Raw genomic sequence first — 44,948 nt, forward strand, 5'->3', positions numbered from 1 at the left:
GCATTAAAACAGATAACAAAATCTTTGGAAAATACGTTGTAGTGACAAAAATATTATTGATGTATGCCTCAAAGCCTTGCTACGACTGGTACTGGAAATTTTTTACGCCAAACTTGGGTATTAATTCCTGCACGCTTGACAGAATTTCAGTGCTTACGTCGTCTAGGGCGTGATTGCCATCGATTTCTATAATCTTTTGCCCTTTCCTGCCTAATTCGTTAACCAAAAGGTTGTAGTTACTTAGTACCTCCCGCAATATGTTCTCCTGTTCAAATAAATCCACCTGAAACCTCTTGTCGGCAATGCGTTGCAGCGTGATGACCGGATCAACACGGATAAAAATCGTTAAATCCGGGGCAATTGCCTCGGCGTTAATTTGTTTAAGCCAGGCCAGAGGAAAGTTCCGGCCTTGATAAGCGAGGGATGAGAGTAAATATCTGTCACAAATCACATGATACCCTTTAGCCAATGCCGGCAGAATGGCATGATTTAGGTGGTCCAAACGGTCAGCCGCAAAAAGCAAGGCCATTGTATCCGCTCCTAACCCTTGTATCCGTTTATTTAAGGCCTGGCGAAGAAGAACCCCTACCGGTCCTTCACTCGGTTCTTTGGTCAGGAGCACTTTACGTCCGGTTGTTTGTTCCAGCCAGGCATGGAGTCGGCTGGCTTGCGTGCTTAGCCCCGAACCGTCAACCCCTTCAAATACAATAAACTTCCCTTTCTCTTGGCGATTAAGGCTTTTGTCTGTAAGCATATGCCATCCACTCCCCCGTCAGTTTCCTAAGTTATTTTAACCCTTTTTGAGATTTAAGACCAGAGTCGGCCAAAAAATCAGCCCCCATCCAGGTTGGATGAGGGCTGATTTAAGGGGAATTGTGAGTACTTAGCTGACTTTGTTCATGACCCGCAGCTTATCGGCCAGTAGAGCCACAAATTCTGAATTAGTCGGTTTTTGTCGTTCAATATTCATCGAATACCCAAAAATCCTTTTAAGGGTGTCGGTATGTCCTCTTTCCCACGCCAGTTCAATGGCATGGCGAATCCCGCGTTCCACCCGGCTGGGCGCTGTATCATATTTTTTGGCGATGGCCGGGTAAAGCTCTTTCGTCACCGCACCCAAAAGAGAAACATCTTCAACCACCATGAGGATGGCGTCACGTATGTATTGATAGCCCTTCACATGTGCCGGAATTCCAATCTGATGCATCATAGAAGTCACTTCCGCTCCTAGATTGACCGTACTCCCTACGGACGTAACCGGAGTCGGAGCCGAGGTGAAGGTGCCCACCGGCATCGCACTTTCATGTGTAAGAGCCCTGATTCTCTTGCCTAAGACATCTAAATCAAAAGGTTTAAGGATGAAATAATCCACTCCGAGCATCATTGCCTGATGGGTTAAGGATTCTTGTCCGAAAGCTGTTAGCATTATGACTTTTGGTCTGGGGGAAGTTGTACGGGAACCTATCCTCTCTAACACTCCTAAACCATCTAAGCTCGGCATCACTAAATCAATGATGACCAAATCCGGCTCGTGTGTCTGAATTAAATCCCAAGCCTCTACTCCGTTGTAGGCCAGTCCAATGACTTGCAGATCATCCTGGCTTTGCAGGTAGTCCTGTAGCATTTGACATAAACTGCGGTTGTCATCCGCGACAACGATTTTGATTTTTTTCCCATTCTGCCATCATCCCGCCTTAAGTGTTTTTACCGGACGGCGTAAGCGTTTATTAAGCTTTATTTTCTAATTCCCGCCGGTGACCTTATTATACGTTACCCCCTATGTCGAAATCGCAAAAAATTAGGAAAGGTAACAGAAACGCGGAAATGGTTGAAGGCGCTAAAGCAAAGGTGATCTGGATAAATATGGTAATAGCTTCTCAACGCAAATTCCGCTTTTTTTCACAAACTAGCCTTCCGAATTTAGAAAGAAGGCGAATCTGCGGGAGCAAAGGCATGCTTTAGCAAAACATATCCTCCAATAGCGATTAAGGTGTTATTAAAGAAGGCTTCGACGACTTTAAATCGTTCGTTTTCTTCCAATTCAAAATAAGGCGCACTCTTTCCGTTGATGATAATCAGGCTTCCTGACCGCATGACCTGCCGCCATAACTGCTGCCGTCACAAACCCTCCTCAGGAAAGCCTAAGATGCTTGCCAAAGGGATTTCTTGATGTGATGTCAAAGTTATGCTTTCCTCTTCGGGATGAACTGCTTTAATCAAACCTCCGGTTAAGGTCGGCGGCTCGCCGGTAAGCAGGAAATAAGCCGGTTCGTTTCTTTGGATGCAGGCATCAAGATAATGTTTAAGATTTTCCCAACTGACATTGTCACTCATTTTCTACCCACCTTTCTCAAGAGCAGCATGAATCGTGTTTATCTTCGTGAATATCCAAGCCTAAACGGGAAAAAATAGTATTTAGCGAACACAAAGGAGGTTCAAACATGATAGCTGCAGTCGACAAGAATACATGCATCGGATGCGGAGCCTGTCCTTCCGTCTGTCCTGAAGTCTTTCAGATGGATGATGACGGTTTAGCCATTGCTTATGTCAACCCAGTCCCTTCGGAAGTCGAAGATTCAGCCAAGGAAGCAGCGGACGGCTGCCCGGTTGATGCAATTCATGTCAGCGAAGACTAGTTTCAAAAGAACAAAACAGGTTTCAGGGAATGAAAAAGCGGATGGGAAGCCATCCGCTTTTCTTCTAAACCCTTAAGCAATTACCTGACTCACCACAGAATGCAGTTCCTCTTTCCCAATCCGGTCTAAAAGGCGTCCGAGCCGTTCCTGCGGTTTAGCTTTCTCGTTGTAATAGTGAATGACTGCGTCTACAGCCGGAAGAATTTGATCACGCTGCAGGTTTTCGAGAAGAAGCTCGGCAATCCGCGGCTTCACTCCTCCATTTCCTCCGACATAAAGATGATAACCTTTGCTGGTCCCCATTAGCCCTAGATCAACCGTCGCTGCATCCGTGCACTTATTAGGACATCCAGCGACCGCAATCTTAAATTTCGAAGGCAGGGACATACCATGATAGTTTTTATCAAGCTGAAGCCCAAGCTCCAGAGTTTCTTGCAGACCGCGCTTGCAGAAAGTTCGGCCCGGGCATACTTTGATACTGCGCACACATAACCCGACCGCATGTCCGGGATCCATCCCGAGGTCTTCCCAAGCCTTCGGCACGTCCGCCGGGTCAAGCCCTACAATAGCAATCCGCTGAGCCGTGGTCACTTTAATCGCAGCTGCTTGATATTTTTCCGCGACATCCGCAATTTTCCGCAATATTTCCGGAGTTGCCACCCCTGCCGGGATATGAGGGGCTATCGCATAAGTCTTTTTATCCATCTGTAAAATCGAACCCGGGGGCTGTGCTTTGGCAGCTGCTTCCGGAGACATTTCCCCTTGCTCCACTGAATTGATCTTATTCAAGAGAGCATTGGCATCCAGTCCGTGCATCTGGGCCGCATTAGCCAGCGTTTCATTCACGGAAAAAGGGCAGCCTAAACAATGCAAACCCATTTCTTGCATGGCATCCACCGTTTTAGGGTTGGCTGCCATGATATCCTTTAGTTTCATATCCAGAGTGAAAGCCATGTTATCACCTATCCATCAAAGATTCCGGATTTAGCCATGAATGAGCATGGGCAAACAATGCGTGCATACGTGTTTTTCTTCTCCCTGAAAAACATAAGTAATGACCGGGGTCAGTTCACTGCTCGTTCCGCAGTGTTCGCATTCATGCTCTAAATGTTCTTGAGCCATTTTGAAGCCCTCCTTTCTTCCGAAATTAGTCTATCATATAAAAACTTTCGGTAGTGTGACTTTGGGCACATCTCGCCAACAGTTTTTGTCATTTGTCCTAAATCTATTCTTGCGAAAATGGATAAAGCCGCCCGGTTGTTGAGCGGCTTATAGGCCTTGGTTTATGTCAATGAAAGCAGAGATAGCATACCGTTCCTACCAGGACATAAAACAAACCGACATACAACCGCAGCGGCATGCGGCTGCCACTGTCTCTATCCGGCAGTTGATCCGGGCCAAGTCCCAAGAAACTCTCCATAACTGTTCCCCCCAACTAAGGAGAGTCCATCTGTTGGCTTCATCTCAATAATCCGCCAGCCATCCTTTGTTTGCTCCAGAGCGAAAAGAAAAGTGGTCGGATTATGATCATTCCAATATACTTTGGTCACAATCCTTTGAGGATTATCCGCAGCTATAAAATCTACCCTTTGGACTGCTAAAAAAGGATCTCCCCGGAGCTGTTTTTCCCAGGTGCGAAATTCCGCCAGAGCTTTTGCGGAATTGTCACTAAACAAATGGTGTGCCAGATCAAGCTGCCTTGAATCCATAAGATTCCAAAAATGTTGGACAGTCGCACGGGCCGAATCATTATACCCCGGGTCAGCCAGCGTCGTCCATACCACCTCAGGGCTTTCCCATACCATCATCCCTAAGAAAGCAACGAGAATTAAGCCAATGACCCAGATATACCGGCTATGACGCATTGATTTCCCTCCCTTTTCTATACTTGTCCTTACTTAATTGTAGGAGGGAAAGTTCAAGTTCATGACATTATCCGAAAACTTTTCTTAAAAGATTAAGTATAAACTCGGGCAGACGAACGTAATAGATCTTCATTTTGACCCCTCCTTTAACTCGTTGCTCATTTATCTTATGCTGACTGATTCAGAAACGTCCGTTTAGGTTAAGTGGTAATTGTTAACAGCTTCCTCCAGCTGGGCCACCAGACGGCGCTCTTCCTCGGAAGAGGCCGTTAAATAGAGTCTGCCAATAATCGAAGTAATGATGCGCAATACATCTTCAAGTACTAGTTTTTCCTTCATTGCTAATTGACTGCTGGTCTCGATTAAGGCAATTCCAAATTGATGTCCCACCCCATCCTGCATCATTTTGGTACACGTCTTGCCCAGGAGCCTCATGACAAGGGATGCCTCCTGTACGTCTAACTGGCGGATGGCATCTATGGTTGTGGTTAACCCCCGAACCATACGCACCCCGACATTAGCCCAATTCACTTGTTGACTGTCCATATATTTCCCTCCATGCGCGTGTTTGTGCCTTACTATATGCCGGAAACCACGCAAGGGTTACTCTTACTGATTCTTTCGGTAAACAAGAAAACTCGGCTTGCGCTACGTTAGTCCCGGTGAGACTAACGCACTTGTTTAGTTGCACTTGTGCCACCAAAGATTTATGCTTTCTGATTGTTATTAGAAAAAGCCCTATTTGCGTTGATCTGATTCTACGCAAATAGGGCTCTGTAAACAGTGTATTATTTCCCTAGCTTAGGAACCCGGATGGAGGAAACCATCAATCCGGAAAGAGCCACCATACTCACAGGAAAGATAACCCAAGGAACCGTGCCGTGGAATAAGACCAATAAAGCTGTAAATCCTCCGGCAAACGTAATCGGAACCCCAAGAAAATGAGTGCTGATATTTAGAATATTAAAGCGGGCCAGCCGTATCGCCCCACACACCGGAAACACAATGGCGATGAGTAGACCCCATACCCCAAAATCCTGCAAGAACAGGCGATACGTGAGCAGGGCCGGCGCCACTCCAAAGGACACCAGATCACTCAAAGAATCGAGTTCTTTCCCAAAATCCGAGCTAACGGCAAGTTTCCGTGCTACTTTCCCGTCCAGGCTATCCATAAGCACAGATAAAAGAACCATCCCGGCAGCCAGCTTAAATTTGCCGTCTACGGTCCAAACCAGGGATAAGAAACCGAATACCAAATTGGCCAGAGTAAAAATGCTCGGGATCATCCGGGTATTAAGCGCCCGTTCGTTCATTAACTTTCACCAACCCCATTACTGTTACTCCGCCAACGACTTTCTCTCCGGGCTTAACGGCCACCTCGACGTACGGCGGCACAAAAAGTTCGGTACAGGAACCAAATTTGATCAGGCCGAAGCGTTCTCCCCGTACCACTTGATCCCCGGTTTTGACCCAACATACAATGCGGCGGGCGACGAACCCGGTGACTTGAGTGACTAATATCCGTAGATTTTGGTTTTCAATCCCTACAAAATTTTTTTCATTGACTTCGGAGGCATGGCTTTTAAATGCCGGCAGCATCTGACCGGGACGGTAATCCCGGTAAACCACGGTGCCGGACATTGGAACCCTGTTCATATGAACATTGAAAAGGCTAAGAAAAATCCGGATTCGGATGCTCTCACCATTTAGAAAACGGTCTTCAAATACCCTTTCTATATCCATAACCACTCCATCGGCAGGAGAGACCAACATGGTCTCATCCCCGGGAATCGTGCGCTCCGGGTTGCGAAAGAAATATAGAATGAATAAAAATAAGATAGCGGGTATGAGCGCGATCCAGGGCCAAATTAAATACAAGATTACGGACAAAACAGCTAAACCTAACAGATAAGGCCAGCTGTCGCGGGCAATAGGAAATTTCACCTGGCACAGACCCCCTCATTTTAATTGTATCTAGTTTATCATCTTTAAGGCATTTAGGAAAGCACTGCATTTTCCAGGGAATTTTCGAGCCAGGACTCCACCCCGGCTAAAACTTGCTCCCTTTCGGCACGGACATGCTTTAATAGCGGCAAGGAAGACAAGAACACCGAGCCATAACTTTTATGAATTACCCGGGCATCGAGCAAAATGACAATTCCCCGGTCGGCTTTTGAGCGAATCAAGCGCCCGAATCCTTGTTTAAACCGGATCACTGCCTCGGGCAAGAGATATTCCCGGAACGCATTATGCCCCTGAGCGCTTAGAAGTTCGGAGCGGGCTTCAATCAAAGGCAGAGTCGGCGGCCAAAACGGAAGCTTGACCATAATGACGCAGGAAAGCGGATCTCCCGGAATATCAATCCCTTCCCAAAAACTGTTGGCACCTAAAAGCACGCTTTGAGGATTGGCCAGAAATTGCTCCAAGACGGATTTCCGTCCCCCGTCAATTCCCTGTCCTAAAACTTCCACCCCGCTATGTTCCAGAAATTCAGTCAAATACCCGTGGGTTTCCCGTAAAAAGAGGTGTGAGGTGAAAAGCACGAGGGTCCGGCCGCGCATCCGTTCAACCACGGAAGATATAAAATGGGCTACTTGGGCGCCTGAGAGGTTAACCCCCTCATGCAAATCCTTCACGACATAAAAACGCATTTGCCGCTCGTAATCAAAGGGGGACTCGACTTTAAGCGTTCTGGTGGTAAGGGGCAGGCCGTTTTCACGCAGAAAATGGCTAAAATCACCGGCGATACTGATGGTAGCCGAAGTAAGAACGGCAGTCTCCAGGCGGGAAAAAATTTTTTCAGCCAAAATTGCGCTTACTTCGACCGGAGAAGACTTCAAACACAAGGATGGAAAACGTTCAAGCCAGTCGACCCGTTCCAGGGTATCTTCCTCAAAGATTAAGGACAGGACCTCGATAAACTCTTGCAAGCGGGCACAATTTCCGCCTAATTCATACAGGCTTTCTTCTAACAGTTCTACATCCTGCTTCGCCAGCAAAGATACGATCCTATCTAAGTTGGCGCTCACCCCCTGCAGTCTTTGACGCAAGTTTTCTGCCTGGACAGCAAATACTTCCCACCATGCTTGCCTGCGCTGCTCTGCCGTCAAGCGCAAAGTCTGCTCACTACCGATTATTCCCTTAAGAAACTCAAATAACTCGAAAGCTTGTGCCAGCACGGCTTGGCCCAGCTCCGGCAGCTCTGAAGCATCCGCATTAAAACTGATCCAGTCAAAATCGGGGAGTTCCTCTTCGTGTTTGCGCAAACGACTCTTTAAGTGCGCGATGAAACCGCCCCCGCCTTGGCGGTAGAGTTTATCCAGGAAAAGCTTGATCTGTTCCAGGCTAATCTTTACGGCCATTTGTTCGAGAGCCACTTCTTGAAAATGATGGGCCTCATCGACCACAAGATATTGGTGCTCAGGGAGCACGTTATAATCGGCCCGCATATCGGAAAAGAGCAGGGAATGGTTGACAACAATCACATCAGCCTCTTCCGCCTGCTTGCGCGCCCGCAGTAAAAAGCAGATCCCCGAGTAGGGGCATCGTTTAGGGTAACATCCGTCCGTATCCGCGCCCACCCGCTGCCAAACGCCGTCAATCCCCTGGAAGCGCGCCAGCTCCTGCACGTCCCCGCTCACTGTTTGCCTTAACCAGGATAGAATGCTTAAGGAAGCCAGCCTCTCTTCCAAAGGCAATTCTGAAATCGTCCCCAGATGTTCAGTCCACTTTTTAAGACAGAGGTAATTTCCTCTCCCTTTAAGGAGCGCCGATTGGAAAGGAAATGGCAGAGCCTGTCTGAGTAAAGGTAAATCCTTAGCATAGAGCTGTTCCTGCAATGGAATGGTATGAGTTGCCACCACAACTTTTTTCCCGGTTGTGCGGGCCCACCACAGGGCAGGAATTAAGTATGCCAAGGATTTCCCAGTGCCGGTCCCGGCTTCGATCACGGCATGGCCGGAACCTGTCAAAGCCGAAGTTACGGCTTCCGCCATTTTCACCTGGCCGCTCCGGCTTTCATAGCCATTCAGGCTTTGTTCGAGAATTCCTCCGGGAGTAAAGCACCCGATCACCCAGTCCCGGTCTTCGGGTATCCGTGACTTCGGCTTTTCCTCAAACCAGGCCGGGGATTCAGCCAGAATCAGACCGGTGCGAATGGGGCGGTCCGGGAAGGTTCGGATAATATGTTTGTGCAAGGCCTGGATAAAGCTCCTTCCTGACCATTCCTCCAACAAAGGGGCTGCTTGATCGAAGAAACTTTGATCCAGTTTACTTCCGTAGTCCCAGCAAGCCTCAAGCAATTTCCAGGCAGCCCAGGCATCCGCGCCGGCCCGGTGCCAGGATGGTGCTGAGGATTCGTTCAAATTGAGTTTATCCGCTAAAGTGCTCAAACGGTGATTGGGCAGCGCCGGAAAAAAGATGCGCGCAAGCTCAAGGGTATCCCAGATTCCTGCCGGGAAAAAAGCTCCAATCGCTCTCTCCAAGAAACTTAAGTCAAATGAGATATTGTGCCCGGCGATAATGGCTCCCTTAAGAAAATCCTTAATCTCTTCCCGGTAGTGCGCGATCGGTAAAGCCAATTGCAGTTCTGCTTCCGTAATTCCTGTCAGTTTAAGAACTTTTGCGGGTACCCTATGCCGAGGGCGCACGCAAAAGACAAGCGATCTTACCGGCTTACCGTCTTCGATTCGCCAGGCTGCAAATTCTATAATTTCATCCCGGTAACAGTCAAGACCGGTTGTTTCAAGATCCAGGACCACAATCGGTTCGTGCAAAAAGTTCTCCCCTCTCCTGAAGCCATTGTACACATTTTATCTTTAAGAATCAACGAGTGCAGGATTTTCAAAGAAGAGAGCGAATAATGATTATGGACTGTCCTTAATGCATCGATTTATCACTTGCTAAAGATATTAATAGCAATGGGAAGAAGGGCTGTACTTTGCTTTGGAAATTACGGTTAAAGCGGAGATGGTTGGTGTGGGGATTGAGTTTACTCACTTCAATTTTCTTACTTACCGGCTGCACCGCTAAACCTTACCTAACCAAAGACAATGCTTATTCAATCATTTTTTACTCTGCTTCCGGTACCTGCCAAGTCTACCCTCTTAAGCTCCCCTGGAACTCCAACATGGCTGTGGTGCAAAACTTATTGCTCGAATCCTCATTTGTCCTGGCTGACCTTTCGACTGCCACCCCCCTGCCTATCGCTTCAGACCGCACGGTCTTAAGAGCTGACTTTCCGGAAAGCCGGCCCATGGTTTTAACGATTGACCGCCAAAGTGTGAAGATGGACGTTAAATCCATAGAGATTGAAGCGGAAGGGTCAAATGTTGGTTTAGTGACCATCAACAGCACCATGACTCTGCAAGGTATTGCGAATTCCAACCTCGGTCCTGCGTTAACTGAGCTTCTGGATATGCTTTCCAAAATCGACTCGGGCAAAGAATAGATTTGCCCACAAAGGAGCAGCTCAATGGTCTTTATCCTCGACAACTTTGACTCTTTTACCTTTAACCTCTACCAGTATTTCGGAGAGCTCGGCGAGGAGGTAATCGTAAAGCGCCGGGATGAATGTACTCTGGCCGAGATTGAAGCACTTAACCCTGAACTCATAGTCATCTCTCCCGGCCCCTGTACTCCGAATGAGGCGCTATTATCTTTGGATGTAATCCGTACCTTAGGCAGCCGGATTCCCATTTTAGGGGTGTGCCTGGGGCATCAGGCCTTAGGCCAGGTATTCGGGGCTAAGGTGGTGCGTGCGCGCCAACCTGTCCATGGTAAAGTTTCAATCATTAAACACGACGGTAAGGGGGTGTTTGAGGGCTTGCCCTACCCTTTGCCGGTTACCCGGTATCATTCTTTGGCCCTTGATCGTTCCAGCATCCCTACCGTTCTGGAAATCACCGCCGAAACGGACGAAGGCGAAATCATGGGAATTCGCCATCGCACCTTACCCCTGGAAGGGGTTCAGTTTCACCCCGAAGCTATCCTTACAGAAGCCGGGCATAAGCTTTTGGAAAACGCCCTCTTAAATGCCCGGACCTGGTTGCGTAATCAGGCGCCGTCCCCTTGGATAATGGAACCTCTGCCCTTATCTACTCCTCCCCATGAACTGGTCTCTGCCCTGAGCTCTGCTTCTTACCCCTTTTTTCTGGACAGCGGGGAAGATTACGGGGATTTAGGGCGTTTCTCCTTTCTGGGCTGTAACCCGTTCCTGATAGCCAGCGCTTACCCCGGGCACACGGAAATCCAATGGCTTGTAAGCGGGATAAAAGAAACAATTCCTGCAGCCGGTCAGCAAAGCTTGGATGTTCTTAATTTACTGACCGCCAAATTCCAGGCACCGTCTCCCCCAGCCTTTCCTTTTGCAGGCGGAGCGGTCGGTTACCTGAGCTATGACCTTAAGGATGAACTGGAAACCCTGCCCCTGCGTACTCAAGATGATCTTTCCTTACCGCTTTGGCGCTTTGCCTGGTATGACGGCATCCTTATCTATGATCACCTGGATAAGACTTACCACCTGGCCGCCTGTGGCATGACTGAGGAAGGAAAATGTTCCGCAGCTTTGGCGGCTGAACGCTTAAAGGCATTGAAAGAGCTTGTCCTTTCTTTTCAACCCCCGGAATCTTTGGGGTTAGCACCCGCTGCCAAAGAACCGGATAAACGCTTGATTTCCTTAAGTGTTAGGAAAGACCAATACTTATCCGATCTAAAGCGCGTGATCGAATACATTTACGCCGGGGACATTTACCAGGCCAATTTGACCCAGCGTTTTTCCCTCCCTTTTTCCGGAGATCCCTGGCAGCTTTACCGCGAGCTTCACACGTATAACCCCGCACCTTTTGCGGCCTTCCTGCCTTATCCTGATTTCCAGATTCTTTCAAGCTCCCCGGAACGCTTTGTAAAAATTGAGCCTACCGGGAAAATTGAAACCCGGCCGATTAAAGGAACCCGTCCAAGGGGTAAAACTGATAAAGAAGACCGCGCTCAGGCCGAGGAGTTATGGCACAGCCAGAAAGACCGGGCTGAACTGACGATGATTATTGATTTGGAGCGCAATGACCTTGGACGCATCTGCCGTTTTGGAACCGTTCGGGTTCCGGATTTGATCCGGCTTGAGAAATACCCCACTGTCTGGCATCTCGTTTCCACGGTTAACGGTCACCTGCAAAGCAGGCTGACTCCGAAAGACATTCTCCACGCTATTTTTCCCGGAGGGTCAATAACCGGCGCCCCTAAAATCCGGGCTATGGAAATCATCGAAGAACTTGAACCTTATAAGCGGGGAATTTACACCGGAAGCATCGGTTACCTCGGATTTGACGGAGCTTGGGACTTAAATATTGTGATTCGCACCATTATCCTTAAGAACGGACAAGCCTATTTGCACGCCGGCGGGGGGATCGTGGCCGACTCTGTCCCAGAACGGGAATATGAAGAGACCCTTGACAAAGCCCAGGCGCTTTTCCGCGTCCTTAAAGGAGTAATGCCCCATGACTGAAATCACCCTTCCTGAGACCGACCGCCTGTTGTTGTTCGGACATGGCCTCTTTGAAACGGTTCTTGTCACTGAAAGCGGGCCGGCTTTCCTGGATTTGCATTGGCAGCGGCTGCAGCAGGGGGCCCGGATTCTCGGCCTTGAGCTTCCCTCCTTTGAAACGATAGAATCTACCCTTTATGAATCCGTACGCAAGCAAACACTTTCCCTTCCGTATGCCCTGCGCTTAACCTTAAGCGGAGGCTCTCCCGAGCATGATCAACCCTCTCAACTCTTTATAAGCTCCCGCCCGATTCCCTATACTCCGGATCAATACTCCAAGGGAATCTCGCTCCACCTCCTGCCCTGGCGTAAGAATGAATACTCCCCCCTGGCCATGGCCAAAACCGTGAACTACTCTGAGAACTATCTGGGGAAAAGAGAAGCCCTCCGTCAAGGATGCGACGAAGGGCTATGGCTTAACACCCAAAATAATCTATGTGAAGGGGCAGCGAGTAACCTGTTCCTGGTAAAGAAAGGGGAACTTTTTACCCCTGATCTTGCGAGCGGCTGCCTGCCCGGCACCCGCAGGGAACTAGTCTTCCGCTTTGCGGCTCAGTTGGGTCTAAGAATTCATCAGGAGCATCTCCCGCTTGAATCCCTGCTACAAGCCGATGAAGTGTTTATGACCAACGCTCTAATGGGGATTATGCCCGTTCAGCGCCTGGACGACACCGAGTTTCAGGTGAGCGCTCCGGATGACCAAAAGAGTGTCACCCGGGCATTAGCACTAGCCTATAAGAAATTATACAGATAATAAGGGCAAGATTCCTTGCCCGCTAATACCGTTCCTCGAGGACGTCGAAGATTTGGGGAGTTGCCTGCTTAAAGGCGTTGTTTTCGCCGACGGTGCCGGTCCAATCTTCGAAAACTGCGCGATTGTCCCACTTTGATACCACTACAAAATCATTGGTATTGGTTTGCTTGTTCAGAGAAGCATATTTAAAACCACTGACATCATCCATTGTGGACAGTCCGCTCTTGATTTCGGAGAGGATCCTATCTTGGTCTGGATGATTAAACGTATGAATGACTGTGAGCATAATTATTCCCTCCTATAATCTGATAATCTAAATGACTTTTCTATTATGTACCAAGGGCAAACGCTCCATACTTGGAACGTGGGGCAGCCAAAGCGCATAAGTTGTGATATACAACATTACAGAAGCCCAACCACAAAATTTTCTGATAATTTTCTGAAGTTCCATTCGATATTTCCCTCAATTCGTGCTATACTAGAAGCAGGGAAAATACTTCATCAAGGTTGGGCGCCAAAGGAGGATAGTGATGAAGCTTGTTTACATGAGGACAGATTTTCCAAACGGCCGTTCACACATCCTAATGCGTGATGTCGAATCCCCTAATCCGGAATTAGTACATTTCGTTTTAGTTCTAACGAATAGAGGAACGATGTGGGTCGATGTTTTTTGGCCATACGATGAAGAATCGGAACGCTACACCAGACGCATCTCTGAACAGCAGTTTTGGCAGACGTTCCGGGATTGGCGGCTTAAGGGAGTTGTCCTCGGGGACAGTGGCAAAGTAGCTGAAATTTTAGCCCGTCGGCGTTTAGCCAAGAAAATACAGGAACAAGACGCATAAACCAAACACACAAAAGGATGCAGACACGGCTTTCCGTTTCTGCATCCTTTTTCTTTTCTTATCCGAAATGATTTATCCTCAAAAAGTTTTACTGGAGCAAATCCTCCCTGAGTCGTTCGAGCTGCTTCAAATGGTTGCGCTCATCCTCAAAGATGCCTGCCATAATTTCTTGCTCCGAAGCGCTGAGATGACTGGCTGAAAGTTCTTCCGCTTTAGCCAGTCCTTGATCTTCCCCGGCATAGAGTGCCTCCAGCATAGCGAGCGGTTCATTTTCGCGCAAGTGCTTGAGTTTGGTTTTCCAGCCTGCAATCATCCCGCCTAGTCCGGTCCCTTCCTGAACATGCCCGCCATTAGTCTGGATAAAATAAGCCAGGCGGGTGGCGTGTTCCTTATGGTCGGTTAAAATCGCCACTAAATGATTGCGCAAAGGGCTGGCGGGAAGAGCGTCAATATAAGCTTGATATTGATCAATGGCGATATGCTCTCCCATTAGGATTTGGCTCAAGATTTCGAACGAGCTTTTCATGGGCTAATCTCCTTAAATCAAAGTTTAACCATAGTGTTGCTCGTTCCCTGCTCTTTATGTATTAAAAGTAATAATGGCGCGCCTTCAGCTCTCCCCCGTTAATTTCGAGCAAGCCGAACGAATACTGAGGTTCTCTTCTTTTGGCGGTAGGGGAACCCGGGTTAAAGAGCAGCACCCCGTCCTCTTCATTGAGGTAAGGAGAATGGCTGTGTCCAAACACAACTATTTGCACATTCTCCCCGGCAAAGGCCCGGTAAGCCCGCTCCGGAGTGTTCCCGCGCAGGCCGCCGTGTCCATGGATCAGGCCGATGTTTATGCCGTCACAGGAGACAATATCCCGCTCGGGAAGCAGGATTTCCGGGCCGTCGCAATTTCCCTTGACGGCCCGCACCGGGGCCAACAGCATTAAATCCGCCAGAAAATCCGCCGACGTCAGGTCTCCGGCGTGCAAAATCAGATCAACCCCGCTTAGGGTCTCCCAGACCTGGGACGGCAATTTCTTGCCACTCACCATATGGGTATCTGACAGAACTCCAATTCGCATTGATTACCCCTCCCTGCGTGGCCTTGCCTGCAGCTTGCGCTGAAACGGCAAAATAAATCCGAGAAACACTAAGACCAGAAAACCACTAAAGGCAAACGTTTTCCTGGCACCCCATAAATGAGCCAAGCTCCCGGAAAAGAAGCTCCCAACGGGAGTCATCCCCCCAAACACGAGCGAGTATACACTCATCACCCGTCCCCTAAGCCGGTTGTCTACCGTCATTTGGATTAAGGAATTGGCTGAGGCGGCAAAAACAATCATACACCACCCCATAAAAGCCAGGATCAAAGCAGCAGTCCCATAATTCACCTGAAATCCCAACAGGATTGAAAAAATTCCGAGTCCGCCCGCCCCTCCTAAAAGGATTGGTACCCGCGGGCCGAATTTACTTAGCAGAGCAACCGTTAAAGCCCCTAACATCGCCCCAAACCCCATGGCACTCATCAATAAACCGTAACCCAAAACATCCCGGTGCAGATCCATTTTAGCCAGGACCGGCACCAGAACATTAAAGTTCATAGCCAGAGGGCTTAAAACCCCAATCATTAAGATGCTTAAGAAAATCGGCGGGGTTCGTTTAATATAAAGCAAGCCCTCTTTAATCTCAGGCCACATTGGCTGCTGTTGCACGGGAGTATTTGAGCGGTCCGAAGGATTGGTTTCCACTTGCTTCGCAGGAAGTAAGAACACCAAGATTAGAATAACCCCAATAAAACTAATCCCATTAATAATAAAACACCAGGTCGCTCCCCATAAGGCCATAATGATCCCGGCAATCGCCGGGCCGGCCAGGCGGGCGCCGTTAAAAATCGCTGAATTTAGGGCAATCGCATTCGTCAGATGCTTTTTTCCGACGAGTTCAATGACAAAAGACTGGCGCGCAGGCACATCCACTGTATTGGCAATCCCCAGGACAAAGGCAATCAGAGCCAGCATCCAAAATTGAATGAGACCGCTCCCAACCAATGAAGCCAGGAGGAAAGCCAAGATCATCATCACGGATTGCGTCAGGATTAGAATTCTCCGCTTAGGCAAGCGGTCAATCCAAACGCCGGCATGAAGGGAAAAAAGCAGCATCGGCAGAAATTGAAGAGCGCTCACCAAGCCCAAAAGAAAAGGAGAGTCCGTAATTTGAAGCACGAGCCAGGCTTGACCGACATTTTGCGTCCAAGTCCCGATTAAGGAGATAATCTGGCCTCCCCAGAACCAGCGAAAGGGCGGATGAGTTAAAGCCGGGAAGGATTTCATGGCAAAAGCGTTTAGCTTATTCATAACGTTTAATAACATGGTAATAGGTATCCCGTTCCACCGGAATCAGCCCAGCTTCCCGAATTAACCGGATAAGCTCATCTTCTGTCTGCATTTGCGGGCTGGTCGCGCCGGCCGTATGGTAAATCTTTTCTTCCCGGACCACTCCATCGAGATCATTGGCGCCAAAAGTCAGGGCCATTTGGGCGGTGGCAAGTCCGGATGAGACCCAGTAAGCCTTAAGATAGCGGAAATTATCCAAGATCAGGCGGGCGGTGGCAATAACCTTTAAGGTGCGTAAGGCACTGGCCTGGGTGATATGTTCGAATTGCGTGTGGCGGGGGTGAAAAACCGTGGGAATTAGAGCATAGAAGCCTCCGGTTTCATCCTGAAGCTGGCGTAGCTGCAGCAAGTGGTCAATCAGCTCTTCATCGGTTTCAATAATTCCGTAAAGCATATTGGCATTCGATGGAATGCCCAGTTGATGAGCCGTCCGGTGAATTTCAAGCCAACGCTCTCCGCTGAGTTTGCCCGGACAGATTTGCGCCCGGACCCGCGGGCTGAAATTTTCCGCTCCCCCACCGGGAATAAAACTGAGGCCTGCTGATTTGAACTGCTTGAGAATCTCGGAAACTGATACCCCTTCCATTTGCGCAAAATAATCATATTCAGCCGCAGTGAAGGCTTTAATGCTAACCTCGGGTACCGCTTCTTTGACTTTTTGAACCAAATCCAGATAATACGAAAAAGGCAAATCCGGATGGATTCCTCCGACAATATGGATCTCAGTTGCACCTGACGCACCATATTTTTTTGCCTTTTCAACCACTTCCGGTACGGACATGGTGTAGGAACCTTTATCTTCCTTGTCTTTGCCAAAGGCACAGAAACCGCAGCGAACTTTGCACACATTGCTGTAGTTTATATGGGCATTATTATTAAAGAACGCCTCATCCCCTGTCAGGCTCCGCCGTTTTTCATTCGCAAGATAGCCCAAACCTAAAAAATTATTGGTTTGCAGAAGTTTAAGGCCGTCTTCCCTTTCGAGCCGTACCCGGTTTTCCACTTTGGCAAATATATCTTCAAGACCTTTAGAAATCACGGAAGTTCCTTCTTTCTAGTTTTTATTGTGCATCTGATTGCTGTGACGTATCCGTAGAGTAATCCTATGCATTTTATAATTATAACATAAATTTTGAGTACGCTGACAAGACTAAAAAGAGCGTATCACACTGGCAGCAAAAAAAGGACTTTGAGTCCTTTTTTCGTAAACTAAGAAAATCAAGCTCTAATGGAAAAACTTCGACATGTACTGACGTTGGCCTCTTACCGCTTTGCGAATCTCATTGGCCACCCGCCAAGTTTCTTGGAGTTCCGGGGTCATTAAATCAATTTTACCGGTTCGCTTATCCAGGAGAATGTCCACTGAGGGTTTTCTTCCTTCAATTTTTTCTCCCGGATGGATAATGTCAATTCCGATCTTATTTTCGTCATACTCCGGAGGCATCAAATAGTTTAAGACTTCTTCGGTGGCATCAATTAATTCGTTGACCTGATCGCCGGGATATCCTTCCCTCATTAAAATATCCTTTACCTGGGCCAGTGGATGATTGAGACTAAGGAGCATCTGGGCGCGTTGTACTAAACTGTAGTCGATATCCATGACGCCACCTCATTTCAATCTTTTTTCTTTACAATTTTAATTTTCCCTTCAACCGTCAAACGAATACTGATACATCTTAGCTGAGTTGGGTAAGTTGTCCATGTGAGAATTTTTTAGAGAATAAAGATAAGATCGGAGGTTAAATTGATGCTTAAATTCTTAGGGATGCCATTTATCATCGCAGCCATCTCAGGAGTGACCATGGCTGTTCAGGGCACAATTAATTCAGCCTTAAGCCAAAAAACCAACTTATTGTTAGCAACTCTGGTTGTCCACATCATTGGCACTGTGGTCGCCTTGGCAGTGGTGTTAGCCCGGCGCTCCCCTGTCTTTGGCGCATTCTGGCAGGGAATCCCCTGGTACCTTTACCTCGGAGGAGTCTTAAGCGTTGTTATCGTCGGCTTGGTGGCCTTAAGCATCCCGAAAATCGGGGTGTGCAATGCCACCACCGCCATCATTATCGGGCAGGTGGGTACAGCCGTGCTCATTGACCATTTCGGCTGGTTCGGAGTGAAAGCGATCCACTGGAGTCCCTGGCAATTCCTCGGTCTCGGGCTCTTTGCCGCGGGCGCAAAACTCCTTTTCCGCTAGCTGTCTTTAAGCCCCGCGCGCCCGGGCATCAATCACATTCATATTGGTAATCACCGCATACACTTCGTCGCTCACAATATATTTGCGAATTTGCCCATTGGCCGCCAGGATCACTGTATTTTTCACCGTTGCTTTGCTATCACTTTCGATCAACCGCAGTAAAAAAGCGTAGGATTCACTGTTTACCGCCAGCTGCTGGAACTCGCCATCCGCAACAAAAATAATCCAATATCCTGTGGAAATCTCACTTTTGCCATTGTATAAGGAGTTGCTTACACTTGGAAAAGTCGGCAGGTTCCACAATTGGGAATCACGTGAATCTGTCTCTGAAGTGGCAGGCAAAGTCACTTCATTTAATGTGTCAGTCACAGCGGCCGGCTCACTGACTTTGGCATAAACATCTTTAAAAAAATTAGGGAATAACAGGTAACCGGCCACGGCGATAATGACTACCCATAACGCCAGAGCCTGCAAATCCTGCCAGATTTCATTCCGCGGCGGACGCCCCCAGGAGTTTGGCATATTTCTCCCTCCCGAACTCTAAATCCATTCACCCTTTCAGAAGATTATACGAGCGACTCCTGCTCATTATGTTTATTAACTTGCATCCCTGCACTAAACCCACTAGAATAAAGGACAAGCGGGGTGTGCATATTATGGAGATGCTGCGTCAAAAACTCAGCTTATTGCCGGAAAAGCCCGGGGTCTATTTGATGAAAAATTCGGACGGGCATATTATCTATGTGGGGAAGGCAAAGGTCTTAAAAAACCGCGTCCGCTCGTATTTTAGCGGCTCCCATGACGGCAAGACCCAAAAACTGGTGAGTCAAATCGCGGATTTTGAATATATCCTGACGGAATCCGAAGTGGAAGCTTTGGTATTGGAATGCAATTTAATCAAAAAACATAACCCGAGATATAATATTCTCCTGCGTGATGATAAAACTTATCCTTACATTATGATCACCCAGGAAACGCATCCGCGCATGCTGGTTACACGCAATGTTGACCGCAAGAAAGGAAAATATTTCGGACCCTATCCCAGCGCCGGTTCGGCCAGAGAGGCCGCCCGGCTCTTAAACCGTCTATTCCCGCTGCGCAAATGCCGCCAGCTGCCGGCGCGCCCCTGTCTCTACTATCACCTGGGTCAGTGCCTCGGCCCTTGTGTGGAAGAAATTGCGCCCCACCGGTATGAGAACATCATAAAAGACGTTCAGTCCTTTTTGCGGGGAGGACAGGAGCGGATTGTCCGCTGGCTCGAAGATAAGATGCTTAAAGCCTCGGAGGAATTACAATTTGAGCGCGCCACGGAATACCGCGACCTGATTCAGGACCTAAAGCGTCTCGGGGAAAAACAAAACATCACCCTTACTGATTTTATTGACCGGGATGTGGTCGGGTATGCCGTCCTGGAAGACCAGATGTGCATCCAGATCTTCTACCTGCGTCAGGGAAAGCTCCTCTCCCGGGACAGTTTTATCTTCCCTTATTACGAGGATGCGGAAGATGCTTTTATCTCTTTTGTCGCTCAGTTCTACACCGAGCACCCGGTTTGGCCCAAAGAAATCCTGATCCCGGAACTGTCCAACTCCATTCTGGAGAAGTTGTTTCCGGTGACGGTTCCGCATAAAGGGAAAAAACGCGAACTCCTGCAATTGGCCCACGACAATGCTCTCACTAAACTGGAAGAGGAAAAGGCTTTAGCCGGTCTCACCCGGGACAAAGCGAAAGAAGGATTAGACGCACTCGGCCGGAGCCTGCAAATCCCTGCCCCCCGTGTGATCGAAGCTTTCGATATTTCTAACACGGCGGGAACCCACACAGTCGCCGGTATGGTTCAGTTTCTGGAAGGAAGTCCTTGGCGCTCAGGTTACCGCAAGTTCAAAATCCAAGACCTGGAACAAAATGATGACACCGCCGCCATGAAACAGGCCGTTACCAGGCGCTACACCCGCCTGCAGGCGGAGAACCTTCCATTTCCTGATTTGGTCCTAGTTGACGGAGGCAAGGGGCAAATCAGCGCCGCTAAGGCTGCGCTTTCCTCTCTCAATCTGACCATTCCGATTGCCGGGATGGTCAAAGATGACCGTCACCGGACCGCAGGACTTTTGAATATTCACGGAGAACTACTTAATTTAGATCAGAGTGCCTTCTATTTGCTGACCCGCATTCAAGAGGAAGTGCACCGTTTCTCCATCACCTTCCACCGGCAGCAGCGGACCAAGAACATGGTCTTATCCCAATTAGACGGAATTCCCGGAATCGGGGCGCGCCGCCGCCAGCTGCTTCTGCGTGCGTTTGAGTCTATAGAAAAGATCCGTTCGGCCACAGTCTCTGAGTTGCAGGGTGCCGGCCTGCCGGCTGTCGCAGCCCAAGCGGTATTCTATCATTTTCACCCTGAAAAGGAGCATCAGCATGATTCTTAACTACCGCGTGGAAATCTGCCGTCAGTGCTACTATAAGCGGACACGCAGCTGTCATTTTAGCGACAACTATATTCAAAATTTAAGACCGGGTCCGGCCACTGCTCCGGGTGGTGAGTGTTACCGTTATACTCCGGTGCCTTGGCTGCCCCAGTCTCTATAATTTTTGCCACAGAATCATGTAAACTTGGAGGAGAAAAATCTGTGCGTAAATTTACCATCCTGATTATCCCGGAAGGGCATGCCCGCGCGCGCCAGTTCCGTTTTTCCGTACGCGGCAAGCGCCTGCTTTTAGGAGCAAGCGTTGGGTTCACCTTACTTGTGAGCCTGCTTTTGGCCCATGATCTGTATCAGAACCACTACATCAAAGCCCATGAGCAAAAGTTTGCCCAAATTGATTACTTACAGAAAGCGCTCCAGGCTAAAGATCAAGAAATCGCCCGCCTCACGGAACAAAATATCCAGATTACCCAGAACCTTGGCCAAATTAATTCCCTGGAGCAAGAAATATCTTCCATCTTGAGAATAGAGCCAACCAAACAAAATAGTGAGCGCAATTCCGGCATGGCTCCGCAAAGTTATGTTCCTTCCCGTTCCACTGACCTGAATGCCGATCTCCTCCAGGCACAGCTTGAGCGTTTTCAGAAGTACCGTTCAGCGGCACTGACCCGGCAGGATCAGCTTTTACATACTCCCTCAACGCTTCCGCTCGAAGGGGAAATTGCCTCAGATTTCGGCTATCGCAAAAACCCGTTCGGGAGATGGACCAGCGAGTTTCACAGCGGTATTGATATCGCCTGTGACTATGGGACAGAGGTTCACGCCACCGCCAGCGGGACCGTGGTCTTTGCCGGATGGGACAACATCTACGGCCGCAAAGTAACCATTGATCACGGCAACGGGATTGTAACCTTTTACGGGCACAATGCCCGTCTCTTAGTAAAAGTAGGCCAAGAGGTTAATCAAGGAGATGTGATCGCCCTCAGCGGCAACTCAGGGCGCAGCACCGGAGCCCATCTCCACTACGGCGTGATCGTGAACGGGGAAAACAGAGATCCCCTGAATTTTATGGATACACCAAAGGAGCAGTGATTGATTTGTTTAACAAGAATTCCTCCCGCCTAAGCACGGACATAACCTTTATTGCCCAAGACTGTGAAATTACCGGAACACTTACTATCAAAGGAGATGCCCGCATTGACGGCCAAGTGGAAGGCGGGATCAAAGCCGGAGGGGAACTGACCATCGGCCCAGGGGCTAAGGTAAAAGCCAACATTGAAAGTAAAGCCGTCAGCATTGCCGGGGAAGTTCACGGGGATGTGAAAGCCTTTGAGAATCTTGAACTGGCCGCCAGCGCCCGGCTGTACGGGGATATCCATACCAAGCAGCTTAAAATTGAACAAGGGGCACGCTTCGTCGGCTCCAGCCATTTGCTGGAAGACACGGGCAGCATTGCCGAGATTGGCACCCAGGGTTCCAGAGGACGCCAGGAGAAAGAGAAAAAACGGCTGAGTGAAGCGTAATAGCTACAAAACGTTATTAAAACCTAAAGGCTGTTGACAATTTAACATTGTCAACAGCCTCCGGCGATTAATCCGCCTTTTTTGATCGGTCACATCTTACATTCTGCGGGCACCCAAATAGCGGCTCTTATAGTAGCTGTCATTCAAGCTGGTGGTGCGCACCCCGCTGTCAGAAGCATGTACAAACGTGCCATTCCCTACGTAGATCCCTACATGGGAAGCTCCTTTAGAATATGTCGTGAAGAACACTAAATCCCCCGGCTGCAAATCCTGCTTGCTCACGGGAGTTCCGCTGTTGAACTGAGTATAAGATGTGCGGGGAATGGAAATCCCGGACGCCTTATATACATACTGCGTAAAACCTGAGCAATCAAACCCTTTTCTGGTGGTACCACCGAAAACATACGGTATGCCCTGCAGGCTTAAGGCTGTACTGACAATTCCGGATGCACTGGCGCCGCCGCGAGAAACCTGTTTTGCAGGCTCCGCTTTAGCCACTTGCACTGGTCTTTGCGGTAAGGCCTTTTTCGTTTCTGGAGCTTTTTTTGTTGTCTCCGAAGCTTTTTGTGTTGAAGTTGCTGCCTGCACTGTGCTGGGAGCTTTCGTCGCTGCTATTTTTACTGCTTCTTTAACATAGTCACTAGCGGCCACATTCTTAGCGGTGAATCCCAACTGTTGACTCACAATCGGAGCCTGTGTCCCGATCAAGGTTGGGGTAGAACTTAAAGCCACCCCGGTCTGAGCCGCGGCCGTAGGAACGGAACCTAATCCCGGCATGCTGCTTAATAAGAGCACACCTGAAAGGGCGACGCTCCCTAGCCAAATTCGTCCAGAATACACTAAATTGTCCACCTTTCTGAGCTTACGAGGTTAGTTGACGGGTTCGGGTAGGAAGGTGTAAGACCCGGCGCACTGTACGCGCTTCACCCCAAGGAAAAAAATCCCCCGTTCCGGATCAACCGGATTCAGCTTTTTCTTGTCCTTAATAAGAATTCGAGACAGACTCCCTATTTCCTTCTTTTTTATTAATTTTTCATTAAGGAAAAATTAACTATAGGAATAATAAAGGACCCTCTGTACAATAATATGTTAAATAACTTGAAAATGATTCTAAAAACAGTAAAACACCTCTCGCATAAGAGAGGTGTGTTCCTAGGATCAAAGGACACAACAAGTCAATATTGCGGCTTAGGTCAAGTAGGTTTTCCCACTGGGCTCCCCATAGTTTCCCATAAGGCGGTTTCCCCTTTCTCCCAGCCTAAGGTGTCGCCAGCACTTAGAACTTGATCGCCACTTAGTCCGCACTTCAGTCCTTGCTGCTTGACGCTCTAGAAGTTTCCTTAACACTGTTCTGTCACCTTAGCCTCTTTTGCAGGAAAGAATTTCCGGCAGATTGAATCATGTTGGCCAACATCATTCAATCCCTTTTGCCTTCCCAACTTTCCCACTCAAGGCAGGCTACACTGCACTAAGTTCCTTCCTAATGCAGGTTCATCCCTAAGCCGTAACTTTTTCAAGCCACGAACTTAGGCCTCCACGAATAAGGGTAGCGCCCACATGCCATTGCGGATCCCCCTTATTCTTAACTCCCAGCAGCAACCCTCAACTGGGCGTCGAAAGCCACCACCAGGAACTTCATCGGTATGCCCTTAGCGGATTCTTAGGCCCGCCTTCAGATGTCATAGAGTGCACTAGAATAGCGCTCCGTGATCCAAGGAAGAGAATTAACGTAAATAAATTTTACATCATTAAATGTTTTTTGCAAAAAAGCTCTCTTACATTCATTATTAAGCTTAAGCCCAAAATAGAATCCTGGCAGAAATAAAATATTGTTTTAATCTTAAATTTGCGCTTAAATGGCTGGAATTAGCCGAAATTCAGGAGATCTATAGGACATTAAAAAACAACCCTCTCATTTAACTCAAGTTGGCGCAAATCAGAACTCAAATTAAAAGCCAGTTGAAAAACCAAACAATCAGTGGTGACGCTCCTAAAATTCCAGAATTCAGCCTCCTGACTCCTAACTCCTGGATAGCTTAATCTAATTGGACAGACTGGTAATCGGAGCTGGAATCCGGCCGCCGCGGCGGACAAACTGAGTTGAAGAAAACGGATGAACTTCAATCACCGGCGCGCCTCCCAGCAAGCCGCCAAATTCAACGCGGTCTCCCGCTTTTTTCCCGATCGCCGGGATGACCCGGACGGCCGTTGTTTTTTTATTAATCATACCGATGGCCGCTTCATCGGCAATAATCGCGGAAATGGTCTCAGGAGTAACATCCCCCGGAAGAGCAATCATATCCAGTCCAACCGAACAGACACAGGTCATGGCTTCCAATTTATCCAAAGTTAATGCACCCTCTTCCACTGCGCGAATCATCCCGGCATCTTCGGAAACCGGGATAAAGGCACCACTCAAGCCCCCAACATGGGAAGAAGCCATGGCACCGCCCTTCTTGACTGCATCGTTTAAGAGCGCGAGGGCAGCGGTCGTCCCATGCGTCCCTGCCCGTTCCAGACCCATAAACTCCAGAATTTCCGCTACACTGTCTCCGACAGCGGGAGTCGGTGCCAGAGATAAATCAACAATGCCAAAAGGCACCCCTAATTCGGCTGAAGCCGCCCGCCCCATCAGCTCGCCCATCCGGGTGATTTTGAAAGCTGTTCTCTTAATGAGATTCGCGAGCTCCCCAAAATTCGCCTCCGGGTTGTTCTTCACCACGTGGGCCACTACGCCGGGGCCGCTTACCCCGACATTAAGCACCCGTTCCGGTTCCCCTACCCCATGAAAGGCACCGGCCATAAACGGATTATCTTCCGGTGCATTGCAGAATACAACCAACTTGGCCGCCGCGATTCCGTCTTTTACCGCCGTGAGCCGGGCGCTCTCAAGGATAATTCCACCCATGTCCGCGACCGCATCCATGTTAATTCCGGCCTTGGTCGAGCCGATATTGACGGAAGAACAGACGGTTTCCGTTTCAGCCAAGGCTTGGGGAATCGCTCGCATTAGAGCCTTATCCCCATTGGTGAGTCCTTTCTGCACCAAGGCGGAAAATCCGCCCAGAAAATTAACCCCCACTTCCCGGGCAGCAGCGTCCAGAGTTTTAGCTATCCGGACCATTCCGTCCTGATCCAGATGAGCGGCTACAATGGCAACCGGAGTCACGGAAATTCTTTTATTGATAATGGGGATTCCATAGCGCGCTTCCAGATTATTGCCGACTTTAACCAAATTTGCAGCCGATTGCGTGATTTTATCATAAATTTTCCGTTCCATCCGTTTCAGATCCTGGTCTGTACAGTCTAACAGACTAATGCCCATGGTAATGGTGCGGATGTCTAAATTTTCGTTTCTAACCATCTCGATCGTTTGCAAAATCTCTTCCGGTGCGAACGTAATTGTCATAATGAACCCCTTCCCTTACACCCTGTGCATGTATGTAAATACATCTTCATGCTGAATATTGACTTGAAGTCCCCGGGCCTGACCTTCTGTCCGTAAGATTACTGCTAATTCTCCCATTTCTATAACAGAGGTGCTCAAATCAACGACCATAATCATGGTGAAAAAATCCTGCAAAATGGTTTGACTAATATCTAAAATGTTGACCTTGTTTTCCGCCAGTTTACCTGATACCCAGGCAATGATTCCGATTTGATCTTTACCTAAAACCGTAACGATACCCCGGTTTGACTTGTCGCTACCCATCACATGTCCCTCCAATAATTATTTCATGGCTACTAGCCTAGCACATTCAGTTTCCCTGTACAATAGCCTTAACACTATAGCCTAAAATTATCTCAATATGGGCATGAAAAATGGAGCCAAACGGGCTCCAATATTTTCATCATGCCTCAGGCATTATGACTTAATTTATCTTGCACGTTATCACATATTAAGAATTAGCAGCTGCAGCCATCGCCGCACCCGCCGCCCGAATTCGGCGTACGGATTTCAAAACCTCCGCCGTAACGGGATTCGATATAGTCAACCACAGCACCTTCCAGATAGGGTGAGAGCTTTTTGTCAGTTAAGATCTTAACCCCAAACCCCTCATCCATTACATCTTCCTCATGCGCAGACTCATCCAGAGTCATGCCGAAGCTTGGACCGCCTCAACCAAAACCCGCGACGTAAAGGCGCAAGTAGGCGTTCTCTTTATTTTGGTTCGCCAAAACTTCTTTGACCTTTTCCGCTGCAATCTCGGTGATTCCAACCATCCTAAATTTCCACTCCTTCTATTTCCTTTAGCCAAAGCCTGAGTCTGTTATGTTTTCAAGCCTGCCGGACTCCTGCCCTTCCGGGGTAAAGTTCTCACAGCCTTATTTATAATACTTCCTTTAGCTTAGTATTGTCAAATTGCATGTTTTAGCTCAAAAAAGCTATTTATACCTCTTTCCCGTTTCCGTCCGGCTTGAATTCCCCGAACCAGCGCCGGATCTCTGCTTCAAGGCTGGCAGGCAAATCCTGGACCTGCTCTTGCCAATACTTTACTTCTACCTTGACTTTATCGGCAACATATCCCGAAACGGCCTGTCCCTTAGGATTATTGTCCAAACTCTGCCACATCGCTATAAAAGCTAATAAAATTAACATCCGCCAAAGCCACCGCATGATTTCATCCCTTCCGAACAATGTTTACTAACTATTCTGTCCGGAAAACGGGATTCCTAGCCTTGACCATTACCCCCGGTTCGAATCCGGTTTATGAAAAAGAATTTTTTCAAAAGCAAGGATCGCTTCTTTTGGAATTAAATTGCCGTAACGAACCATGAGCATGTTGGCCGGATGAGAGGATATCTCTTCTTCATCCGTGTCTTTAACCACCATACCGGCATGGGCCATGAGCTTGCGCATCACTTCCCGGTATTCCCAGACTTGGAGGCCGGATTGTTCCAGATCCCAATGCCAGTAGTATTCCGTCGCCACGACCAAAAACTTTTCCATCACCGGGTCCATAAAGGCAACTTCAAGTAAACGGCGGGCAACCCCATAGCGCCTGACCGCCGGAGCAATCTCTATGGCTCCAAGCTCTATCGTTTGCTCAGGCCCTTGAGCCCAGCGTTCAAAATCATCCGGGGGATGAAATGTCACATAGCCAAAGAGAGTATGCTCACGATAAGCACCTACGATCCGTCCATTGTCCAGTGCACTGATGCCGATGAGCGCTTCTTTTTGGCGAAACGGCGGGCGAAAAGCCCTTAAACCCGGGTCAAGTTCCAGGGTTTTTAAGAAATCGGAAGGCAGAGGGCCTTGGACGATAATTTCTCCATCCGGCAGATTGACAGTTTGCGTATAGATTGCCCGCCCCTCGTTCACAACGTGCCTCCCTTAATGCATACTTTCACAGAGCTTTACCGAAGTATTACTCCCAGGCCGCCAGATAGGCCTGCTGCTCTGCGGTTAGGCTGTCAATGCTCAAATTCAAGGATTTAAGCCTTAAGGTCGCAACTTGTTCATCTATTTCTTTGGGTACACCGTAGACCCGGTTTTCCAATGTTCCTTGATGTGTAACCAAAAAGTGGAGAGCCAAGGCCTGGAGGGCAAACGTCATATCCATGACCTCCGCCGGATGTCCATCCCCAGCGGCTAAGTTGACCAGCCTGCCTTCGGCCAGAAGATAAATTTCTTTGCCGCCGGGAAGGGTGTATTCTACAATGTTCGGTCTTACTAAACGATGGGACTGTGCAAGCTGCTCCAATTCGACCCGGCTGACTTCAACATCAAAATGCCCGGCATTACAAAGAATGGCTCCCGCTTTCATCACCCGGAAATGCTCGGCGCGGATGACGTCCTTATTCCCGGTCACGGTAATGAAAACATCCCCCTGCTTCGCAGCCTCCAGCATGGGCATCACTTCAAACCCGTCCATCCAAGCTTCATTCGCCCGGATTGGATTAACTTCCGTCACAATTACCCTGGCGCCAAGTCCTTTAGCCCTTAAGGCCACCCCTTTGCCGCACCAGCCATATCCGGCCACAACCACCGTTTTTCCGGCCACAACCAGGTTCGTGGTGCGCATAATTCCATCCCAGACAGACTGTCCGGTGCCATAACGATTATCGAAAAGATATTTGCTTTCCGCATCATTCACGGCTACCATGGGGAAGCCCAGCTCTTGGCTTTTATCCATAGCCTTCAGGCGGAGGATGCCGGTAGTGGTCTCTTCCGCGCCGCCTTTGACCTTGCCCAACAGTTCCCTTCTTTCCTTGTGAATGGTGGAAACGAGATCCCCGCCATCATCGATGATATAATCCGGTCCAAAATCCAAGGCCAGATTCAGATGACGGCGGTATTCGTCAAGGGTTGCCCCATACCAAGCATGAGCACGTATTCCTCCTTTGACCAGGGCAGCAACCACATCATCCTGGGTCGAGAGAGGATTGCTCGCTACTACTGCAACTTGGGCTCCTCCAGCCTGAATAACCTTGGCCAAATAAGCGGTTTTGGCTTCCTGGTGCAAACAAATCACAATTTTTTTCCCGGCAAAGGGCTGTTCCCGTTCGAAGTCTTGGCGTAAGTGATTCAGAACCGGCATGTGGGCTGCCGCCCAATCAATTTTCAGCTGCCCCTGAGGCGCTAAATTCAAATCACGGATTGTTGATTCCATATGCTCCCGACTCGGTCGGGCCACCTCCTTTGAAGCTAAGTCTATACTTACCATATACTATTTCTTCCCAACACGTGAGAAATCCTTCTTAGCTAGAGCTAAAAAGACCCCGTCTAAGGGTCTTTTGCAAATACTTGTTACTTGGCGATTTCGTCCGCCAACCGGGCGGCGATTGCGCGAAATCCTTCGGATTGGTACTCTTCGATGCGACCGGCATCTGATAAAGAAGCCAGGGAAGGATCCAGCGGCAGCTGCCCCAGGAAAGAGATTTCACTTTTTTGGGCTTCCAGTTCCCCTTGCGGCTTACCGAAAATTTCGAGCCGGGTATGACAGTCCGGGCATTCGACATAAGCCATGTTTTCAATCAGCCCATAAATGCGGGCATCGTATTTCTTCGCCATATTTATGGCCTTGCGCACAATCATGCCCGCCAGCTGCTGGGGACTGCTCACAACCACGATCCCGCTTATGGGCAAAGACTGAAATACCGTAATCGGAACATCCCCGGTTCCGGGCGGCATATCAATAAGCAAATAATCAAGCTCTCCCCATACGACATCCGTCCAGAATTGCTGCACAAGCTGGGTGATAATAGCCCCGCGCCAGATTACCGGGTCATCCTCGTTTTCGAGCATTAGATTGAGGGACATAATCTTAATTCCACCTTTGCTCTTCGGCGGGGTCACCCCAATCGAATTAACCATAGCCTTTTCCGTAACCCCGAAGATTTTCGGGATACTGGGACCCGTGATATCCGCGTCCAGAACCCCGACTTTATACCCCTGGTTGTGCAGGCTGGTGGCCAGCATGCCGGTGACAGAAGATTTTCCGACACCGCCTTTACCGCTCATCACTGCTATGAGGTTTTTAACCTGACTGGCTTTCTGAGCCTCCGTTAGCTTGGGCTCTGTTGAACAACTCTCGGTCGTACAGCTTCCTGCCGAAGCGCATGTGCTGCAGGCATCACTCATAAGAGCGCCTCCCTTCCCGTTCTCCAAATTTATATTTGATTATAACGTGCATTTACCCCCCAGGGGTTACCACAACCATCTTACGCCTTGCCTTTTCTTTTTGTCAAGGTTTACCTGCTCAGATTATCCTTAATCTTTTCTTCATCATTTCTTCCCTTATCTATAGCATCTTCAGTCATTTCTTCTCTTACATGGTATTTGCCTTTTACCCAAATATTATTAGCAAAGAACATTCCAACCTGAAAAAGAAAATCGTAAGAAAAAGGAAGATGTCACGGATATGCGGCATATATTTGTCTAAATAAGCAGGAAATCTGTCATAACGCATCAAATTTATGTAAAGAAGTATCAACTTATGAGGTCTGTTTCCCGATTTATACTTTCTAGTCGGCTGCTTGAAGAGGAGGATTAGATTTGGCGTCAAAATTTCTGTATGTGTACGTATTCTTAACCGGAGCAACCGTAATGAGCATTGAAATGTCCGCATCCCGTCTGATTGCACCCTATTTTGGAACATCTCTCATCGTCTGGTCCAATATTATCGGGATAATCCTGCTGGCAATGTCGCTTGGGTACGTGTTCGGCGGGCGGATTGCCGACCGTTACCCGCGCCCCGGGGTTCTGTTCGGGATTTCGCTGGGGGCAGGTTTAATCTTAAGCGTCATTCCTCTGGCCGCTCAAGGCGTCTTCCAGTTCTTAACCGCCGGAATCCTGGCCACACCGGTGCGCATATCCCTCTTGGTTTTTGTCGGGACTTTGTTTGTCTTTGCTCCCCCTGTCTTTATGCTGGCAATGGTCAGCCCCTTCGCCTTGCGCCTCTCCGTCCAGTCCACCGGCCAGGCCGGGGAAACAGCCGGACGTTTGAACGCTTTCTCTACTCTGGGCAGCTTGCTCGGAACCTTTATTCCGTCTTTGATTCTGATTCCAAGTATCGGCACCCGGGCTACCATCTTTTGGTCTTCCTTTATTCTGATCGGCATCTCTGCCGTCGGACTCAAACGCTGGTGGGCAGCCGCCTTGGCCTTAATTCCCCTGGCGTTGCTCGTGCTGGCACCTACAGCTGTTAAGGCAAGCGGTAAGGTGCTATGGGAAAAAGAAACTCCCTATCAATACGCCCAGGTGGTTGAGCAGAAAGACGGGAGCATTGCCTTAGTCTATAACGAGGGCGGGGGCTACCAGTCCGTTTACCGGCCTGATCACGTCCTCCCGCCCCAGGATTACTATAATTATTATCTGCTGCTGCCTTTTCTGCGCCCGGCGGAGGAGCCGGATGTCTGGATTCTCGGTTCGGCCGGCGGCACCATGCTCGGCCTATTTGACCGCTGGGTCCATCCGCCTTTTCCCGGGCTCAGGCTGACCGGGGTGGAAATCGACCCGGACATCATCCCCCTGGGCACTAAGTTTTTCGGGCTAAAAGGAAACGAGGGAGAAGTCATAAACTCCGATGCCCGCATTTTTCTGACTTCCAAGAAGGAGAAGGCAGACCTTATCATCGTGGATGCTTATTCTCAGCAAATTTACATTCCTTTTCACCTGGCAACGCAGGAATTTTACCGGGAGGTTAAAGCCCACTTAGAACCCGAGGGCATACTCGCCCTGAATGTCAACGCGATTTCCCCCACATCAGAACTGCTGCAGTCCTTTGAGCAGACTTTAAACTCAGTCTTTGCCTATACCTATGTGCTTCCTGTCCCCGGTTCCTATAACTATGTGCTCCTGGCCAGTGAGAGCCCGCTCTCGATACCGGAAATCCCCGCAGACCTGCCCATGGCCCTTCAGCCTTCTGCCCTCCATTACACCCGGGAACTGAGCGCAGTCCAGCCAAGCGGCGGCATGATTTTTACGGATGATAAAGCTCCGGTGGAATTTTTAACCGACCAGATGATCTGGCAAACGCTCTTCGGCAACGCACAGCCTGGGGAAAAGCCGGCGCTTTCGGAAAAAGCGAGCGCTCCCACTGACGCGCCTGTGGTCAAGCCGGAAGCCTTGGCTCTTTATGACGAAGGGCACCGGCTTTATGATCAACAGCAATTCACTCAGGCTATTCTTAAGTTCGACCAGGCCCTGAAAATTGACCCCGCCTGCTTCCAAGCCTTGACCTTAAAAGGTGCAAGCCTCGCTTTTCAGGGAAAGTATGACCAAGGGCTTGATTTGATTCAGCAAGCCCTGTCGTTAAATCGTTCTTATGTTTACGGGTATTTTAACCTTGGCTTGGCTAATGAGCTTGCCGGGCGGTGGCAGGATTCGATTGCGGCCTACACCCACGCCCTTGAACTGGATAACCGGGATACCTGGAGCTATTACGGGATCGCCAGTATCTATGGCCGCCAAGGCAAGGCGGAGCAAGTGATAGAATACCTGAAACCGGCCATTGCCCTCAACCCGGGGGTCAAAGACGTTGCCCGCACGGAACACGACTTTGCACCCGTACGCTCTGATTCCCGTTTTCAGGAACTGGTTAAGCCTTAGTCGCAGCCGGTAGTTCCCAAGGTTATTTAAGTAAGAGCTGCTCCAGCCGCTCCACCAGCCCGCTGAACACTTCGAGGGCTTCCCGCACCGGCTGGGGCGTTTCCATGTCTACGCCGGCTTTGCGCAGGAGTTCGATCGGATAATCCGAACCGCCGCTTGAGAGAAACTCAAGATACCTCTTGGCAGCCGGCTCTCCCTCATTAAGGATGGCCCGGGCCAGGGCTGTAGCGGCTGAGAATCCGGTGGCGTATTTATAAACATAGAAAGCGTTATAAAAGTGAGGAATCCGAGCCCATTCCAGGGCAATTTCCGGGTCACTGACCATATTCGGCCCATAGTATTTTGTATTTAACTCACGGTACATCTCGGACAAGGAATCAGCGGTCAAGGCTCCGCCTTCTTCGACCACGGCATGCACTTTTTTCTCAAACTCGGCAAACATGGTCTGGCGGAAGACCGTGCCCCGGAACTGCTCTAAATAGTGATTCACCAAGTAGGCCGTCAGTTTTTTATCCCCGCTGGTCTTGAGCAAATGGTCCATCACTAAAGCTTCATTCAGGGTGGAAGCCACTTCGGCCACAAAGATTTTATACCCGGCATAAAGGTGAGGCTGGTTCTTATTCGAAAAGTATGTATGCAGGGAATGCCCCATTTCGTGGGCCAGGGTAAACATGGAATCTAAGGTATCCTGATGATTGAGCAGGACATAAGGATGGGAACGGTAGGTGCCCCAGGAATAAGCCCCGCTTGTTTTCCCCTCATTCTCATACACATCAATCCAGCTTGACTTGAGCCCCTGCTCTAACACATGCAAGTATTCCTGACCTAAAGGCTTCAGTCCTGCCAGAACCATTTCTTTTGCCTTCGGATAAGTAATGGCCATCTCGACTTCCGGCACGATCGGCACATAGACATCGTACATGTGCAGCTCATCCAAGGCCAAAGCTTTTTTGCGCAAATCCACATACCGGTACATCACCGGCAGGAATTCCTGAACCGTCTCAATCAAGGCGTCATAAACCCTGACCGGCACCCGGTCGTCATCCAGAGAGGCTTCCAGAGCCGAGGGATAGCGGCGGGCTTTGGCATAGAAGACATCGGCCTTGACACTGGCGTTCAGGGTGGCGGCCCAGGTATTTCTCTGCTTGTCATACGTGTGATAAAGCGTTTCAAAAGCGTCCTTGCGCACGCGCCGTTCCGGGCTCTCCATAAATTGAATGAAGTTGCCTTTGGTTAATTCCACTTCCTGCCCTTGTTCATCCCGAATCGCCGGGAATTTAAGGTCGGCGTTATTGGCCATTCCGAAAATCGTGCCCGGAGCCTCGGCAATCTCCCCGGCTTCGGCTAAGAGCTTTTCCTCAGCCTGGCTCAACACATGCTCCCGCTTGCGCCAGATATTGTCGAGCGCATGGGCATAGATTTTTAATTCCGGAGCCTGGGTGAGTTCCTGCCAGCGTTTTTCCGGCAAAGCCAACAGCTCCGGCACCACAAAAGAGGTGGCACTGCCGGCCCTTACGGATAAAGCGCCGGCCTTGTCCGTCATTTCCTGATACCGGGCCTGGCGGTTATCTTCATCCCGGCGCATGCGGGCGTAGGTATAGACTTCTTCGATGCTGAGCCCGAGCTTATCCATCCATTCAAAACACTCAGCCAAGACAGCCGGGGATTCCCCTAAGCGCCCCTGAAAATTGCGGGCTTCCTCCATCAGCTTTTCCGCTTGTTTGAACTCCTGCTCCCAAGCTTGGTCTGTCGCAAATATGTCTTCCAGCTTCCACTTATATTGGTCCGCTATCTCTGTCCTTGCTTTTAGTTTCTGTTGTTCCACGTGCATCCCTCCAAGCATTCTCACAATACCTCTTATCCCCATAGAGGATAAGTCAACTAGACTTCAGCCAACAAGTGCGATCATCCTTCACGGATGATCGAGGCTAACACCCCGTCTGAAGTAAGTTTCCTTTATTATACACGGGGATAGAGATTATTACCAATTTCCCCTTGTCCCCAGTGCGAGAAGGGGGTTTTCCCCAGATTGGTATTGAAATATCGCGGATCATGCGTAATCTCGCGCTCTTGGTCCACCCAGTCCGGGAACACCACGGGAAAATCCAGGGACGGAAGCTCCACATCCACCGTGATTAAGCCCTGATTCTCCCCTTGGTAAACATCGACTTCCCAGGTCAACCCGGCAAAGGGCAGCCGGTAGCGTACCTTTTCCACTACCGGGTAAATAGCCAAGTTCAGCAACGCTGACCCTTCTTCGGGCAAGGCCATATCTTTCTCTGTTTCAAGCTCGAAACGGCTTCCGTCCGGCTGTACTTTTTTGAGTGTAATCACAATTTTATTTTCCAATAAGCGAAAACGGATTTGAGGTTCTTCACATAGATATCCCTGGACAATCCTTTGTCCAAGCTCAAGGTGAGGGAGTAAATTCCCCCTCACCAGAAATTTGCGTTCGATTTCTATTGCCAAGCTATCCAACTCCTTGTCATCCATTTTTCATAAACAAAGCAGAACTCACAGTAGCTGCAGTCCGCTCGTCCAAGTCCCATTGCCAGAGCTTTTCCTCAGGCATTGTTAGCAACAACCCTTTAAGATTGTGTCTTTCTGCGAGATGCTGCCAGATCCTCGATACATCCGTGCCGTAGAGCGGTATTCCCTGCCAGGTTATGTCAGTATTGAGTATTAACATGCCCCCGCGCCGGAGAACCCCCGCCAGCCATTTGAGATGATTGAAAGTAAGCAGCTCAAGAACCCTGGCCAGTTGCGGGAAAGGCGGAGATTGTACACCATCCCTAAGCAGCCGCTGCCCGGCTGCAAAAGAAATTTGAGCCCGATCCCACACGGTTTGGGATACCGCCCACTGAATTTGAGAAAGCAGGCATTGGCTGACCACCAAGTCAAATTTCTCCGGAAAAGGGTTGCCATTAGTATGAAATTGTAGATTCAGTTCTAACTCCCTAAGCAAACCCTCCAGAGATTGAGCAGAGGTCCCGGCAGCCGTGCGCAAGCGGTTTATTTCCTCTACTCCTCCCCCGGCATCTCCCACCCAGGTGCGCACCTTATGCGCAAGCCCATAGCCTTCAACCGTGTTATTCAAAGTTTCTCCGTCTATGTCGGAGAGCCATACTTCTGAAGCCAGCGCAGACAGTTGCGGTAGGTTCAGATCATTGCCATTTCCCACACCGAAAACAATCAGCTTTTGAGGTTGCCGCCCCAACGCGTTTATTCCCTCTTGAATGCTTTTCATAGTCTGAGCGCGATGCCCGGCGTAGTGCTCCCTGGCATCGCTGGTGGAACGATTGGCCAGCACTTGAATCCGGCGATAATCAAACACACTCCAAGCCCCCCGCTGCTAATAGGTTAGAACTATTATGCAGCATTCCTTTCTCTGTGACAAGTTAACGAAAAGAAGCCCCACTGAAAGGCCAGTGGGGTATGAGGCAAGTTAGTGCACAATTAATAATATTTATTCTGCGCCCAGTCCGGTATTTGCCCTGATATAAAGTTCTTCATACTTGATGTTGCTTTCACTCCTTTGCGGCACGAGCACAGTACCTAAGAACGCAGCGATAAATCCGATTGGAATGCTTACAATCCCGGGGTTAGACAAGGGAAAGATAGCCGCTTTGCCCATGACGCTCGGACCAATCATCATTAAGCCGACAGAAGCTATTAACCCGACCAAAATTCCCGCCACGGCCCCGGTTGTATTAAACCTCTTCCAGAAAAGAGCCAGAATGATAACCGGGATATTGGCGCTGGAAGCGACTGCAAAAGCCAAAGCCACCAGATACGCAACATTTTGCCCCTTGGCCAAGATGCCGAGTATGATCGCAATTATTCCTACAATCACACCCGTTCGCTTCGCAACTCTTACCTGGGTCATCTCATCCGCTTTCCCGCCCCGCAACACATTGACGTAGAAGTCATGGGCGAAAGCGCTGGAAGCAGCCAGAGTCAAACCTGCCACCACAGCCAGAATCGTCGCAAAAGCTGCCGCGCTCACGAATGCCAACAAAAATTCTCCGCCGAAAGTATTGGGGCCTCCCCCGAGCATCTGAGCCAAGAGCGGCGCTGCCATATTCCCGCCTTTATCAATGGACTTGATGGTGGCGCTGCCAACAAAATAGGCCGCCCCAAAACCGAGGAAGGTTGTCATAATATAAAAGGTTCCGATTAAGCCCATGGCCCACAGCACGGAAGTTCGAGCGGCTTTCGCCGTTGGGACTGTATAAAAGCGCATCAGAATGTGAGGCATCCCTGCCGTGCCAAGCACCAGAGCCATTCCTAACGAGACCAGCTCAATCGGATTTTTGTACAAAAGCCCGGGTTCGAGGAACTTTTGCCCATACTTAGCCGACAACCCATTGAAAAAGGTGACTAAGTTAAAATTAAACTTCGCCAAAACCCAAAGGCTTAGCACAGTGGCCGCGAACATTAACAACCCGGCTTTAATGATTTGAACCCAGGTTGTGCCCAGCATTCCACCGAGAGTGACATAAAGGATCATCATAATCCCGATAAAAATTACTGAAGCTTCATACGGAATTCCTAGGAGCATCTTGATTAAAGTACCTGCACCCACCATTTGCGCCAGCATATAAAACGTACTGATGACCAGAGTGCTGAGAGCAGCGGCGGTCCTGACCGGCTTCGGGCGCAGGCGATAGGCCAGGACGTCCGCCATTGTGTATTTGCCACTGTTGCGCATGGGCTCGGCCACCAGGATCAAAACGACGATATAGGCCACCAACCAGCCAACAGAGTACATGAATCCATCATAGCCGTTAAGGGCGATTAAACCGGCGATTCCTAAAAAAGAAGCGGCACTCATATAATCCCCGGCGATGGCAAAACCGTTTTGCACGCCGCTGATACTGCGCCCTGCGGCATAATACTCCGCTGTGGTTTTGGTATGATGAGACGCCCAATAGGTAATTCCCAGAGTGATTCCGACAAATACCACAAACATCCCGATTGCCAGCCAGTTCATACCTCAACCCCCTCTGCATTTTCTCTGCGGATCTTCTCGGCTATTGGGTCAAAATGGCGATTCGCCACCCGCGCATAGATCCCTGCAATTATCCAGGCCACAAAGAATTGAGAGAGCGCGAACCAGTACGCAATATTGATGGCACCCGTGACTTTCTTATTCATGACTCCGGGCAAATAACCGACGCTTAAAGGCAGAGCGAAATAATATACAAAGGAAAATATTAAGGCGATGATCGTAAATTTGGTCTTAATCGAAATAAGATGCTTAAACTCCTGACTTTCGGCAATGTGCTCCCATTCCATAAGCCTACCTCCCCGTACGTTACTGATAGACACCCCTGCTCTGCTATTCCATACCCTTGAGATTGCTCTTCTTTCTTTATTTTTATTTGTTTATTTACCCCTCTGCTCTACTCTTGATACTGCTCCTTCAAGGTCTGAACCACGGAAGCATCGGCTAAGGTCGTGGTGTCACCCAAAGCCCGGCCTTCCGCAATGTCCCGCAGCAGCCTGCGCATGATCTTGCCGCTTCTGGTCTTCGGCAGTTCGGCTGTAAAGAAAATATCATCAGGCCGCGCCAGAGCACCGATCTTCTTCGCCACATGGGCTTTCAGCTCATCCACTAAGCCGTTTCTTGTCTCCACTCCTTCCTTGAGCGTGACAAAGGCTGCCACCGCCTGACCCTTGACCTCATGATTCTTACCGATGCAGGCTGCTTCCGCTACTGCGGGGTGGTCAACCAGAGCGCTCTCTACTTCAGCTGTTCCGATGCGGTGCCCGGAGACATTGATGACATCATCTACCCGCCCCAGCACCCAGAAATACCCGTCCTGATCCCATTTGGCCCCGTCTCCGGTAAAGTAGATACCCGGCCAGTTGCCCCAATACGTCTGAACATAGCGGTCATTGTCCCCGTAAACTGTTCTCAGCATCGCCGGCCAAGGCTCTCTTACTACCAAATAGCCGCCGCTTCCTTTAGGCACGGGCTGTCCGTCATGATCCACTACTTCCACTTTGACACCCGGGAACGGAACGGTGCACGAACCCGGTTTAAGATCCGTAAGCCCGGGTAAGGGAGCCATCATAATCATCCCTGTTTCTGTCTGCCACCAAGTGTCCACAATCGGGCAGCGCTCCCGTCCAATGTATGTGTGATACCATATCCAGGCTTCCGGGTTGATCGGTTCCCCTACCGTTCCCAAGACTCTTAAGCTGGAAAGATCCCTGCTCTCAGGATAGGACGGACCCCACTTCATGAAGGTCCGGATGGCGGTGGGCGCGGTGTAAAGGATTGTTACCCGGTATTTCTCGACGATCTCCCAGAAGCGGTCTTTAGCCGGATAATCCGGAGTTCCTTCATACATTACCACTGTGGCCCCATTAGCCAGAGGACCGTATACGATATAGCTGTGCCCGGTAATCCAGCCGACGTCTGCCGTACACCAATACACATCCTCTTCTTTCAAGTCAAAAATCCACTCATGGGTTGTGCTTACTCCTACCATATAACCTCCGGTAGTGTGCACTACCCCTTTCGGTTTCCCGGTAGTCCCGCTGGTATAGAGGATAAAGAGCATGTCTTCCGCATCCATCTCTTCCGGCGGACATTCAACTGCAGCCTTTTGCATTTGCTCATGATACCAGAGGTCACGTCCCTCTTGCATGTGCACTTCACTTCCGGTTCTCTGGACCACTATTACATGTTCTACTGAACCTGCCCCTGCAAGAGCAGTATCTGCATTCTCTTTCAGCGGGACAACGCTCCCGCGCCGGAAACTTCCGTCTGAGGTGATGAGTACTTTGGCCTGAGCATCGTTAATACGGTCTCTTAAAGCTTCCGCACTAAAGCCGCCGAAGACTACGCTGTGTGGTGCCCCGATGCGGGCGCAGGCCAGCATGGCAATCGCTGCTTCCGGGATCATAGGCAGGTAAATTGTAACCCGGTCCCCTTTCTCCACTCCCAAGGATTTAAGGACATTGGCAAATTTATTTACTTCCCGGTAAAGGTTCTGGTAAGTTAAGACCCTGCTGTCTCCGTGTTCTCCTTCGAAAATGATGGCTGCCTTGTTGCGGCGCCAACCTGCCAGATGGCGGTCAATGCAGTTATAAGAGGCATTGAGCTTCCCACCGACATACCACTGGGCAAACGGCGGCTCCCACTCTAAGACTTTCTCCCAGGGCCGAAACCAGCTCAAGCGCTCAGCTGCTTTGCCCCAGAACCCGAGCCTGTCACTCTCCGCTTCCTCGTACACCTTCCCTTCCTGCACGGCGGCTTGAGCCTGAAACTCCGCGCCCGGCTTAAAGACCCTGTTTTCTTCCAGCAGCCCTTCTAATCGTTCTTCCCCCATTATCTAACCCCCTCCAAAGTTGTTTTGGTTTCATAATATGAAACTCTGTTTTGATATTATCCATTATAACAATATATGCCTGAATGTTGAGACTTTTCAGATGAATTGCTGGTTTTTTGAGGTGAACTGCATTTTTTCACAAGCGTACGGATAGGACATAAAAAGCCCGTATCTGTACCCTTAACGGAAAGATACGGGCTTAAAACCTTAAGCACTATTTTCTATTCCTCTTCGCCGGGATCAGCCAATGGCAAGCCTAATTCCAACGCTTTTAGCGCTCGCCGCATAATCTTGCCACTGCGGGTCCGTGGCAAATCACCCCGCGCTTCTATCTCCCACGGAACCAAGTGCGGTCCCAGCCGTTCTTGAATGAATTCTTGCAGCTCTGCTTCCAGGTTTTTTGACCAAGAGAAGCCAGGATGCAAGACGACAAAGGCCTTAATTATCTCCCCCCACAGCGGGTCAGGCTTGCCAATCACTCCGGCCTCCATAACCGCAGGATGTTCGGCAAGCTTGTTCTCCACTTCAAAGGGACCGATGCGTTCACTCCCTTTCTTAATCACATCGTCAACTCTCCCTTGGAACCAAAAATACCCTTCAGCATCGCGATAGGCTAAATCTCCGGTTACATACCATGTCCCCCAGCGAAAGTACTCCCGGTATTTTTCTTCATCTTTCCAAATCCCGCGCATCATGCCCGGCCATCCGGCTTTCAGCGCCAGTTGCCCCACTTCCAAAGGCTGGAGTTCCCGCCCTTGCTCATCAATCACTGTTGCTTCGATCCCTGGAATTGTTCGCCCCATAGAGCCTGGTTTAAGCGGAAGACAGTGAAAATTGCAGATAATCTGCCCCCCCGTCTCCGTCATCCACCACGTATCATGCACTGTAAGACCAAAAGCCTGAGCACTCCAGCGAATCACCATTGGATTCAACGGCTCTCCTACCGTGAGAATGTGGCGTAAAGATTTGAGAGAATAACGCTTTGCCGGATTGTCCGGACCAAAATTCATCAAATGCCTGAGGGCGGTAGGGGTTGTATACCAAATATTAACTCGCAGCTTGCTTAAGACCTCATACCATTTATCCGCATTAAACTCCCCTGCATGAATGACACTGGTTACCCCATTCAAGAGCGGTGCCCAAATCCCGTAAGAAATCCCAGGCACCCACCCCGGATCCGAAGTGCACCAGAAAATATCCTGAGGCTGTAGGTCCAGCACTAATTTCCCAGTCTGATAAAAATGCAGAATTCCACTGTGAACATGGATTACACCTTTTGGTTTACCGGTTGAGCCTGAGGTATAAAGAAGCATCATCGGGTCTTCCGGATCATACTCCCGGGCTACATAGGCAGAAGATGCTGCCGCCATACCTTCGGCATAATCTATAGTTTCTGTGAAAGAAATCTCTGCCTGCGAACCAGCGCCCGCTTCAAATCCTCGGTCCACCAGGATTACATGGCACAAGGAAGGCAGCTTCTCTCTCCTGATGCGTTGATTAAGGATTCCCGAAGTGATCACGACTGATGCCTCACTGTCTTCCAGGACTTCTGTCAAGGCATCGGACATGAGAGCTGTTGACAATGGAACTGCGACTGCTCCAGCTTTAACCGCTCCCAAAAAAGCAACGTAAAACTCCGGTACCGGGGGGAGAAAAACAGCCACCCGTTCCCCAGGCTGAACTTTTAGTCCTTGGAGTACATTAGCAAATTTATTGGTTAAATTTTTTAATTCCTCATAAGAAACCGTTATTTCAGTTTTCCCATTGTAAAATCTAAAAGCCGCTTTTTGCTTACGATGGCCTACCGCCTTATGATCGACCGCTTCGACAGCAATGTTATACTTCTGACCCAGATGCAATTCTTCTGCAACCTCAGACCAGCGGAAATCACGGCAGATTTGCTCGTACTCGGCAAGGTAAGCCTTTTCCCCGCAACCGTCAGACCCTTTCACCCTAATCCTCCTCCCTTATATGAAATCATTCCGGGCTCAGCGGTAACGTGTGCCTTTATCTGTTCTGTAACCTAGACGGACTGAAACGGAACTACAGGCTTCCTTAAGCACAGTTACCAACCTGGCAATCCGTTCAAGGCTTAGGCGGGAAGTAGGCCCTGTGATGCTTATGGCCGCGATCACTTTTCCAGTATGATCAAAGACTGGAGCAGCTACCGCTCTTAACCCCTCTGCTGATTCTTCCGCATTAACTGCATATCCTTGAGTTCGCACTTTATCCAAATGTGCCAGCAATTCACTGATTTCAGTAAATGTATGCTGGGTATACCGGCGCATCGGGCGTTTACTCAGGATGCCCATGCTTTCCTGCTGTGGCAAATAGGCCAGAATCACCTTGCCTTCCGCCGTACAGTGGGCGTCTGCTCTTAAACCGAGGTTAACCGTAATAGTTTCAGGTGAATGGTCTCTCTCGACCACAACCACTTGGCCGTGGTCGAGAACTGCCAATTGCACAGTTTCCCTCGATATTTCCACTAACTCTTTCATATAAGGGAGCGCTTCCGTACGAAAATCAAGATTAGTAAGCATTTCTAAGCCCAGAGATAATATTTTCATTCCCAAACGGTAACGTTCTGTATCTTTGTCCTGTTCAACATATCCATATACCCCCAGGCTATTTAGGAGCCGGTGCACAGTACTTTTGTGTAAACCTACGCTATGCCCCAGTTCCGTCACTCCGATACCCCGGGGATGGTGGCCCAGTGTTTCTAATATTAACAATGCCCGTTCGATTGACTGCACGGCTTGGTCGGAAGGAGCCACCACTTAGACCCCCTTATGCCAGAATTCTGTACGAAAAAATGAGGGAATTATCATAACATTGCTATTAATGCCGAAACCATAAAAACCCTCAAGCATTGGCGGGTGAATAGACTTCTATTTATCTCTTAAAGCCTGAACTACAGAAGCGTCAGCTAGAGTCGTGGTGTCTCCCAAAGCCCTGCCTTCGGCAATATCCCGCAGGAGCCGGCGCATAATCTTGCCGCTTCTGGTCTTCGGCAGCTCAGGCGTGAAGAATATGTCATCCGGCCGTGCCAAGGCTCCGATTTTCTTGGCGACGTGGGCTTTTAGTTCATCCATTAAACCGTTGCCCACGTCAACCCCTTCTTTGAGCGTGACAAAGGCAGCAACGGCCTGGCCCTTCACTTCATGGCTTTTACCGATACAAGCGGCTTCGGCCACAGACGGGTGATCAACCAGAGCACTCTCGACTTCAGCCGTGCCAATGCGGTGCCCGGAGACATTAATCACATCATCCACCCGGCCCAAGACCCAGAAATACCCGTCTTCATCCCATCTCGCCCCGTCTCCGGTAAAGTAAATGCCGGGCCAGTTGCTCCAATAGGTGTTCACATAGCGGTTCTGATCTCCGTAAACCGTGCGCAGCATGGCCGGCCACGGTTCCCGCACGACCAAATAGCCATCGCTTCCCTTGGCCACGGGCCGCCCGTCATGATCCACCACTTCCACTTTAACCCCGGGAAAAGGCACGGTGCAGGAACCCGGTTTGAGCGCGGTCAGTGCGGGGAGGGGGGTCATCATAATCATACCGGTCTCCGTCTGCCACCACGTGTCCACTATGGGGCAGCGCTCCTGCCCGATGTGTTTGTAATACCACATCCAAGCTTCCGGATTGATCGGTTCTCCGACAGACCCTAAAAGCCTTAAACTCGAAAGATCATGGCTCTCGGGATAGGACGGACCCCATTTCATGAAGGTGCGGATAGCGGTAGGAGCCGTGTATAGAATTGTCACCCGGTATTTCTCAATAATCTCCCAGAAACGGTCTTTCGCCGGGTAATCCGGAGTCCCTTCATACATGAGCACCGTGGCTCCATTCGCCAGGGGGCCGTAAACAATATAACTGTGACCTGTGATCCAGCCCACATCCGCTGTACACCAGTAAACATCCTCTTCTTTTAGGTCAAAAATCCACTCATGGGTAGTGCTCACTCCGACCATATAGCCCCCCGTGGTGTGCACGACGCCTTTGGGTTTCCCAGTAGTTCCGCTGGTATAAAGGATAAAGAGCATATCTTCTGCATCCATTTCTTCCGCCTGGCATTCAAGGGCTGCCTTTTGCATTTGCTCATGGTACCAGAGGTCACGGCCCTCTTTCATGTTCACTTCAGTTCCGGTGCGCTGAACCACAACGACATGCTCTACTGAATCCGAGCCTGCCAAGGCACTGTCCGCATTCTCTTTAAGCGGAACCACACTGCCGCGGCGAAAACTTCCGTCAGAGGTGATGAGCACTTTAGCTTTGGCATCGATCAGACGGTCCCTCAAGGCTTCGGCGCTGAATCCGCCAAAGACCACACTGTGAGGCGCGCCAATGCGGGCACAGGCCAACATCGCGATGGCTGCCTCCGGAATCATGGGCAAATAAATGGTAACCCGGTCCCCTTTGTTAACTCCCAGGGATTTGAGGACATTGGCAAATTGATTGACTTCCCGGTAAAGGTCCTGATAGGTTAAAACCCTGCTGTCACCATATTCCCCTTCAAATATGATCGCTGCCTTATTGCGGCGCCAGCTTGTTAAATGACGGTCAAGACAATTATAGGAAGCATTGAGTTTGCCGCCCACATACCACTGAGCAAAAGGAGGGTCCCACTCCAGCACCTTGTCCCAGGGTTTGAACCAATCCAAACGTTCAGCCGCTTGGCCCCAGAACCCTATCCGGTCTCGAGCTGCCTCTTCATATACTTTTTCTTCCCGTACCAGGGCCCGGGCCTTAAACTCCGCTCCCGGCTTAAAGACCTTGCTTTCTTCTACTATTCCTTCTCTTTTGTCCTCTCTCATAGCCTACCCCCCCTGCTTGTTTACATTCTCTCTAAATCAAGTTAACACAACAAATAACATTTGGAATCTAACTGAATTTTACACCGTTGTTATCAGACTGTTAACAAGATTGCATTCAATAGACAATTTGTCTCATTAAACCGTCGATAAGGATGCTTAAACGGTAAACTGAAACGGTAAAAGTAAAAGCTGCGGTCAGATTCCTCCGACCGCAGCTTAAATATCTGCAACGTGTTTTCTAAGATTTTACCTAATTATTAGCTAATAAAGTGAAACAGGCAGCGTACGTTCCACTGCCTGTTTCAGCCACCTCGTCCACCTATCTCCCAGGAAGGTTCCCCTACCTTCCAAAAATATTTTACTAGATTTTTTTTCCGTTTGCAAGAGTGTACGCAGGAGCTTTTAAGTTTTTCAGTTTAAGCGGTTGACACACCGTAATTCATGTCATATAATACATTCTCATCTTTGACAGTTAAAAACTATAAAAAGCTTGAAAGCCCTGTATTTGCAAGGTGTTCAAGCTTTTTTTGTATTTTAAAAAAGTGAGTAATTTTTTATTTCTTAGTCGTGCTTAGA

Annotated in this window: 46 protein-coding genes and 1 riboswitch; of the genes, 11 read left to right on the forward strand and 35 right to left on the reverse strand. The window is 49.4% G+C overall.

The features are described 5' to 3' along the window. Positions 1-79: 79 nt before the first annotated feature. The 4 genes from tmk to J0X21_RS11070 form a co-directional block, all read right to left on the reverse strand. Positions 80-754: a dTMP kinase gene (gene tmk, locus J0X21_RS11055; RefSeq protein WP_206812269.1), complete on the reverse strand. Its 675-nt coding sequence runs from the start codon at positions 752-754 to the stop codon at positions 80-82. 129 nt (positions 755-883) lie between these two features. After that, positions 884-1,666 carry a sporulation transcription factor Spo0A gene (gene spo0A, locus J0X21_RS11060; RefSeq protein ID WP_206812309.1) on the reverse strand — a complete coding sequence of 261 codons (783 nt, stop codon included), beginning with the start codon at positions 1,664-1,666 and terminating at the stop codon, positions 884-886. A 254-nt stretch (positions 1,667-1,920) separates the two neighbouring features. Then, positions 1,921-2,094, reverse strand: a complete 174-nt coding sequence (locus tag J0X21_RS11065) for a hypothetical protein (RefSeq protein ID WP_206812270.1) — start codon at positions 2,092-2,094, stop codon at positions 1,921-1,923. Between the two features lie 24 nt (positions 2,095-2,118). After that, positions 2,119-2,334 carry a hypothetical protein gene (locus tag J0X21_RS11070; protein ID WP_206812271.1) on the reverse strand — a complete coding sequence of 72 codons (216 nt, stop codon included), beginning with the start codon at positions 2,332-2,334 and terminating at the stop codon, positions 2,119-2,121. A 107-nt stretch (positions 2,335-2,441) separates the two neighbouring features. Here J0X21_RS11070 and J0X21_RS11075 point away from each other — a divergent pair, with 107 nt between their 5' ends. Beyond that, complete coding sequence (locus J0X21_RS11075; RefSeq protein ID WP_206812272.1) at positions 2,442-2,636, forward strand: ferredoxin; 195 nt, start codon at positions 2,442-2,444, stop codon at positions 2,634-2,636. Positions 2,637-2,708: 72 nt separating this feature from the next. Here the strand turns inward: J0X21_RS11075 and J0X21_RS11080 are convergent, their stop codons facing one another. The 7 genes from J0X21_RS11080 to J0X21_RS11110 all read right to left on the reverse strand — a co-directional run bounded on the left by J0X21_RS11080 (position 2,709) and on the right by J0X21_RS11110 (position 9,276). After that, positions 2,709-3,590 (reverse strand): DUF1858 domain-containing protein, encoded by an 882-nt coding sequence (locus J0X21_RS11080; protein ID WP_206812273.1) that lies wholly within the window; start codon positions 3,588-3,590, stop codon positions 2,709-2,711. A gap of 30 nt (positions 3,591-3,620) precedes the next feature. Beyond that, positions 3,621-3,758 carry a hypothetical protein gene (locus J0X21_RS11085; RefSeq protein ID WP_206812274.1) on the reverse strand — a complete coding sequence of 46 codons (138 nt, stop codon included), beginning with the start codon at positions 3,756-3,758 and terminating at the stop codon, positions 3,621-3,623. Between the two features lie 254 nt (positions 3,759-4,012). Next, positions 4,013-4,501, reverse strand: a complete 489-nt coding sequence (locus J0X21_RS11090; protein ID WP_206812275.1) for a hypothetical protein — start codon at positions 4,499-4,501, stop codon at positions 4,013-4,015. 195 nt (positions 4,502-4,696) lie between these two features. Continuing rightward, positions 4,697-5,047, reverse strand: coding sequence for a recombinase (locus tag J0X21_RS11095; protein ID WP_206812276.1), 351 nt, complete (start codon positions 5,045-5,047; stop codon positions 4,697-4,699). Positions 5,048-5,289: 242 nt separating this feature from the next. Continuing rightward, positions 5,290-5,814: a CDP-diacylglycerol--serine O-phosphatidyltransferase gene (pssA, locus tag J0X21_RS11100; RefSeq protein WP_206812277.1), complete on the reverse strand. Its 525-nt coding sequence runs from the start codon at positions 5,812-5,814 to the stop codon at positions 5,290-5,292. Further along, positions 5,795-6,445 carry a phosphatidylserine decarboxylase family protein gene (locus J0X21_RS11105; protein WP_328812775.1) on the reverse strand — a complete coding sequence of 217 codons (651 nt, stop codon included), beginning with the start codon at positions 6,443-6,445 and terminating at the stop codon, positions 5,795-5,797. Before J0X21_RS11105 ends, pssA begins: the two co-directional genes overlap by 20 nt. Positions 6,446-6,498: 53 nt before the next feature. Further along, positions 6,499-9,276 carry a helicase C-terminal domain-containing protein gene (locus J0X21_RS11110; protein WP_206812278.1) on the reverse strand — a complete coding sequence of 926 codons (2,778 nt, stop codon included), beginning with the start codon at positions 9,274-9,276 and terminating at the stop codon, positions 6,499-6,501. A 200-nt stretch (positions 9,277-9,476) separates the two neighbouring features. Between J0X21_RS11110 and J0X21_RS11115 the strand changes: the two genes are divergently transcribed. The 3 genes from J0X21_RS11115 to J0X21_RS11125 are packed head-to-tail and all read left to right on the forward strand — an operon-like array spanning position 9,477 to position 12,795. Then, positions 9,477-9,950 carry a hypothetical protein gene (locus J0X21_RS11115; RefSeq protein WP_328812777.1) on the forward strand — a complete coding sequence of 158 codons (474 nt, stop codon included), beginning with the start codon at positions 9,477-9,479 and terminating at the stop codon, positions 9,948-9,950. 24 nt (positions 9,951-9,974) lie between these two features. Further along, the gene (pabB, locus tag J0X21_RS11120) at positions 9,975-12,002 is read left to right on the forward strand and encodes an aminodeoxychorismate synthase component I (protein ID WP_206812280.1); all 2,028 of its coding nucleotides are present in this window, start codon (positions 9,975-9,977) and stop codon (positions 12,000-12,002) included. Next, entirely contained in the window at positions 11,995-12,795 is an 801-nt protein-coding gene (locus tag J0X21_RS11125; RefSeq protein WP_206812281.1) for an aminotransferase class IV, read from the forward strand. The genes pabB and J0X21_RS11125 overlap by 8 nt, the downstream gene beginning before the upstream one ends. 22 nt (positions 12,796-12,817) lie before the next feature. On the opposite strand, the gene J0X21_RS11130 is transcribed toward J0X21_RS11125, so the two are convergent. Beyond that, positions 12,818-13,081: an antibiotic biosynthesis monooxygenase gene (locus J0X21_RS11130; RefSeq protein WP_206812282.1), complete on the reverse strand. Its 264-nt coding sequence runs from the start codon at positions 13,079-13,081 to the stop codon at positions 12,818-12,820. A 244-nt stretch (positions 13,082-13,325) separates the two neighbouring features. Between J0X21_RS11130 and J0X21_RS11135 the strand changes: the two genes are divergently transcribed. Beyond that, a complete protein-coding gene (locus J0X21_RS11135) occupies positions 13,326-13,640 on the forward strand; it encodes a hypothetical protein (protein WP_206812283.1) in 315 nt (104 codons plus the stop codon). 88 nt (positions 13,641-13,728) lie between these two features. On the opposite strand, the gene J0X21_RS11140 is transcribed toward J0X21_RS11135, so the two are convergent. The 5 genes from J0X21_RS11140 to J0X21_RS11160 form a co-directional block, all read right to left on the reverse strand. Then, positions 13,729-14,166: a ferritin-like domain-containing protein gene (locus J0X21_RS11140; protein ID WP_206812284.1), complete on the reverse strand. Its 438-nt coding sequence runs from the start codon at positions 14,164-14,166 to the stop codon at positions 13,729-13,731. Positions 14,167-14,227: 61 nt separating this feature from the next. Beyond that, positions 14,228-14,710, reverse strand: a complete 483-nt coding sequence (locus J0X21_RS11145) for a metallophosphoesterase family protein (protein WP_206812285.1) — start codon at positions 14,708-14,710, stop codon at positions 14,228-14,230. A 3-nt stretch (positions 14,711-14,713) separates the two neighbouring features. Next, a complete protein-coding gene (locus J0X21_RS11150) occupies positions 14,714-15,997 on the reverse strand; it encodes an MFS transporter (protein WP_206812286.1) in 1,284 nt (427 codons plus the stop codon). Further along, complete coding sequence (gene mqnE / locus J0X21_RS11155) at positions 15,975-17,060, reverse strand: aminofutalosine synthase MqnE (protein WP_206812287.1); 1,086 nt, start codon at positions 17,058-17,060, stop codon at positions 15,975-15,977. The genes J0X21_RS11150 and mqnE overlap by 23 nt, the downstream gene beginning before the upstream one ends. Positions 17,061-17,246: 186 nt before the next feature. After that, positions 17,247-17,621: a hypothetical protein gene (locus J0X21_RS11160; protein WP_206812288.1), complete on the reverse strand. Its 375-nt coding sequence runs from the start codon at positions 17,619-17,621 to the stop codon at positions 17,247-17,249. Between the two features lie 147 nt (positions 17,622-17,768). Between J0X21_RS11160 and J0X21_RS11165 the strand changes: the two genes are divergently transcribed. Then, a complete protein-coding gene (locus J0X21_RS11165) occupies positions 17,769-18,212 on the forward strand; it encodes a DMT family transporter (RefSeq protein ID WP_206812289.1) in 444 nt (147 codons plus the stop codon). 6 nt (positions 18,213-18,218) lie between these two features. Here the strand turns inward: J0X21_RS11165 and J0X21_RS11170 are convergent, their stop codons facing one another. Further along, complete coding sequence (locus tag J0X21_RS11170; RefSeq protein WP_206812290.1) at positions 18,219-18,734, reverse strand: hypothetical protein; 516 nt, start codon at positions 18,732-18,734, stop codon at positions 18,219-18,221. 80 nt (positions 18,735-18,814) lie between these two features. Here J0X21_RS11170 and uvrC point away from each other — a divergent pair, with 80 nt between their 5' ends. The 4 genes from uvrC to J0X21_RS11190 are packed head-to-tail and all read left to right on the forward strand — an operon-like array spanning position 18,815 to position 22,158. Beyond that, positions 18,815-20,638 (forward strand): excinuclease ABC subunit UvrC, encoded by a 1,824-nt coding sequence (gene uvrC, locus J0X21_RS11175; RefSeq protein ID WP_407947648.1) that lies wholly within the window; start codon positions 18,815-18,817, stop codon positions 20,636-20,638. After that, positions 20,628-20,798, forward strand: coding sequence for a hypothetical protein (locus J0X21_RS11180; RefSeq protein WP_206812292.1), 171 nt, complete (start codon positions 20,628-20,630; stop codon positions 20,796-20,798). The genes uvrC and J0X21_RS11180 overlap by 11 nt, the downstream gene beginning before the upstream one ends. Positions 20,799-20,839: 41 nt before the next feature. Then, a complete protein-coding gene (locus J0X21_RS11185) occupies positions 20,840-21,727 on the forward strand; it encodes a peptidoglycan DD-metalloendopeptidase family protein (protein ID WP_206812293.1) in 888 nt (295 codons plus the stop codon). Between the two features lie 5 nt (positions 21,728-21,732). Beyond that, the gene (locus tag J0X21_RS11190) at positions 21,733-22,158 is read left to right on the forward strand and encodes a bactofilin family protein (RefSeq protein ID WP_206812294.1); all 426 of its coding nucleotides are present in this window, start codon (positions 21,733-21,735) and stop codon (positions 22,156-22,158) included. Between the two features lie 96 nt (positions 22,159-22,254). Here J0X21_RS11190 and J0X21_RS11195 read toward each other — a convergent pair whose 3' ends face one another. From J0X21_RS11195 to J0X21_RS11230, 8 genes are all read right to left on the reverse strand, one after another. Beyond that, the gene (locus J0X21_RS11195; RefSeq protein WP_328812783.1) at positions 22,255-22,998 is read right to left on the reverse strand and encodes a C40 family peptidase; all 744 of its coding nucleotides are present in this window, start codon (positions 22,996-22,998) and stop codon (positions 22,255-22,257) included. A 4-nt stretch (positions 22,999-23,002) separates the two neighbouring features. Then, positions 23,003-23,139, reverse strand: a riboswitch (cyclic di-AMP (ydaO/yuaA leader). Between the two features lie 1,060 nt (positions 23,140-24,199). Beyond that, positions 24,200-25,567 (reverse strand): PFL family protein, encoded by a 1,368-nt coding sequence (locus J0X21_RS11200; RefSeq protein WP_206812295.1) that lies wholly within the window; start codon positions 25,565-25,567, stop codon positions 24,200-24,202. 15 nt (positions 25,568-25,582) lie between these two features. After that, positions 25,583-25,870 (reverse strand): ACT domain-containing protein, encoded by a 288-nt coding sequence (locus J0X21_RS11205; protein ID WP_206812296.1) that lies wholly within the window; start codon positions 25,868-25,870, stop codon positions 25,583-25,585. Positions 25,871-26,064: 194 nt separating this feature from the next. After that, positions 26,065-26,382 carry a HesB/IscA family protein gene (locus J0X21_RS11210; protein WP_206812297.1) on the reverse strand — a complete coding sequence of 106 codons (318 nt, stop codon included), beginning with the start codon at positions 26,380-26,382 and terminating at the stop codon, positions 26,065-26,067. Positions 26,383-26,548: 166 nt separating this feature from the next. Next, positions 26,549-26,758, reverse strand: a complete 210-nt coding sequence (locus J0X21_RS11215; RefSeq protein ID WP_206812298.1) for a hypothetical protein — start codon at positions 26,756-26,758, stop codon at positions 26,549-26,551. 87 nt (positions 26,759-26,845) lie between these two features. Next, positions 26,846-27,481, reverse strand: coding sequence for a GNAT family N-acetyltransferase (locus J0X21_RS11220; RefSeq protein WP_328812786.1), 636 nt, complete (start codon positions 27,479-27,481; stop codon positions 26,846-26,848). Between the two features lie 46 nt (positions 27,482-27,527). Continuing rightward, positions 27,528-28,772: an adenosylhomocysteinase gene (locus J0X21_RS11225; protein WP_206812299.1), complete on the reverse strand. Its 1,245-nt coding sequence runs from the start codon at positions 28,770-28,772 to the stop codon at positions 27,528-27,530. Positions 28,773-28,909: 137 nt separating this feature from the next. Then, positions 28,910-29,743, reverse strand: coding sequence for an Mrp/NBP35 family ATP-binding protein (locus J0X21_RS11230; RefSeq protein WP_206812300.1), 834 nt, complete (start codon positions 29,741-29,743; stop codon positions 28,910-28,912). A gap of 414 nt (positions 29,744-30,157) precedes the next feature. On the opposite strand from J0X21_RS11230, the gene J0X21_RS15745 reads away from it, so the two are divergent. After that, a complete protein-coding gene (locus tag J0X21_RS15745) occupies positions 30,158-32,212 on the forward strand; it encodes a fused MFS/spermidine synthase (RefSeq protein ID WP_236006220.1) in 2,055 nt (684 codons plus the stop codon). A gap of 22 nt (positions 32,213-32,234) precedes the next feature. On the opposite strand, the gene pepF is transcribed toward J0X21_RS15745, so the two are convergent. The 9 genes from pepF to acs (J0X21_RS11280) form a co-directional block, all read right to left on the reverse strand. Next, positions 32,235-34,043, reverse strand: a complete 1,809-nt coding sequence (gene pepF, locus J0X21_RS11240) for an oligoendopeptidase F (protein ID WP_209011401.1) — start codon at positions 34,041-34,043, stop codon at positions 32,235-32,237. Positions 34,044-34,171: 128 nt separating this feature from the next. Continuing rightward, complete coding sequence (locus tag J0X21_RS11245; RefSeq protein WP_206812302.1) at positions 34,172-34,681, reverse strand: CYTH domain-containing protein; 510 nt, start codon at positions 34,679-34,681, stop codon at positions 34,172-34,174. 16 nt (positions 34,682-34,697) lie between these two features. Next, positions 34,698-35,546 (reverse strand): hypothetical protein, encoded by an 849-nt coding sequence (locus tag J0X21_RS11250; protein ID WP_206812303.1) that lies wholly within the window; start codon positions 35,544-35,546, stop codon positions 34,698-34,700. A 132-nt stretch (positions 35,547-35,678) separates the two neighbouring features. Further along, on the reverse strand, positions 35,679-37,205 hold the full coding sequence (locus J0X21_RS11255) for a solute symporter family protein (protein ID WP_206812304.1): 1,527 nt from the start codon (positions 37,203-37,205) through the stop codon (positions 35,679-35,681). Then, positions 37,202-37,510, reverse strand: a complete 309-nt coding sequence (locus J0X21_RS11260) for a DUF485 domain-containing protein (RefSeq protein ID WP_206812305.1) — start codon at positions 37,508-37,510, stop codon at positions 37,202-37,204. Before J0X21_RS11260 ends, J0X21_RS11255 begins: the two co-directional genes overlap by 4 nt. A gap of 107 nt (positions 37,511-37,617) precedes the next feature. After that, positions 37,618-39,555 carry an acetate--CoA ligase gene (gene acs / locus J0X21_RS11265; RefSeq protein ID WP_206812306.1) on the reverse strand — a complete coding sequence of 646 codons (1,938 nt, stop codon included), beginning with the start codon at positions 39,553-39,555 and terminating at the stop codon, positions 37,618-37,620. A 221-nt stretch (positions 39,556-39,776) separates the two neighbouring features. Continuing rightward, positions 39,777-41,507, reverse strand: coding sequence for an acetate--CoA ligase (gene acsA, locus J0X21_RS11270; RefSeq protein WP_328812789.1), 1,731 nt, complete (start codon positions 41,505-41,507; stop codon positions 39,777-39,779). Between the two features lie 36 nt (positions 41,508-41,543). Then, positions 41,544-42,329: an IclR family transcriptional regulator gene (locus tag J0X21_RS16090; protein WP_206812307.1), complete on the reverse strand. Its 786-nt coding sequence runs from the start codon at positions 42,327-42,329 to the stop codon at positions 41,544-41,546. Between the two features lie 114 nt (positions 42,330-42,443). Next, the gene (gene acs, locus J0X21_RS11280; protein ID WP_206812308.1) at positions 42,444-44,372 is read right to left on the reverse strand and encodes an acetate--CoA ligase; all 1,929 of its coding nucleotides are present in this window, start codon (positions 44,370-44,372) and stop codon (positions 42,444-42,446) included. Between the last annotated feature and the right edge of the window lie 576 nt (positions 44,373-44,948).

This window comes from Paradesulfitobacterium ferrireducens (genome assembly GCF_017310645.1).
Lineage (GTDB): Bacteria > Bacillota > Desulfitobacteriia > Desulfitobacteriales > Desulfitobacteriaceae > Paradesulfitobacterium > Paradesulfitobacterium ferrireducens.

What these genes read in the sequence shown, in the direction of transcription:
- J0X21_RS11200 (WP_206812295.1), bottom strand. Translation starts at nt 25,567, where the DNA reads ATGACAATTACGTTCGCACCGGAAGAGATTTTGCAAACGATCGAGATG.
- J0X21_RS11255 (WP_206812304.1), bottom strand. Translation starts at nt 37,205, where the DNA reads ATGAACTGGCTGGCAATCGGGATGTTTGTGGTATTTGTCGGAATCACT.
- J0X21_RS11130 (WP_206812282.1), bottom strand. Translation starts at nt 13,081, where the DNA reads ATGCTCACAGTCATTCATACGTTTAATCATCCAGACCAAGATAGGATC.
- J0X21_RS11165 (WP_206812289.1), top strand. Translation starts at nt 17,769, where the DNA reads ATGCTTAAATTCTTAGGGATGCCATTTATCATCGCAGCCATCTCAGGA.
- J0X21_RS11225 (WP_206812299.1), bottom strand. Translation starts at nt 28,772, where the DNA reads ATGGAATCAACAATCCGTGATTTGAATTTAGCGCCTCAGGGGCAGCTG.
- J0X21_RS11085 (WP_206812274.1), bottom strand. Translation starts at nt 3,758, where the DNA reads ATGGCTCAAGAACATTTAGAGCATGAATGCGAACACTGCGGAACGAGC.
- J0X21_RS11135 (WP_206812283.1), top strand. Translation starts at nt 13,326, where the DNA reads ATGAAGCTTGTTTACATGAGGACAGATTTTCCAAACGGCCGTTCACAC.
- J0X21_RS11160 (WP_206812288.1), bottom strand. Translation starts at nt 17,621, where the DNA reads ATGGATATCGACTACAGTTTAGTACAACGCGCCCAGATGCTCCTTAGT.
- J0X21_RS11125 (WP_206812281.1), top strand. Translation starts at nt 11,995, where the DNA reads ATGACTGAAATCACCCTTCCTGAGACCGACCGCCTGTTGTTGTTCGGA.
- J0X21_RS11075 (WP_206812272.1), top strand. Translation starts at nt 2,442, where the DNA reads ATGATAGCTGCAGTCGACAAGAATACATGCATCGGATGCGGAGCCTGT.
- pabB (WP_206812280.1), top strand. Translation starts at nt 9,975, where the DNA reads ATGGTCTTTATCCTCGACAACTTTGACTCTTTTACCTTTAACCTCTAC.
- J0X21_RS11215 (WP_206812298.1), bottom strand. Translation starts at nt 26,758, where the DNA reads ATGTTAATTTTATTAGCTTTTATAGCGATGTGGCAGAGTTTGGACAAT.
- J0X21_RS11145 (WP_206812285.1), bottom strand. Translation starts at nt 14,710, where the DNA reads ATGCGAATTGGAGTTCTGTCAGATACCCATATGGTGAGTGGCAAGAAA.
- J0X21_RS11090 (WP_206812275.1), bottom strand. Translation starts at nt 4,501, where the DNA reads ATGCGTCATAGCCGGTATATCTGGGTCATTGGCTTAATTCTCGTTGCT.
- J0X21_RS11260 (WP_206812305.1), bottom strand. Translation starts at nt 37,510, where the DNA reads ATGGAATGGGAGCACATTGCCGAAAGTCAGGAGTTTAAGCATCTTATT.
- pepF (WP_209011401.1), bottom strand. Translation starts at nt 34,043, where the DNA reads ATGCACGTGGAACAACAGAAACTAAAAGCAAGGACAGAGATAGCGGAC.
- acs (WP_206812306.1), bottom strand. Translation starts at nt 39,555, where the DNA reads ATGGGGGAAGAACGATTAGAAGGGCTGCTGGAAGAAAACAGGGTCTTT.
- J0X21_RS11150 (WP_206812286.1), bottom strand. Translation starts at nt 15,997, where the DNA reads ATGTTATTAAACGTTATGAATAAGCTAAACGCTTTTGCCATGAAATCC.
- J0X21_RS11205 (WP_206812296.1), bottom strand. Translation starts at nt 25,870, where the DNA reads ATGGGTAGCGACAAGTCAAACCGGGGTATCGTTACGGTTTTAGGTAAA.
- J0X21_RS11180 (WP_206812292.1), top strand. Translation starts at nt 20,628, where the DNA reads ATGATTCTTAACTACCGCGTGGAAATCTGCCGTCAGTGCTACTATAAG.
- J0X21_RS11070 (WP_206812271.1), bottom strand. Translation starts at nt 2,334, where the DNA reads ATGAGTGACAATGTCAGTTGGGAAAATCTTAAACATTATCTTGATGCC.
- acs (WP_206812308.1), bottom strand. Translation starts at nt 44,372, where the DNA reads ATGAGAGAGGACAAAAGAGAAGGAATAGTAGAAGAAAGCAAGGTCTTT.
- tmk (WP_206812269.1), bottom strand. Translation starts at nt 754, where the DNA reads ATGCTTACAGACAAAAGCCTTAATCGCCAAGAGAAAGGGAAGTTTATT.
- J0X21_RS11065 (WP_206812270.1), bottom strand. Translation starts at nt 2,094, where the DNA reads ATGCGGTCAGGAAGCCTGATTATCATCAACGGAAAGAGTGCGCCTTAT.
- J0X21_RS11170 (WP_206812290.1), bottom strand. Translation starts at nt 18,734, where the DNA reads ATGCCAAACTCCTGGGGGCGTCCGCCGCGGAATGAAATCTGGCAGGAT.
- J0X21_RS11080 (WP_206812273.1), bottom strand. Translation starts at nt 3,590, where the DNA reads ATGGCTTTCACTCTGGATATGAAACTAAAGGATATCATGGCAGCCAAC.
- J0X21_RS11095 (WP_206812276.1), bottom strand. Translation starts at nt 5,047, where the DNA reads ATGGACAGTCAACAAGTGAATTGGGCTAATGTCGGGGTGCGTATGGTT.
- J0X21_RS11230 (WP_206812300.1), bottom strand. Translation starts at nt 29,743, where the DNA reads ATGAGTGATGCCTGCAGCACATGCGCTTCGGCAGGAAGCTGTACGACC.
- pssA (WP_206812277.1), bottom strand. Translation starts at nt 5,814, where the DNA reads ATGAACGAACGGGCGCTTAATACCCGGATGATCCCGAGCATTTTTACT.
- J0X21_RS11140 (WP_206812284.1), bottom strand. Translation starts at nt 14,166, where the DNA reads ATGAAAAGCTCGTTCGAAATCTTGAGCCAAATCCTAATGGGAGAGCAT.